The organism is Kitasatospora sp. NPDC058063 (assembly GCF_042885395.1).
Classification (GTDB): Bacteria; Actinomycetota; Actinomycetes; order Streptomycetales; family Streptomycetaceae; genus Kitasatospora; species Kitasatospora lactacystinica.
The window spans coordinates 112,641-170,311 of the sequence record NZ_JBHVSD010000019.1; the positions used below are offsets into that span (position 1 = coordinate 112,641).

The following is a 57,671-nucleotide window of genomic DNA, read 5'->3' on the forward strand; positions in this document are numbered from 1 at the left end:
CCTCTATGCGGAGGTGGCCGTACCCTCCGGCGACACCCGGTTCGCCCTGCACCCCGCCCTGCTCGACGCCGCGATCCAGATCGTGACAGTCGCCGACGACCGGGCGAAGATGCCGTTCTCCTTCGCCGGGATCTCCTGGTGGCGCGGCGCCGAGCACGCCAGGGTCCGGCTGACCATGACCGGCCAGGACACCTGCGCGATCGGCCTCGCCGACCAGTCGGGCGCGCCGGTCGCCGAGATCGCTTCGTTGACCCTGCGCCGGCCGGCCGGGGCCACCACGCAGGAGGTGCCGTACCAGGTGGCGTGGCCGGTCCTGGAAACGGCGACCACCGAACCGGACATCCCGGTCCACCACGCCACCTCGCCCGTCGAGACGCTGCGGGTGATCCAGGACTTCCTCACCACGGACACCCCGCGCATGGTGGTCGCCACACGCAACGCCGTGCCGGTTCGGCCGGGCGAGGACGTCGACCCGCAGGCCACCGCCGTCTGGGGCCTGGTCCGGTCGGCCGCCACCGAGCACCCCGGCCGGTTCGTGCTGGTCGACGGTCACGACGGCGACGAGGTCCGGCTGGCCGGGGACGAACCCCAGCTCGCGATCCGCGCCGGCGCCGTTCACGTCCCCCGCCTCGAACGGGCGCGGACCGAACCGCTGCCCTCGCCGCTCAGCCCCGAGGGCACGGTGCTCGTCACCGGCGGCACCGGCACCCTGGGCGGCACGATCGCCCGCCACCTCGCCGTACGGCACGGCGTGCGGCACCTGCTGCTGGTCGGCCGGCGCGGCCCGGACGCCCCCGGCGCGGCCGCGCTGACCGCCGACCTGGCCGCGCTGGGCGCGACCGCCGACATCGTGGCGTGCGACGTGTCCGACCGCGAGGCGGTGGCGCGGCTGCTCGCCGAACACCCGGTCACCTCGGTGATCCACGCCGCGGGCACGCTGGCCGACACCGTCGTGGAATCCCTCACCCCGCGGCAGTTCGCACGCGTGTGGGAGCCGAAGGCCCTCGCGGCGCGGCACCTCCACGAACTGACCTCGGACCTGGAGGCGTTCGTGCTGTTCTCGTCGGCGGCCGGTGTGCTGGGCGGCGCGGGCCAGGCGAACTACGCGGCGGCGAACGCGTACCTCGACGGCCTCGCCGCACACCGGCACGCCCAGCGACAGCCGGCCGTGTCGCTCGCCTGGGGCTACTGGGCGGAGGCCAGCGGCATGACCGGAGGTCTGACCGCCACTGACCGGCACCGCCTGGCCAGGGCCGGCGTACGGCCGCTGCCGACGCCGGACGCGCTGGCCCTGTTCGACGCCGCGCTGACCGCGGGCACCCCCGCCCTCGTCCCCGTCAGGTTCGACCTGCCGGCGCTGCGCCGCGCCGGCGACCCGCCCGCCCTGCTGCGGGAGCTGGTACGGCCCCGGCGCAGGCAGGCCGCCGACCGCGTGTGGACGCAGGCCGACGTGCTGCGACTCGTCGTGGGCCAGGTCGCCCTCGTCCTGGGGCACTCGTCACCGGAGGCGGTCAACCCCGACCAGGCGTTCACCGACATCGGGTTCGACTCGCTCACCGCCGTGGAACTGCGCAACCAGCTCGACGCGGACACCGGCCTGCGCCTGCCCGCCACGCTCGTCTTCGACCACCCGACACCGGCCCGCCTCGCCGCCTTCGTGCACACGCGGCTGCGCGGCACCGAACCCGACCCCCTGCTCGCCGAACTCGACCGGCTCAAGTCGACGCTGAACGCGGCAGCCGCCGACGCCGACTACGAGACCGTCGCGGCCCGCCTCGAAGCACTTCTCGCGGCCTGGACCGCCAGACGTACCGGCTCCGCGGCCGGTGTCGACGAGGCCAGCGACGACGAACTGTTCAGCCTCTTGGACGATGCGCACCGCAGGACCGAGGTCATCCGCTCGGGCGAGTCCCGCAACGGTGAGGAGTAGCGATGTCCGACGAAGAGAAGCTCCGCACGTACCTCAAGCGCGCCACGGCCGACCTGGGAGTGCTCAGTAGGCGCCTCGCCGACATGGAGGAGGCCGCGCGCGAGCCGATCGCGATCATCGGCATGGGCTGCCGCTACCCGGGCGGAGTGGAGTCCCCGGACGACCTGTGGCGGCTCGTCTCGGACGGTGCCGACGCGATCACCGAATTCCCGCCGGACCGTGGATGGGACGTCGTCTACGACCCCGACCCGGACCGGCCGGGCACGACCTACAGCCGATCGGGCGGCTTCCTCGCCGACGGCGCCGGCTTCGACGCCGGGTTCTTCGGGATCTCGCCGCGCGAGGCACTGGCGATGGACCCGCAGCAGCGGGTGCTGCTGGAGACCGCCTGGGAGACCTTCGAGTACGCCGGCATCGACCCGACCGCACTCGGCGGCAGCCGGACAGCGGTGTTCACCGGCCTGTGGTCCTCCGGCTACGGCAACCAGCCGCCGCCGGACCTCGAAGGTTTTCTCGCCACCGGAACAGCCACCAGCGCCACGTCCGGGCGGGTGTCGTACCTGCTGGGGCTGGAGGGTCCGGCGGTGTCGGTGGACACGGCGTGCTCGTCGTCGCTGGTGGCGATCCATCTGGCGGCGCAGGCGCTGCGGGCGGGGGAGTGCTCACTGGCGTTGGCCGGTGGTGTGACGGTGATGGCGACGCCGGCGGGGTTCGTCGAATTCTCGCGGCAGCGGGGGCTTGCGGTCGACGGTCGGGTGAAGGCGTTCGCCGAGGCGGCCGACGGTACGGCCTGGGGCGAGGGCGCCGGCCTGGTGCTGCTGGAACGCCTGTCGGACGCCCGCCGCAACGGTCACCGGGTGCTGGCGGTCGTCCGGGGCTCGGCGGTGAACCAGGACGGCGCGTCGAACGGGCTCGCGGCGCCGAACGGTCCGTCCCAGGAACGCGTCATCCGGCAGGCGCTGGCGAATGCCGGACTGTCGACGGCGGACGTGGACGCGGCCGAGGCCCACGGCACCGGGACCACCCTGGGCGATCCCATCGAGGCGCAGGCACTCCTGGCGACCTACGGTCAGGGGCGGGACGAGCCGTTGTGGCTGGGGTCGGTGAAGTCGAACATCGGGCACACGCAAGCCGCCGCCGGCGTGGCGGGTGTGATCAAGATGGTGATGGCGATGCGGCACGGGCAACTGCCGCGGACCCTCCACGTGGACGCGCCGACCTCCCACGTCGACTGGTCGGCGGGCCAGGTCTCACTGCTCACCGAGGCCCGGCCGTGGCCGGAGACGGGGCGTCCGCGCCGTGCCGGCGTGTCGGCGTTCGGTATCAGCGGCACCAACGCGCATGTGGTGATCGAGGCGGCTGCCGAAGAGCCGGTCGGGGTTCCGACGGGGTCTGCGGGCGGGGTGGTGCCGTGGGTGCTGTCGGGGAAGTCGGATGTGGCGTTGCGGGAGCAGGCGCGCCGGCTGGAGGCGTTCCTGGCCGGGCATCCCGGAGTCGGCGCCGTTGCCGTGGGTCGGGCGTTGGCGGGGCGGTCGCGTTTCGATCACCGTGCGGTGCTGAGCGGTGCGGAGGCGTTGGAGGCCCTGGCGGAGGGCCGGTCGGTGCCGGGTCTGGTCACCGGGACCGCTCGCCCGGTGGGTCGGTCGGTGTTCGTGTTTCCGGGGCAGGGTGCCCAGTGGGTGGGTATGGGCGGGGAGTTGTACGCCGCGTACCCCGTCTTCCGGGCGGCCATGGACGAGTGCGCCCAGGCCCTGGCCCCGTACACCGACTGGTCCCTGGCCGATGTCCTGGACGGCGCGCCGCTCGACCGGGTGGACGTCGTGCAGCCCGCCCTGTTCGCGGTGATGGTGTCCCTGGCGGCACTGTGGCGTTCCCATGGTGTGGAACCGGATGCCGTTGTCGGGCATTCGCAGGGGGAGATCGCGGCGGCGTACGTGGCCGGGGCGTTGTCGTTGGAGGACGCCGCCAAGGTGGTGGCGTTACGCAGCAAGGCGCTGGCGGTGTTGGCCGGCCAGGGCGGCATGGTGTCGGTCGGCCTCGGGCATGAGCGGGCCGCCGGGTTCGTGGCCCGCTGGGACGGCCGGCTGACCGTGGCGGTGGTCAACTCGGCGGACAGCGTGGTGGTATCGGGTGATCTGGACGCGCTGACCGAACTGCTGGCGGCCTGCGAGGCCGACGGCATCCGCGCCCGCCGCCTGCCCGTCGACTACGCCGCCCACTCCGCGCAGGTCGAGGCGATCCGCGAGCAGCTGCTCACCGACCTCGCCGGCATCAGACCGCGCCCGGCGGTGATCCCGTTCTACTCGACGGTGACCGGCGAGGAGATCGACACCTCCGCCCTCGACGCCGACTACTGGTACCGCAACCTCCGCGAACCCGTGCTGTTCGACCGGACCACCCGTGCGCTGCTCGACCACGGCCACACCGTCTTCGTCGAGGCCAGCCCGCACCCGGTCCTGGTCTCCGCCGTCGAGGAGACCGGTCACCACCACGGCTCCGACCTCCTCGTCACCGGCACGCTCCGGCGCGACCAGGACGACTTCCTCACCTCGCTCGGCCGCCTGCACGTCCATGGTGTCCCGGTCGACTGGCGGTTCCCGGACGACACCGAGCCCGTCAGCCTGCCGACGTACGCCTTCCAGCGCCGGCCGTACTGGCTGCGGCCCGTCCCGACGGCGTCGGGCGACCACCCCCTGCTCAGCACGTTCGTGGAACTGCCCGACGGCGCGGTGCTCAGCGGACGGATCTCGCTCGCCACCCACCCGTGGCTGGCCGACCACGCCGTGCGGGGCTCGGTCCTCCTGCCCGGTACCGCGTTCGCGGAAATGGCGGCCTACGCGGCCGGCCGGCTCGGCCACGCGGTCGAGGAACTGGTGCTCGAAACGCCGCTCGTCCTCGACGACACCCCGGTGCACCTCCAGGTCGTCGTGGGCCCCGAGGACGACGGCCGCAACCCGCTCACGGTGTACTCGCGTGACGGCGACGAGTGGGTGCGGCACGCCACCGGGACGCTGGGCGAGGAGCCGGTGCTGAGCGCCTGGGACTGGCCGCCGGCCGGTGAGTCCCTCGACGTCGACGGGCTCTACGACTCGCTGTCCGTGCTCGGCTACGAGTACGGGCCGGCGTTCCAGGGCGTCACGGCGGCCTGGCGGGCCGGCGACACCGTCCACGCCGAGGTGGAGCTTCCCGCCGAGGAACCGTTCGCCCTGCACCCCGCGCTGCTCGACGCCGCACTGCATCCCATGGCGTTCCTCACCGACCGCACCGGCCTGCCGTTCGCGTTCACCGGAGTGGCGATACGGCCCGCGGGCAGCCGGACGCTGCGCGTACGCCTGTCCGCCACCGGGCCGGACACGTACACCGTGGCCGTGGCCGATCCGGACGGCACCCCGGTCGCGGTCATCAGGTCGCTGACCGTCCGGGACGCCACCGCCGTCCCGGACAGCCTGTACGCACTCGACTGGGTCCCCTTCGAACCGGCATCGACGGGCGGCGACCTCGCGGACCTGGTCGTCCACGAGGTGCCCGGGCCGGAGCCCGAGGCGGACACCGTCGAGGCGGCGTACGAGAGCGCGCGGAGCGTACTCGCCGTGATCCGGGACCACTTGGCGGGCGAGCGGACGCGGCTGGCCGTCGTCACCCGCAACGCCGTCGCCGCCGCGCCCGGTGACGTGGTCGGCCTCCACCACTCGATGGTCTGGGGCCTGGTCCGCGGCGCGCGGGCCGAGCACCCCGGCCGGTTCGTCCTGGTCGACGCCGACCCGACCTGGGACCCGGCGCTGATCGCCGGCACGGACGAGCCGGAACTGGCGGTACGCCAAGGGGCGCTGCGCGTCCCCCGCCTGGTCCGCGTCGGCGCGAGCCTCACCCCGCCGGACGGGACCTGGCGGCTGGAGGACACGGGCACCGGCAGCATCGACGACCTGGCGCTGGTGCCCCGCCCGGAGCTCATGGAGCCGCTGGGGCCCGGGCAGGTCCGGATCGCCGTGCGGGCGGCCGGACTCAACTTCCGGGACGTGCTGATCGCCCTCGGCGTCTACCCCGGCGAGGCCCTGATGGGCGGCGAAGGCGCGGGCGTCGTCCTCGAAACCGGCCCGGACAGCCGGTTCCGGCCCGGCGACCGCGTCATGGGCCTGGTCCCCGGCGCCTTCGGCCCGGTCGCCGTCGCCGACCAGCGGCTGCTGGTCCGGATGCCCGACGACTGGTCGTTCGCCAGGGCCGCGTCGGTGCCCGTGGTGTTCCTGACCGCGTGGTACGGCCTGCGCGACCTGGGCGGGCTGAAGACCGGCGACCGGGTCCTGATCCACGCCGGCACCGGCGGCGTCGGCATGGCGGCGATCCAACTGGCCCGGCGGCTCGGGGCGGAGGTGTTCGCCACCGCCGGCCCGGCCAAATGGCACACCCTGCGCGCCCTGGGACTGGACGAGGACCACATCGCCTCGTCGCGCACCCTGGAGTTCGAGCGGAAGTTCCCGCCCATGGACGTGGTCCTGGACTCGCTGTCCGGCGAGTTCGTCGATGCCTCCCTGCGGCTGCTCGGGCCCGGCGGGCGGTTCGTGGAGATGGGCAAGACCGACATCCGCGACGCGGCCGACCACCCCGGCATCGTCTACCGGGCGTTCGACATCGCCGACGCGGGGCCGGAACGGCTCGGCGAGATCCTGGAGGCCGTCGTACGGGCCTTCGCGGACGGCGGGTTCGCACCCCTGCCGGTGGACGTGCGCGGGGTCCGGGACGCGGTCGACGTGTTCCGGTTCATGAGTCGGGCCGCTCATGTGGGGAAGATCGTTCTCTCGGTTCCCCAGCCGGTCGATCCCGAGGGCACGGTGTTGATCACGGGTGGTACGGGGACGCTGGGCGGTCATGTGGCCCGGCATCTGGTGGCCGAGCGGGGTGTGCGGCATCTGGTGCTGGTCAGCCGCAGCGGTGGCGGAGCGGCACTGCGTGAGGAGTTGGAGGGGCTGGGCGCGGAGGTGACCGTGGCCGCCTGTGACGTGGCGGACCGGGACGCGCTGGCGGCCCTGCTGGACTCGATCCCGGCCGAGCGTCCGCTGACGGCCGTCGTCCACGCGGCCGGTGTGCTCGACGACGGCGTCGTCGAATCCCTCACGCCCGAGCGTCTCGCCGCCGTCTGGGAGCCCAAGGCCCGGGCGGCGTGGAACCTGCACGAACTCACCCGGGGACTGGACCTCACCGCCTTCGTCCTCTTCTCCTCGGCCGCCGGCACGCTCGGCAGCCCCGGCCAGGCCAACTACGCCGCGGCCAACACCTTCCTCGACGCCCTCGCCGTGCACCGGCGCGCCCTCGGACTTCCGGCGACCTCGCTGGCCTGGGGCTTCTGGGCCGAAGCCAGCGGCATGACCGGGAACCTGACCGAGGCCGACCAGGACCGGCTGACGCGAGCCGGGGTCGTACCGCTGGCCACCGACCACGCCCTGACGCTGTTCGACGCGGCCCTGGCCACGGACCGGGCCGCGCTGGTGCCGGCCCGCCTCGACCTGTCCGTGCTGGCGGGCGCCCCGGCGGCCCCGGCGGCCCTCAAGGGCCTCGTCTCCCGCAAGGCGGCCCGGCGCCCGGCGCGGCACGGCGCGATCGCCGACCGCCTGCGGGCGCTGCCGGAGGCCGAACGGCTGCGAGCCGCACTCGACCTGGTCACCGCCGACACCGCCGCCGTGCTCGGGCACAGCGAACCGGGGGCCGCATGGGACCGGCAGCCGTTCAAGGACCTCGGCTTCGACTCCCTGACCGCCGTCGAACTGCGCAACCGGCTCAACACCGCCACCGGCCTGCGCCTGACCGCCACCGTCATCTTCGACCATCCCACCCCGCGGCAGCTCGCGGAGCACCTGCTGAGCCAGATCCTCGACGGGGGTGTGGCGTCGGCGGCACCGGTGGTGCCCGCGGTGTCGGTGTCGGACGATCCGGTGGTGATCGTGGGCATGGGGGCCCGGTATCCGGGTGGGGTGGAGTCGCCGGAGGAGCTCTGGAGTCTGGTGTCGGGCGGGGTGGATGCGATCGGGGCGTTCCCGTCGGATCGTGGGTGGGACGTCGAGGGGTTGTTCCATCCGGACGCGGATCATCCCGGGACGTCGTACACGCGGTCGGGTGGTTTCCTCGCGGACGCGGCGGGGTTCGACGCGGATTTCTTCGGGATCTCGCCGCGCGAGGCGTTGGCGATGGATCCGCAGCAGCGGGTGCTACTGGAGACCGCGTGGGAGACGTTCGAGCATGCGGGGATCGATCCGACGTCGTTGCGGGGCAGCCGGACGGGCGTGTTCACCGGCATCTGGTCCTCCGGCTACGGCGACCAGGCGCCCGCCGACGCCGAGGGTTACCTCGGCACGGGCGCCGCGACCAGCGTGACCTCCGGCCGGATCGCCTACCTGCTGGGGCTGGAGGGCGCGGCGGTCTCGCTGGACACGGCTTGCTCGTCCTCGTTGGTGGCCCTGCACCTGGCCGCGCAGGCACTGCGCTCGGGGGAGTGCTCGCTGGCCCTGGCCGGCGGGGTGACCGTGATGGCGACCCCGCTGGGGTTCACGGAGTTCTCGCGCCAGCGCGGCCTGGCTCCCGACGGCCGGGTGAAGGCGTTCGCCGAGGCGGCCGACGGGACGGCCTGGGCCGAGGGCGCGGGCCTGCTGCTGTTGGAACGCCTGTCCGACGCCCGCCGCAACGGGCACCGGGTGCTGGCGGTGGTGCGGGGTTCGGCGGTCAACCAGGACGGCACCTCCAACGGCCTCGGGGCGCCGAACGGTCCGTCGCAGGAGCGGGTGATCCGTCAGGCCCTGGCGAACGCGGGGCTCTCGACGGCGGACGTGGACGCGGTGGAGGCGCACGGCACCGGCACCACGCTCGGTGACCCCATCGAGGCGCAGGCGCTGCTGGCGACCTACGGTCAGGACCGGGACGAGCCGCTGTGGCTGGGCTCGGTGAAGTCCAACATCGGCCACACCCAGGCCGCCGCCGGTGTGGCGGGCGTGATCAAGATGGTGATGGCGATGCGGCACGGGCAACTGCCGCCGACGCTGCACGTCGACGAGCCGACCTCGCACGTCGACTGGGAGTCCGGCAACATCCGGCTGCTCACCGAGGCCCGGCCCTGGCCCGACCGTGGCCACCTGCCTCGCGCGGGCATCTCGGCGTTCGGCATCAGCGGCACCAACGCGCACGTCGTCATCGAGGCGGCTGCCGAGGAGCCGGCCGGGGTTCCGGCGGAGTCCACGGGCGGGGTCGTGCCCTGGGTGCTGTCGGGGAAGTCGGAAGCGGCGCTGCGGGAGCAGGCGCGCCGGCTGGGCGCGTTCATCGCTGCGCATCCCGAGGTGAGTGCGGCGGCGGTCGGGGGCGCTCTGGCCGCCCGCGCCGGGTTCGAGCACCGCGCGGTGCTGAGCGGTGCGGAAGCACTGGAGGCCCTGGCCGAGGGAGGTACGGCGCCGGGTCTGGTGACCGGGATCGCCCGTCCGCTGGGTCGTTCGGTGTTCGTGTTCCCGGGTCAGGGGGCGCAGTGGGCCGGTATGGGTGGGGAGTTGTACCGCTCGGAGCCGGTTTTCCGGGAGGCGATCGACGCGTGTGACGCGGCGTTGACGCCGTACACGGACTGGTCGTTGGTGGAGGTGCTGACCGGCGGTGGTTCGCTGGAGCGGGTCGACGTCGTGCAGCCCGCGCTGTTCGCGGTGATGGTGTCCCTGGCCGCGCTGTGGCGTGCACACGGGGTCGAGCCCGATGCCGTCGTCGGGCATTCGCAGGGCGAGATCGCCGCCGCGTACGTGGCCGGGGCGTTGTCCCTGGAGGACGCCGCGAAGGTGGTCGCCCTGCGCAGCAAGGCCCTGGTCGCCCTGGCCGGACACGGCGGCATGGTGTCGGTCGGCCTGGGGCATGAGCGGGCCGTCGAGTTCGTGGCCCGCTGGGACGACCGGATCACCGTCGCGGTGGTCAACGCCCCCGGTTCGGTCGTCGTCTCGGGCGATCTGGACGCGCTGGAGGAACTGCTGGCGGCCTGCGAGGCCGACAACATCCGCGCCCGGCGCCTGCCCGTCAACTACGCCGCGCACTCGGCCCAGGTCGAGGCGATCCGCGAGCAACTGCTCACCGAACTGGCCGGCATCACGCCCCACTCGGCGACGATCCCGTTCTACTCCACGGTCACCGGCGAGGAGATCGACACCTCGGCCCTCGACGCCGATTACTGGTACCGCAACCTCCGTGAACCCGTGCTGTTCGACCGGACCACCCGGCTGCTGCTCGCCTCGGGCAGCGACCCCGTCTTCGTCGAGATCAGCCCGCACCCGGTGCTCACGCCCGCGCTGGAGGAGCACGAGGCGGGTGTGGTGACCGGGACACTGCGCCGCGACCACGGCACCCCGGCCGAGTTCCTGGCCGCCGCGGCGCGGCTGTTCGTCGCGGGTGTGCCGGTGCGGTGGCCGTTCCCCGGAGGGGAGCCGGTGGCGCTGCCCACCTACCCCTTCCAGCGGACGAGGTTCTGGCTCGCCGGAGGCGCGGGAGACGTGTCCGCGGCCGGGCTCGACCCGGTGGACCACCCGCTGCTCGGCGCCGCTGTCGAGGTGGGCGAGCAGCGGGTCCTGACGGGTCGGCTCTCCCTGGCCACCCACCCCTGGCTCGCGGACCACTCCGTACTGGGGACGGTGCTGCTGCCCGCGACGGCGTTCGTGGAACTGGTGGTGCACGCGGCCGGGACGGCAGTGGAGGAACTGGTCCTGGAGGCGCCGCTGACGTTGCCCGCGGACGGCGCGGTGGACGTGCAGGTCGTCGTGGGCGAGCCGGACGGGACCGGCCGCCGCACGGTCGACGTCCGGTCCCGTACGGACGGTTGGGTGCGGCACGCCACCGGCACGGTGAGCGGGCAGCTTGTGGTCGGGCAGCCCGTGGCCGGGCAGGAGCTGACGCAGTGGCCGCCGGCCGGCGCGGAACCGGTCACCGGGCTCTACGACACGCTCGCCGCGGCGGGCTACGAGTACGGGCCGGCCTTCCAGGCCGTGCAGGCGGTGTGGCGCCGCGGCGAGGAGGTGTTCGCCGAGGTCACCGTGCCGGACGCGGCCCGGTTCTCCGTCCATCCGGCCCTGCTGGACGCCGCCCTGCAACCGCTGGCGCTGCTGTCCGGCACGGAAGGCGAGGTGCGGCTGCCGTTCTCGCTGGGCGGGATCGCGGTCCACCGCACCGGCGTGACCTCCGCGCGCGTACGGCTGACGGTGGTGCGCCCCGGTACGTACGCCGTCCACCTGGCGGACCGGTCCGGGGAGCCCGTGGCGACCATCGAGGCGCTGACCACCCGTCCGATGGCCGAACGCGGCCCGCTGTACGCCCTCGACTGGATTCCGCTGACCCCCGGCGAGGGCGCGCTCGGCGACGCCGTCGTCTCGCCCGGCTCGGTCGCCGAGGCGCTGACGGCCGTCCAGGACTTCCTGGCCGGGCCCGGCGAACGGCTCGTGGTGCGCACGCGGGGCGCGGTCGCCGTCGTTCCCGGTGACGGGGTGAGCGACCCGGAAGCCTCGGCCGTCTGGGGTCTGGTCCGGTCCGCGCAGTCCGAGCACCCCGGCCGGTTCCTGCTCGTGGACGCCGACGAGCTGCCCGAGGGCCTGTCGGTCGGCGACGAGGACCAGGTGGCGGTGCGCCGGGGGGCCGTCTACGTGCCCCGGCTCGTGCGCTCCGCGCCGGAGGCGTTCGACGGACGGCTGACGCAGACGGGCACGGGCAGCCTGGACGACCTCGTCTTCCTGCCGTACGAGCAGGCCCCGCCCGGGCCCCGGGAGGTGCGCGTCGCCGTGCGGGCGGCCGGCCTGAACCTCCGGGACGTGCTGATCGCCCTCGGCGTCTACCCGGGCGAGGCGCTGCTCGGCAGCGAGGGCGCGGGTGTCGTCACCGAGGTCGGCGCCGAGGTCACCGGGCTGCGGCCGGGTGACCGGGTCGCCGGGCTGCTGCCCGGCGCGTTCGGCCGGGTCGCCGTCGCCGACCACAGGGTGCTGGTGCGCATCCCCGACGAGTGGACGTTCACCCAGGCCGCCACTGTGCCGATCGCGTTCATGACCGCGTGGTACGGCCTGCGCGACCTGGGCGGGCTGAAGGCCGGTGACCGGGTGCTGATCCACGCCGGGGCCGGCGGCGTCGGGATGGCGGCGGTCCAGCTCGCGCGGCTCTGGGGCGCGGACGTCCACGCGACCGCCGGCCCGGGCAAGTGGGACGCGCTGCGCGCCCTGGGGCTGGACGACGACCACATCGCGTCGTCCCGGACCCTGGAGTTCGCCGACCGGTTCGGACCCTTCGACGTGGTGCTGAACTCGCTGTCCGGTGAGTTCCTGGACGCCTCCCTGGGGCTGCTCGCGCCCGGCGGGCGGTTCGTGGAGATGGGCAAGGCCGACATCCGGCCCGGCGTGCTGGCCTTCGACCTGGCCGACGCGGGACCGGAACGGCTGGGGGAGATCCTGGCCGAGGCCGTCCGGCTGCTCGGCGCGGGCGAGCTGCGTCTGCCACCACTCACCACCTGGGACGTCCGCCGCGCGCGGGACGCCTTCCGGTTCATGAGCCGGGCCGCTCACATCGGGAAGATCGTCCTCACTGTTCCCGCGGATCTCGATGCGGCGGGTACGGTGCTGATCACCGGTGGTACGGGGACGCTGGGGGGCCGTGTGGCCCGGCATCTGGTGGCCGAGCGTGGTGTGCGGCACGTGGTGCTGGTCAGCCGTAGTGGTGGCGGGGCGGCGTTGCGCGAGGAGCTGGCCGGGCTGGGCGCGGAGGTGACCGTGGTGGCCTGCGACGTGGCCGACCGGGACGCGCTGGCGGCCGTGCTGGACGCGATCCCGGCCGCGCACCCGCTGACCGCGGTCGTGCACGCCGCCGGTGTGCTGGACGACGCCGTGGTCGAGTCCCTGACCCCCGAGCGCCTCGCCGCGGTCTGGGAGCCCAAGGCACGGGCGGCCTGGAACCTGCACGAACTCACCCGGGGACGGGACCTGACGGCGTTCGTCCTCTTCTCCTCGGCGGCCGGGACGCTCGGCAGCCCCGGGCAGGCCAACTACGCCGCTGCGAACGCCTACCTCGACGGCCTGGCCGCGTACCGGCGCGCCCAGGGCCTGCCGGGGGTGTCGCTGGCCTGGGGCCACTGGGCCGAGGCCAGCGGGCTGACCGGGCGGATGTCCGAGGCCGACGGTGAACGCCTCGCCCGCGCGGGCCTGCTGCCGATGGCGACCGACTACGGACTCGGGCTGTTCGACGGGGGCCTGGACACCGCGGAACCGGTGGTGGTCGCGGCCCGGCTCAAGGTGTCCGCACTGGGCGACCGGCCGGTGCTGCGCGCGCTGGCACACGCCCGCAGACCGGTGCGGACCACCGGACTGGCGGGCGAGCTGGGATCGCTCGCCGAGTCCCGGCAACGCGAGATCCTGCTCGACCTGGTCAGGACCCACGCCTCGGCCGTGCTGGGCCGCAGCGACGAGATCGGTGTCGAGCGGGCCTTCAAGGACCTGGGCTTCGATTCGCTCACCGCGGTGGAACTGCGCAACCGGCTGTCCGCGGCGGTCGGGACCCGGCTGTCGGCGACGATGGTCTTCGACCACCCGACCCTGGCCCGGCTGGCCGAATACCTGCGGGAGGTGGTCCTCGGCAAGGAGCGCGGGACGGTCGCGCCCGTGCCGCTAGGCATCCCCGTATCGGGTGATCCGGTGGTCGTGGTCGGGCTGGGGGCCCGGTACCCGGGTGGGGTCGGGTCGGCCCAGGACTTGTGGGGCCTGGTGTCGGGTGGCGTGGACGCAGTGGGTGAGTTCCCGTCGGACCGTGGCTGGGACGTGGGTCGTCTCTACGATCCGGCCGGTGCTCCGGGGACGTCGTACACCAGGTCGGGTGGCTTCCTCGGGGACGCGGGTGGCTTCGATGCCGCGTTCTTCGGGATCTCGCCGCGTGAGGCGTTGGCGATGGATCCGCAGCAGCGGGTGCTGCTGGAGACGGTGTGGGAGACGTTCGAGGATGCGGGGATCGATCCGACGTCGTTGCGGGGCAGTCAGACGGGTGTGTTCACCGGCATCTGGGCCTCCGGCTACGCGGGCGGAGTGGACCAGATCTCGCGGGACGCGGACGGCTACGTGGCCACCGGCACGGCGACGAGTGTGACCTCGGGACGGGTGTCGTACCTGCTGGGGCTGGAGGGTCCCGCGGTGTCGGTGGACACGGCCTGCTCGTCCTCGCTGGTGGCGATCCATCTGGCGGCGCAGGCGCTGCGCTCGGGCGAGTGCTCGCTGGCCCTGGCCGGCGGTGTCACGATCATGGCGACCCCCGCCGCCTTCATCGACTTCTCGCGTCAGCGGGGGCTCGCGGCCGACGGCCGGGTGAAGGCGTTCGCCGAGGCGGCCGATGGTACGGCCTGGGGTGAGGGCGCGGGTGTCGTGCTGCTGGAGCGGCTGTCGGACGCCCGGCGCAACGGTCACCAGGTGTTGGCGGTCGTCGCGGGGAGCGCAGTGAACCAGGACGGTGCGTCGAACGGGTTGACCGCGCCGAACGGTCCGTCGCAGGAGCGGGTGATTCGTCAGGCCCTGGCCAATGCCGGGCTGGAGCCGTCCGAGGTGGACGCGGTGGAGGCGCACGGCACCGGCACCACCCTCGGTGATCCCATTGAGGCCCAGGCGCTGCTGGCGACCTACGGCCGGGACCGGGACGAGCCGTTGTGGCTGGGGTCGGTGAAGTCCAACATCGGGCACACCCAGGCCGCCGCCGGTGTGGCGGGTGTGATCAAGATGATCATGGCGATGCGGCACGGTGAGCTGCCGCCGACGCTGCACGTCGACGAGCCGAGTTCCCATGTCGACTGGTCGGCGGGTCAGGTCTCCCTGCTGACCGAGGCCCGGCCGTGGCCGGAGGCGGACCGTCCTCGTCGTGCGGGTGTGTCGGCGTTCGGGATCAGCGGTACGAACGCGCACGTGATCCTGGAGGCCCCGGCCCCGGAGTCGGCTGACCACGATCCCGCTTCCGCGCCTGCCCCTGCGGCCGTCGTGCCGGTGCCGTGGCTGCTGTCGGCCAAGTCCGAGCAGTCGCTCCGGGCCCAGGCCCGCAGGCTGCAGGCGTACGCGGCCAAGGCCCCCGACGCGGAGGGGATCGCCGCCGCGCTCGCCGCGCGGACCCGGTTCGCCCACCGGGCCGTGGTGACCGGACCGGGGGCACTGGCGGCCCTGGTGGGCGGGGAGGCGCATCCCGGTCTGGTGACCGGTGAGGCCCGCGACTCCGGCAGGTCGGCGTTCGTGTTCTCCGGTCAGGGTGGTCAGTGGGCGGGGATGGGGCGGGAGTTGTACCGGGAGTTCCCGGTGTTCGCGGGGGCCTTGGACGAGGTCTGCGACCTGCTGGGGCTGTCGGTGGAGGTGCTGTTCGAGGACGCGGAAGGGGTGCTGGGGGAGACGCGGTTCACGCAGGCCGGGGTGTTCGCGTTGGAGGTGGCGCTGTTCCGGTTGGTGGAGTGGCTGGGTGTGCGGCCGGACTTCGTGGTGGGGCACTCGGTCGGTGAGGTGGCGGCGGCCCATGTGGCGGGTGTGCTGGGTCTGGAGGGCGCGTGTGTGCTGGTGGGTGCGCGGGGCCGGTTGATGCAGGGGTTGCCCGATGGTGGGGCGATGGTGTCGCTCCAGGCGTCGGCGGAGGAGGTGCTGGGGTCGCTGGTGCCGGGGGCCGAGGTGGCGGCGGTCAACGCGCCGGACGCGGTCGTGGTGTCCGGGGACGAGGCGGCGGTCGAGGCGGTCGCTGAGGTGTGGCAGGGCCGTGGGCGTCGGGTGCGGCGGCTGGAGGTGAGTCACGCGTTCCATTCGGCGCGGATGGATCCGGTGCTGGAGGAACTCGGTGAGGTGGTCGCGGGCCTGTCGTTCGGTGAGCCGGTGATTCCGGTGGTCTCCACGGTGACCGGGCGTCCGGCCGAGATGGGGGATCCCGGGTACTGGGTGCGTCAGGTGCGGGAACCGGTCCGGTTCGCCGAGGCCGTGGAATGGCTGGCGGGCCAGGGCGTGACCGGGTTCGTGGAGGTGGGTCCGCATCCGTTGCTGGTGGGGACCGGGTTGATGCGGCGTGGTGGTGATTCTCCGGAGAGGTTGTTCGCGGGGCTGGGGCGGTTGTGGACGGACGGCGCCGTGCGCTGGACGCCACCCGCGACCACGACCACGACAGCGACCACGACGGCGGGGGCCTCGGACGTGCGCGTGCCTTCGTACGCTTTCCAGCACCAGCACTACTGGCTCCACCCCACCACCCCGTCGGAGGGCCTCGACACGCCCGACCACCCGCTGCTGCGGTCCCTGGTGAAGCTCCCCGACGGGCAGGGTGTGGTGCTGACCGGGAAGCTCTCCGCGTCCGCCCACCCGTGGCTGGCCGAGCACACCGTGCTCGGTTCGACGCTGCTGCCCGCGATGGCGTTCGTGGACATGGCCGTCCACGCCGGCGAGCACACGGCCAGCCCCGTACTGTCCGAGCTGGTCCTGGAGGCGCCGCTCGTGCTCTCCGAGCGCGACGGGGTGCACGTGCAGGTCACCGTCGGCGCGCCCGACGACGCCGGACGCCGGCCTGTCACCGTCCACTCCCGCACCTCCGCCGAGCCCGACGAGTGGACCCGCCACGCGACCGGCGTGCTCGGTCCGCCGGCGGACCGGGCGGCACGGGCCGACCGGACGGCCGTGCCCGGGGCGGACGAGGGCGAGGCCGTGCCGATCGACATCGGCTCGCTCTACGACCGGCTCGCCGACGCCGGCTACGACTACGGGCCGACCTTCCAGGGGCTCACCGGCATCCGACGGCACGGCGAGGACCTGCACGCCGAGGTGAGCTTCCCGGCGGACCCCGCGCAGCTCACCGGTTACCGCGTCCACCCGGCGCTCCTGGACGCCGCCATCCAGCCGCTGACCCTGCTCGCAGGCCTCGCGGCCGAGGACGGCGGCGCCGGCGGCAGCCCGGCGCGGCTGCCCTTCTCGTTCTCCGGTGTGTCGGTCACCGGGTCGGCCGCGACGGTCCGCGTGGTGCTGCACCCGACCGGGCCGGACACCTGCGCGGTGCGGATCACCGACACCGCCGGGACGCCGGTCGTGAGCATCGACGAGATCGTCCTGCGGCCCGTCGAAGCGGCGGGTCACGGGGCCGGGCGCCGGCCGAACACGCTGTTCGCCGTCGACTGGACCCCGATGGCGGCACCGGACGGCCCGGACACCGGGACGGTCCTCCACGAGGTCGTCGGCGAGGGCGAACCGGTCGCGGCCGCCCACGCGGTGACCCGGGAACTGCTCGGCAGGGTCCGGGAGTTCCTGGCCACCGAAACGCCGGCCCGGCTCGTGGTCCTCACCGGCGACGACCTGGCCTCGGCCGCCGCCCGCGGCTTCCTGCGCAGCGCGCACAGCGAGAACCCCGGGCGGATCCTGACCGTCCGGCACGACGGCACGGCCGCCTCACGACGGGCGCTCCCCGCCGCGGTGCGCGCCGCCGTGAGCGACGGCGAGCCCGAGATCCGGTTGCGCGACGGAACCGCCCTCGTGCCGAGGCTGGTGAGGGCCGCCCCGGCCGCCCCGGCCGCCCCGACCGCCCCGACCGGGCCGGCCGGGCCCCTGGACGGCGCGCCCCTGGACGGCACCGTGCTGATCACCGGCGGCACCGGCACCCTCGGCGTCCTCGTTGCCCGGCACCTGGTCGCGCGGCACGGCGCCGCGCACGTGGTGCTCGCCGGCCGCCGCGGCGTCGAGCCGCCCGGGCTCCGGCAGGAGCTGGGCGCCGCCCTCACCGTGGTCGCCTGCGATGCCGGTGACCGCGGGGCACTGAGGGATCTCGTCGCCTCGATCCCCGATCTGCGGGCCGTCGTGCACGCGGCCGGGGTCGTCGACGACGCCGTGGTGGGATCGATGACACCGGAGCAGATCGACACGGTGCTGCGCTCGAAGGCCGATGCCGGGTGGCACCTGCACGAGGCCACCGAGCACCTGGACCTGCGGGCGTTCGTGCTGTTCTCCTCGGCGTCCGGGGTGTTCGGCGCCCCTGGGCAGGCCAACTACGCCGCCGCGAACGCGTTCCTCGACGCGCTCGCCGAGCACCGGCATGCGCGCGGTCTGCCGGTCACCTCCCTGGCCTGGGGCCAGTGGGCCGAGTCCAGCGGCATCACCGGGACCCTGACCGGGGCCGGCCACCGCCGGCTGGCGAGGACCGGGATGCTGCCGCTGGCCACCGAGCAGGCCCTCGACCTGTTCGACACCGCCCTGGCCGGCGGACGCCCGGTGCTGGTGCCGGTCCGCCTCGACCTCGCGGCGATCGACACCCCGCCCGCGCTGCTGCGCGGACTCGCCCGGCCGCGGCGCGCGCCGGCCCCGGCGGCCGGCCCCGGCGACCTGCGGGCCGGGCTCGAAGCCCTGCCCGAGCCGGAGCAGCGCGCCCTGCTGCTCGACCTGGTCGTCACGCACAGCGCGAGCATCCTCGGGATGTCCCCCGGCGGGATCGACGACCCGCGTCAGCTGTTCCGCGACCACGGCGTCGACTCGCTGACCGCCATCGAACTGCGCAACCGGCTCAACGCGGCCACCGGGCTCCGGCTCCCGGCGACCCTCGTCTTCGACTTCCCGACGCCCGAACAGCTCGTCAACCACCTCTACGGGCAGCTGTGCTCGCCGGAGAACCGGGTCGCCGGGCCGATGGAGCGCCTGCTGCGCAAGGCCGTCGACGTCGGCCGCGCGCAGGACGGCCTCGACCTGCTGGCCACGGCGTCCCGGCTGAGCCCGGCCACCGACGCGCCCAAGGCCGAGGCGCTCGGCCTCGCGACCGGCTTCCTCCAGCCGTCGCTGGTCTGCCTGCCGTCCGCGCTGGCGTCCGGCGGCATCGAGGAGTACGGGCGGTTCGCCGCGGCGCTGGAGGCCGCCCGCGACGTCACGGCGGTCACCCTGCCGGGCTTCGCCGGCGACCCGCTGCCCGCGGACGCCGACGTCCTGGTCCAGGCACTCGCCGAGGCCGCGTCGACCGTCGCCGCGCCGGTGCTGGTCGGCCGTTCGGTGGGCGCGTGGCTGGCGCTGGCGACCGCCGGGGAACTGGAACGGCGGGGGGCCCGGCCCAGCGCCGTGGTGCTCATCGACGGCTACCCCGACGACCTGCCGGGTGTGCTCACCGGCATGCTCGACGCCGGCCACCAGGTCCAGCCGGTCGACGACGACCGGCTGGTGGCCATGGGCCGCTACCTCGATCTGGCCGGCGCCCCGGAGCCCGTCACCGCGCCGGTGCTGCTGGTGGGCACCGGGAAGCGCTCGTGGCCCCGGCTGTCCACCACCGTTCAGGAAGTACTCACCGTCCCGGGCGACCACTTCACCGTACTGGAGGAGCACTCCGCGGCCACGGCGCTGGCCATCAGCACCTGGCTCCTCGACTTCAGCGGATACGGAGCCGGGTTGTCCGCACTCAGGGGAAAGGACCACGCATGATCTGGGACAACGTCTACATCGGCGGAACGGGGCGATATCTGCCGCCCCGCACGCCCGCGACGCAGGCCGTGCCGGACACCGAGACCATGCGGCGGCTGCTCGCGCTGTCGGACTTCGTGTCGTTCACCCGCTCCGACGACGTCACCGAGCACGCGATGGCCGTGCACGCGGCGATCGGCGCCCTGCGCGAGTCCGGCCTCAGCGGCGCCGACATCTCCATGGCCGCCTACGCCCAGATGGACCACCAGGACCACATGGCGTCCTCCTGCCACCTGCAGCGTGTCCTCGGCCTCGGCCACGCCCTCGTCTACGAGGTCGAGGCGACCAGCAACGGCGGCTCGGCCGCGCTGCAGTCCGCCGCCGCGCACCTGGTGGCCGACCCGGCCGCGACCGCGACCCTGGTCACGGCCACCGCCCGGTTCCTGCCGCCGCGGTGGGAACGCTGGCAGCCCACCATCGGGATCTTCCTGGCCGACGGTGCGGTCGCGGCCGTGCTCAACCGCGAGGGCGGCCGGGCGCGGCTGGTCGCGACCGCCAACAGTTCCGCGACCCAGATGGAGGTCCTCGCCACGCCGACGATCCCGGACCCCGAGGGCCACCGCAACCGTACGCCGATCGAGGTCACCGGCCTGGCCCCGTATCTGACGCTGATGAGCGGGGCACTGGTCACCGCGGTCGAGCAGGCCGCCAAGGAGGCCGGCGTCCGCGTCGCCGACATCACCAGGTTCGTCGTCACCGGTCTGGGCCTGGCCCAACTGGAGGTCGTCGTGCTGGAGCCGCTCGGCATCGACCTGGGCCGCACCACCTGGCCGATGCTGCGCGAGCTCGGCCACGTCGGGCCGTGCGACCAACTGCTCGGCATCGACCACCTGCTGCACGACGAGACCCTCGAGCCCGGCGACACCATCATGTCGATCGGCCTCGGCATGGGCTCGCGGTTCACCGCGACCCTGCTGGAGGTCACCGAGCCGCCCACGCCCCGTACGACCACCACCTTCACCGAGCCGGTGCGCGCGCAGGCCCCGCCCGCCGACGCGTACGTCATCGACCCCTCCGGCGGCGACATCTTCGGCGAGGCCGCCGCCTTGCGCGAGCGCGGCCCGGCCACGCCCGTCGAACTGCCCGGTGGCGTGTCGGCCTGGGCCGTCACCGGGCACGACCTGGCGAAGAAGCTGCTGCTCGACCCGAGGGTCTCCAAGGACGCGAACAGGCACTGGCCGATGTGGCGCGACGGCGACATCCCGCCGGACTGGCCGCTGATCATGTGGGTCGCGATGCAGAACATGTTCACCGCCTACGGGGCCGACCACACCAGGCTGCGCAGCCTGGTGGCCAAGGCGTTCACCCCGCGCCGCATCGAAGCGATGCGCCCGCGCGTCGAGGAGATCACGGCCGGCCTGATCGCCGACCTGGCCGCGGTGCCGCCGGGGCAGACGGTCGACCTGCGCGCACGGTTCGCGTTCCCGCTGCCGATCCAGGTCATCACCGAACTGTTCGGGGTGAGCACGCAGACGGGCGCGGACCTGCGGCGGCTGGTGGACGCGGTGTTCAGCCTCGACGCGGACCCGGCGGGCGTGCAGGCCGCCTCCGGCGAGCTGTACATGCTGCTCAAGGAACTCGTGGCCGCCAAACGGCGCGACCCCGGCGACGACATGACCACCGACCTGATCGCCGCGCAGGAGGCGGACGGCACACGGCTGTCCGAGCGGGAACTGCTGGACACCCTGCTGCTGACCATCTCCGCCGGCTTCGAGACGACGGTCAACCTGCTCGACCACGCCGTTCACGCGCTGGCCACGCGCCCGTCCCAGCTCGCCCTGGTCCGATCCGGGACCAGCACGTGGGAGGACGTGGTGGACGAAACCCTGCGCTGGCAGGCGCCGGTGCCGAACCTGCCGCTGCGGTACGCCGTGGAGGACATCTCCGTGGACGGTGTGCGGATCCGCAAGGGCGAGGCGATCCTGCTGTCCTACGGCGCGGCCGGCCGCGACCCGGCGCAGCACGGGGCCGACGCGGAGGACTTCTCCGTCACCCGGCCGTCGCGGGCCGACCACCTCACCTTCGGGCACGGCGTGCACTACTGCCTCGGCAGCCCCCTGGCGAAGCTGGAGGCGACGACGGCGCTGTCCGCGCTGTTCTCCCGCTTCCCCCGGCTGCGGCTGGCCGTCCCGTCGTCCGAACTCGAGCCGCTGGGTTCCTTCTTCACCAACGGGCACAAGACTCTGCCGGTCATCCTGGAGGAGAGCTGATGGCCCACTTCGCCTTCGTGAGCGCGCCCGCGTCCGGGCATGTGAACCCGACCCTGCCGCTGGTCGAAGAGCTGGTCCGGCGCGGTCACCGGGTCAGCTACGCCACGGGACCGGCCACCATGGACGCCGCCGTCGCCGCCGGGGCGTCGCCGGTGACCCTGCCCTCGCAGCTGCCGCCCGACATGGCGGCGCGGGGCGAGTTCACGGCGGAACAGCTCGCCGTGACGCTGGAGTACTACCTCGACGACGCGCGTGCCTCCTTCCCCGTCCTGGCCGGGCACTTCTCGGCGGACCCGCCGGACGCGGTGTGCTACGACTCGGTGACCTTCACCGGGAGGATGCTGGCGAACCTGCTCGGGGTGCGGGAGATCTCCCTGGTGCCGACCTTCGCGGAGAACGAGTCCTTCTCGGCGGCGCAGGTGTACCTGCCGGCCGACTTCGACCACACCGACCCCCGGCTGGTGGCCGCGATTCAGGACATGGGGAAGTTCGCGCAGGGCCACACCTTCCTCGAGGACCCGAACCTGATGTTCGGCCATGTGCCCCCGACGAGCCTGGTGTTCATCCCCCGCGAGTTCCAGATGTCGGGGGACACCTTCGACGAGCGCTTCCACTTCGTCGGGCCGTCGCTGAGCAGCCGGCAGACCGCTCAGGAGTGGAGCCCCCGGTCGCAGGCCCCGGTGCTGCTGATATCGCTGGGAACCGTCTTCAACGACCGGCCCGAGTTCTACCGGACCTGCGTCGAGGCGTTCGGGGACACCGACTGGCAGGTCGTCATGGCGGTGGGCGGGCTGGACCAGGAGTCGCTGGGCCCGATCCCGGCGAACGTCGAAGTGCACGCGCACGTGCCGCAGGTGGCGGTGCTGCGACACACCGAGGTGTTCCTGAGCCACGCCGGGATGAACTCGGCGATGGAGTCCCTCCACCACGGGGTGCCCTTCGTGGCGGTGCCGCAGATCCCGGAACAGCGGGCGATCGCCCGGCGGGCGGAGGAGCTGCGGGTCGGCAGGACGCTCGCCGAGCCGACCGTGCAGGGCCTGCGCGACGCCGTCCAGGAGGTCCGGTCCTGCCGCCCCCGGGCGGCGGCCCTGAGCCGGATCGTGCGCGGGGCGGGCGGCGCGTCCAAGGGGGCGGACGTCCTGGAGCAGCTGCTGACGCGGTAGCGGCCCGGACTCCACCGGGCCGTGCGCACCCGCACCCCGCCCGGTGGAGTCCGTTCCCGGGTACCTTTTCGTACGGTCTCGTACGGTCTCGTACGGCGAACTTCGGCTGTCATCGGACTACCCGCAATCGACGTGGCGGCCATACGACGAGAACGGCCCGTCCTTCTACCTGCCGAGAACTGATGCACCCGTATTCTCGTGAGTCGCGTGAAACCCTTCGGTTGTCTCCCAGTACGAAAATTCCGTCCATGGGTACGTCGACCCGCGTCCCGTTGTCGATCGAGCCGTCTGCCCGGGCGCTGCCGCCGACAAGAACGCTGTCCCCACCTGTGGCGGCGACTCGCTTGACCATCCTGCGCCCGTCGGCACCGGAGGTGAAGACGACAACTTGGCCGCGAGCGGGACAGTGCCGCGTCAGTACCGGCCTCCGGACGACCAGGAGACGGTCGTCGACAAGTAGTGTCGGCGCCATGGACTCCGTTGCTATCCGAACGAAATAGGTCAGCGAAGTCACGGCAATGACTGCCAGCGCCAATCCGGTCAGATATATGATCTCGGCAGGGTGCACTGGTCGTTCCCCCAGCCGGCCGTCGGAAGGCCTGCCCCGCGATTCCTCGGCGGGGCAGGCGTGGAATTTCAACGGCCAAGTTTCAGCTTGAAGTCGGGGATGGCGTGATGTTGATCTCCGATGCTGAGGACGGCGGAGGCCCGCCTCGCCTGGTACTTGATGTCCCCCAGAAGTACATAGCCGTTTTCTCGCGCCGAGAACGGGGCCGGGAGAAGGCCCTCGTCGAATCCCTCGGAGGTGACGATATCCAGCTCTACGTACGAGGCCGGCTCGGAGATGAAACGGGTCAGCTCCAGGGGGAACCAGGCGGTATCGGTTTTGAATGAGTAGTGAACACTGCCGCCAGGTGCGAAGTTGACAAACTCCGACGAATCTTCCCGCGCGCTGTGGAAATATGAGCGGAGGAACAGGTCCTGACGCCCGCCGTTGTAGACGATCACGGCGCGCTGGAGCACCAGGCTGCAGGCCACGAACGATCCCGGATCGCTGACGCTCGGATGGTCCACCAGCGCCATGAAGATGGTATTGCCGTTCTTGAGGTAGCTGTCGTAGACGCTCAGGGCTTCGGGCTCCATCTCGATTCCATGGCGTCCCTGCCAGCGCACCAGCTCGTCGGGAGTCCACGCGGTGCAGGCGTTGAACACCTCGGACGTGCGAAGGTTCTTCAAGTACTTCTCGGGGTATTCCGACGGAATCCCCGGCCCGGTGGCCTGCTCGACCCGCTCGAAGATGTCGCCGTTCGCCACCCTCACCCGTGCCTCTTTGGGGGCGGGCCCCGACCACGTGACGACGAGTCCGCCGTCGAAGTACATGGGTGCGTCACCGCACTTCAGATCGGCATAGGCAGGTCGCGAAAGGCGGACCATGAGGCCTATCAGGGCAACTGCCATGCACGTCATGACAACGATAAGCATGAGGCTCTCCCGTCTGTCACAATCTCTTGCTTGGGGAGCTTTACTTGCTTGGGGAGCTTTAAGAATCAGTGAAGACGTGTCGCGCGCACGCAAAATGCAGTGGAGACGATGGGGGCAGATGATCCCGGGAACCCACTGGGCTTGATGTCAAGCCTAGTCGCCGCCGGCATGATTCGCACCCGTACGGTAATCGTTCCGTCACGGCCGCGCGTCCCGACGGGACCGGTCGGGCGCCGCTTCCTCAACGCCGTGTCGTCGGACCGGTCGGTCAGCGGTTCACCGCCCGCATGCCGTCCTCGTCGTAGCGTTCGCCCGCCACCTCGGGCAGCTCGGCGTCGATGCGGGCCAGGTCGTCCGCGGTGAGCTCGACGTCGACGGCGCCCGCGTTCTGGTCCAGGTAGGCGCGGCGCTTGGTGCCGGGGATCGGCACGAGGTCCTCGCCGCGGGCCAGGACCCAGGCGATCGCCAGCTGGGCCGGGGTGACGTCCTTCTCCGCGGCGATCTCCTTCACCTTCTCCGCGAGTTTGAGGTTGGCTGCCAGATTGGCCCTGGTGAAGCGCGGGTTGGTGCGGCGGAAGTCGTCCTGGTCCAGCTCGTCCGGGGAGCTGAAACGGCCCGCGAGGAAGCCGCGGCCGAGCGGGGAGTACGGCACGAAGCCGATGCCGAGTTCCCGGCAGGCGGGGAGCACCTCGGCCTCCACGTCCCGCGTCCAGAGCGAGTACTCGCTCTGCACGGCGGTGACCGGGTGGACGGCGTGGGCGCGGCGGATGGTCTCCGCGCTCGCCTCGCTCAGCCCGATGTGGCGGACCTTGCCCTCGGCGACCAGTTCGCCGAGGGCGCCGACGGTCTCCTCGATGGGCACGTTCGGGTCGACCCGGTGCTGGTAGTACAGGTCGATGCGGTCGGTGCCGAGCCGCGCGAGTGAACCGTGGACGGATGCGCGGACGTGCTCGGCGGAGCCGTCCTGGCGTCCCACGGTCGACATGTCGCCCGGTACGGCGCCGTCCATCCGGTAGTTGAACTTCGTGGCGATCACGTACTCGTCGCGGTGTCCCCGGACGGCCTCGCCGACCAGGGACTCGTTGGTGAGCGGTCCGTAGACCTGTGCCGTGTCGAGGAAGGTGATGCCGAGGTCGAGGGCGTGCCGGATGGTCGCGGTGGCCTCGTCCTGGTCGGCCGTGCCGTAGAAGGCGGACATCCCCATGCAGCCGAGGCCGATGGCCGACACCTGGAGGTCCCGCAGACTGCGCTGTCGCACGTGAGTTTCCCTTCGTCCCGTCTCTGCCGTGGCCCGGCGCCGTCGTGGCGCCCCGGTCCGCGCGACCGGTCGGCCCCGTCTCCTCGGAGCGGACCCTACGGTGCCGGTGCCCTCCGGAGGCGGACCGGCACGGCCGGACGCGGGCACCCGTGCGGGGTGGGCGCGTCGACGGCGGCCCTGGCCGGCCCGGTCGGCGGGCCCGGTCGGCGGGGCGAATGCGCCGACCGGGCGAGCGGGGCGTTCCCGGAACCCGTCAGGCCGTCGACGAGACGCCGTCGGCCGGTTCGCCGGCGACACCGGTCGGCCGGCCGTCGGCGTGCCCCTGGCCGACGTGCGGGGTCTTCTCCCAGCTGAACGGGGAGAACGCCAGCTGGTGGACCGCCCGCCAGGCCGCGATCGACCACAGCACCGAGTAGAGCGGGGCGAAGACCGCGGGCCACCCGCTCAGGCCGGCCCGCCGGGCGGCCGCGAAGGTGATGCCGACCCGCGCGACGATCGACACCCCCTGGGCGGCCAGCACCGGTGCCAGCAGCCCGGCACCGAACGACGACCGGAACAGGCCCGACACGGCGAGCACGGTGAGGGCGGCCGTCACCGGCAGGACCAGGGCGGTCACCGGGGCGCTCGCGACCACGCCGAGCAGCACGAGCAGCCCCGAGGCGCGGAACCGGCGCAGGGTCCGGAGTGGGCGGCGGGTGTGCACGATCGCCGTCATCAGGAAGCCCTTGAACCACCGGGTGCGCTGGCGGACGAACGGCCCCGGCACGTCGAGGGCCTCTTCCCAGGTCACCGTCTCGATCATCTCGGTGCGGTAGCCGAGCGCCGCGCAGCGCATGCCGAGGTCGGCGTCCTCGGTGACGTTCCAGGCGTCCCAGCCGCCGAGCGTGCGGAGGGTGTCGGTGCGGAAGTGGTTGCTGGTGCCGCCGAGGGGGATCGGCATGCCGAGCCGCACCAGCCCGGGCATCGAGAACCGGAAGCGCAGGGCGTACTCCATGGCGAACTGCCGGGTCAGCCAGTTCACCTCGGCGTTGTGGAAGAGCAGTTGTGCCTGGACGCAGGCCAGCCGGTCGTCGGCCGAGGCGAACCGGGCGGCGACGCGGCGCAGTTGGAGGGGGTTCGGCCGGTCCTCGGCATCGAAGATCACCAGAAGCTCGCCGCGGGCCAGCATCAGCCCCAGGTTCACGGCCCGGGGCTTCGTCTGCGGAGGACCGGGCGGCAGGCGCACGATCCGGACGAAGGCGGGCGGATCGGTGGCGAGCACCGCCCGGATCGTGTCGGGGTCGTGCCGTTCCACCAGGACGAGCACCTCCAGCCGGTCCGGCGGGTAGTCCAGCGCGGCCAGGTGCCGGACCAGGGCGCCGATCACCCCGGCCTCCCGGTAGGCGGGCACCACCACGGTGTAGAACGGGAGGTCCGCGTCCGCGAGCGGCGGTTCCTCCGGGGTCCCGCGGCGTCCGCCGCTCAGCAGCCCGGCCACCGCGACCACCGCGTGCAGCAGGCTGTAGGCCGTCGCCAGTGTCGTCAGCAGCAGGAGCGCGACCATGGGCGCGACCACCACCACCGCCAGGACGCAGACCGTCCCGGCCGCGAGCGCCACCAGCTGCCAGCGGGCGAATCCGGACCTCGCCGCGAACTCCGGATGCCGGCGGGCGAACCCGTTGGCCATCTCGTCGGCCACCTCCGCCGACCGCTCCTCCAGGACCCGGTCCTGCGCCTCGGCCCCACCACGCGCCAGTGCCTCGACCACATCCACTTCGACGAACCCCGCCATGCCTCCCCCTCCTCGCCCCACCGGTGACCACCAGTTCGATGATCATCGGAAGTATCCCGTGTCCGCGGGCCGGCGTCAGGGGCGGATGCCGCCGGCTACGACGTCTCCTGATTCCCCGTCAGGATCTGCCTGGGCCGCTCGCCTCTGTCGACCCGGATCACCGGCGCCTTTCGGTCGCGCAATCATTTTCGGCCGTAATCGAATCCTCGACGGTTCGCGCCGCATTCGACCCCCCTATCCTCGTGCCCGATCGCAGCTCCGTCGGAGCCAGGCGATACACGCACGGAATTCCCGCCCAAACCGCCCACGATGGGGGAATCCTCATGCCGATGCCCAAAGCCGCCCGCTTTCTTGCCGCCGCCGGTGTCGCGGCGCTGCTCCCGCTCTCCTTCGCGTCCAACGCGCACGCGGCCACGTACCTGCAGACCGTTGCGCTCGAGAACGTCACCACGGGGAAGTGCGCCGACCTGCCGGGCTACGGCTGGAACCCGCTCGACACCCGGGTCAGCCAGTACAACTGCAGCTACGGCGTGTACGACAACCAGATGTGGAACCTGGAGCAGACCCGCACCGTCGATGGGCGGCCCCTGTACCGGTTCGCCAACGCCAAGAGCGGCTACTGCCTCGACCTGCCCGACTACGGCGCCGCCCCGGCCGGGGCCCAGGTGTCCGTCTACACCTGCAACTCCGACCCCGCGAACGACAACCAGGAGTGGTACCTCGTCGACGTGGTCGGCAACGGGGGCTACGAGATCGTCAACTACCGGAACGGCCTCTGCTTGGACGTCGCCGGCTGGGCCGGCGACGGAAGCGACCGCGCCAACGACCTGCCCCTGACCGTCTACCCCTGCTACGACAGCTCGTGGCACGGCGGCGTCTACGACGGTTACGACGACCACATCTGGCGTTTCGCCGGCTGATTCAGCGCCAACTCGTCGATCCCGCACGCTCATTGCGAAGCGTGCGGGGTCGACACCACGCGTTCGCGCAGCGGCCTCCCGGTCGAGGGGGTGCCGACGCTGACAAGTCGATCACAGCTATGGACCCCACCGGAGACGGCAAAGTACGGTGGGCGCGTCGCCGGAGGCCCGCCCCGAAACGCCTTCGAGCTGACCTTTCCCGGGCTGCCCGACCGCACACGGCATCAGCCCGCACGCAGCATCGGCAATGACAACCGACCAGCGCTCAAAAGGCGTTTGCACCGCCAACCCGACAGGCGTGGCTCCGGTGCAGTGGCACGTTCATGAGGGGGATCGACAATGACGTCGGCGAGCATGTCCGAAACCGGCCCGGTTCATCGGGCTTTCGAGGAACAGGCGAGACGGACCCCGGACGACATCGCCGTGGTGGCGCAGTCGGTCCGGACCACGTATTCGGAGCTCGACCGCAGGGCCGCCGCTGTGGCCCGCGAGCTGCGCCGCCTGGGCGTCGGGCGGGGTTCGCTGGTGGGCGTCTGCCTGGACCGCGACGAGTGGCTGATCCCGGCGCTGCTGGGGGTCTGGAAGGCCGGCGCGGCCTACGTGCCGCTGGATCCGGTCCACCCGGCGAGCCGCCTGGAGTTCATCGCCTCGGACGCCGGGATCTCCCACCTGGTCTCCTCGTCGGCCGTCCTCGAGCGCCGCGGGGAGGTCCGCCGGGCCGCCGGCGTCGACCTGCTGCTCGTCGACACGGTGGTCCCGGGCGCCGACGACCGCGCCGCCCTCGACATGTCCGGCGAGCCGACGGACGCCGCGTACGTGATGTACACCTCGGGCTCGACCGGCCGGCCCAAGGGCGTGGTGGTCGAGCACCGCAACGTGACGGCCCTGCTGCGGTGGGAGTCGTCCGTGTACTCGGCCGGCGAACTCCGCGGGATGCTGGCCGCGACGTCCGTCTGTTTCGACCCGTCGGTGACCCAGTTGTTCCTCCCGCTGCTCGGCGGCGGGACGGTGATCCTGGCCGAGAACCTGCTCGCGCTGCCCGCCCTGCCCGCGCGGGACCAGGTCACGATGGTCTACGGGACGCCGTCCGTCCTGGCCGCGCTCGTGCGCGAGCCGCTGCCGTCGGGCGTGCGCACCGTCCGCGCGGGCGGGGAACCGCTCACCCGGTCCCTGGCGGACCGGATCTACGCCAACGCCGGCGTGCGACGGGTCGTCCAGAGCTACGGCCCCACCGAATGCACCGTCAGCTGCGTGACGTACGAGGTGCCCAGAGCCGGGCGGGGGGAGCCGCCGATCGGGTCGCCCTACGCGTGGAGCGGCCTCTCGATCCGTGACAGCGCCGGGAACCCGCTCGGCGACGGCGAGGTCGGGGAACTCTGGGTGTCCGGTCCGCTGGTCAGCAGGGGGTATTCGGCCAGGCCGGAGCTGACGGCCGAACGGTTCGTCACGGATGCGGCCGGAGTCCGGCACTACCGGACCGGCGACCTGGTCCGGCGGGCGGACGGGCTCCACCACTTCGTCGGGCGGGTCGACGATCAGGTGAAGGTCCGCGGCTTCCGGATCGAGCCGGGCGAGGTCCGGGCGACGCTCGCGGGGCACCCGGCCGTCCAGCAGGCCGTGGTGCTGGCGCCGGCCGACGAGGACGGCACCCGGCAGCTGGTGGCCTACGCGGAGTCGGCCGACCGGACGCTCACCGGGGCGCGGCTGCGTGCCTGGCTCCGGGACAGGCTGCCGGACCACCTGGTGCCGTCCCGGATCGCCGTCCTCGACCGGTTGCCCGTCGGTCCGACCGGCAAAGCAGATCGCGCCGCACTGGCCGCGGTGGAGTTCGGCCGCGGGGTCGACACCGAGTACGCCGCCCCGCGCACCGGTACCGAGCGGCGGATCGCGGAGGTCGTCGCCGGTGTCCTCGGTCTGGCGGACGTCGGCATCCACGACGACTTCGGCGCGCTCGGCGGCCACTCCCTGGCGGCCGCTCGCGTCTGTGCCGTCCTGGGCCGCGACTTCGGGACGGCCGTCTCCCTGGCGGCGTTCCTGGAGGCGCCCACCGTCGCCGGACTCGCCTCGCTGCTGCGAGCCCGGTCGGCCGACGGCTCGGGTAGCGAGCCGGAGCCCGCGTTGGTCCGCCACGCGGGGCGGGACACCTACCCGCTGACATCCGCGCAGCAGGGGATGTGGCTGCTGCGGCAGGTCAGTTCGGCCGAGCGCGCCACGACCATCGCCTTCCGGCTGGGCCTGCGCGGACTGCCGAGCGCGGCGCGGCTGCGGGCCGCGTTGGACGCGGTGGTCGAGCGGCACGAGGTGCTGCGCAGCGTCGTGCCGGCCGGCGTCGTGGTGGACGCCCCGGGCCGGGGCGTGGACGCCTCGGGTCGGGGCGTGGACGCCTCGGGTCGGGGCGTGGACGACGGACCGGTCGCGCTGGTCCGTCCGCCGGCCCCGGTGCCGTTCGAGGAGCACGATCTCAGGGGAGCGCCCGAGGCGGAGCGGGCGAGCCGGGCGGCCGAGCTGACCCGCGCGGCCGCAAGCCACGCATTCGACCTCGCCACCGAGACACCGCTCCTCAGGGCCACCCTGCTCCGGCTCGACGACGACACCGCCGAACTGGTCGTCGTGACCGACCACGTGGCATTCGACGGCTGGTCGATCGGCGTCCTGATGTCGGAGCTGGCCGGCAGCCTCGGTGGTGGGACGGACCACGCGTCGGGCGGCGGCCCGGACATCACGCCGCCGCCCGTCCAGGTCGGCGACATCGCGCTGCACGAGCGCGCGCTGGCCGCCGGGCCCGGCCGGGTCGAGGCGCTGCGGGCCTTCTGGGCACGGGAGTTGGCCGACGCCGTCCCGCCGCACGACCTCCTCTGCGCCGAGTCAGCCGAGCCCGCCGGCCCCGGTCGACTGGTCGGCGAACGGCTGGCCCGTCCGCTCGACGCCGACACGGCGGCGATGCTGCGCGAACTCGCGGCCGACTGCGGAGCCACTCCGTTCTCGACGTTCCTGACCGCGCTCGGTGTGCTGGTCGCCGGCCTCACCGGCCGGTCCGACGTCGTCCTGGGCGCAGCCGTGGCGAACCGGGCGCACCCCGAGCTGGAGGCGGTCGTCGGGCCACTGGTCGGCATCATGCCGATCAGGCTGCGGCTGGAGGAGGGACTGTCCTTCCGGAGCGCCGTCGGCCGTGCCTCCGCCACGACCGCCCGCGTCATGGACCATCCGGGGTTCACCGTGCAGGACGCCTTCGAGGCGGCCGGCGTCGAACACCCTCGGGGAACGATCGGCACCCCGGTCGTGCTCTCGCTCCAGCCGGCCGGCCTCCCGGTGGCGGTGGAGCACGACGGCGTCCGTCTGGAGCTGCTCGGCGAGGTGAGCAGCGGCGGGACGCAGGCGGCGCTGACCGTGTTCGTCAACGAGACGGCGCGGGGGCCGGAGCTCCAGATCGAGTACGACGTGGACCGGTTCGGCCCGGCCGACGCCGAGGTGTTCGCCGACCGGCTGCTCCGGGTCCTGCGCGCGGCGGCGGCCGATCCGGACCTTCCGCTGTCCGCCCTGGAGCTGGTGAGCGGAGCGGAGAAGGCCGCCCTGCTCGCCGCCGGCACCGGAGTCCCGCTGCCGGCCGGCGGCCCGCGGACCGTGGTGGCGGCCGTTCTCGAACAGGCCGCCCGGCGGCCGACCTCGGTGGCCGCCTCCGACCCGGCCGGTGAACTCGACTACGCGGAACTGGCCGAACGGTCCCGGCGAGTGGCCGCGGCCCTGCTCGCGAGGAGAGCGGCCGAGCCCGCGGCAGGACCGGCGGAGGCGTTCACCGTGGGGGTCTGCCTTCCCCGCGACCGGTTCCTGCCCGCCGCCCTGCTCGGCGTCCTGCGAGCCGGTGCGGCCTACGTTCCGCTGGAACCGGACCAGCCCACCGAACGGCTGCGCGGCCAGCTCGCCGACTCCGGGGCGACCGTCGTCGTCGCCGCCGAGGAGACCCTCGCGCTGGCCGGCGAGCTCGGCGAATCGGTCGGCGTCGGCGTCCTCGACCTGGGCGGCCTGACCGACCCCGGACCCACGAGGCTGCCCGAGGCGGCGCCCGAGGGTCTGGCGTACGTGCTGTACACCTCCGGTTCGACCGGCCGGCCCAAGGGCGTGGAGGTCACTCACGCGAGCCTGGCGGCCTTCGTGGCCGCGATGCGGATCAGGCCGGGCGTCCGGCCCGACGACGTGATGCTGGGTCTCACGTCACCGGCCTTCGACGTGTTCGGGTTCGAACTCTGGGTCAGCCTGGCCTGCGGACTCCGGCTGGCGGTGCTGGACCGCAAGGCCGCGGTCGACGGGTATGCCGTCGCGCGGTTCATCGACCGGGCCGGGGTGACGTTGATGACCGCCACGCCGACCACGCTCCGGATGCTGGTCGCCGCCGAGTGGTCGGCCCCAGGGGTGCGCGTCGTCAGCATCGGCGAGCCGATGGACCCCGGGCTGGCGCGCGAACTCCTGGCGCGGACAGGCGAATTGTGGAATGCCTACGGGCCCACCGAGAGCACGGTCTACTCGACCATGGCGCGGGTGGAGGCTCCCGTCGGCGAGGCGGTGCCGATCGGCCGCCCGCTGGCGGGGGAGACGGCCTACGTGCTGGACGCCATGGGCCGGCTGGTGCCGCCGGGAGTCACCGGAGAGCTGTGGATCGGCGGTGCGGGCGTCGCCCGGGGCTACCGGAACCGGCCCGAGGCGACCGCGGCGGCGTTCACCGCCGATCCGTTCGTGCCGGGCGCAAGGTGCTACCGGACCGGTGATCTGGCCCGCTGGCGACCATGGGGATCCCCCCGGCCGGTGGGGGCGCCTCCCAGCCTCCCCCAGCCTTCGGCCGGGGGGACCCCCATGGCCGGGGGCGCCGGGGGAGGCACCCTCGACTTCCTGGGCCGCCGCGACCAGCAGGTGAAGCTGCGCGGCCACCGGATCGAACTCGGCGAGATCGAGACCGCCCTGCGCACGGAGCCGGCGGTCGTGGACGCGGCCGTCGTGGTCCTCGGCGACGGAGCCGACGCCCACCTGGTCGGCTACCTCGCGGTGGACCCCTCGGCGGCGACCGCGGACGCCTTCGGCACGCCCGCGGTGGAGGAGCGCCTGCGCACCCGTCTCCCGGACCACATGGTGCCCCGGCGGTGGGTCGTGCTCGACGCCCTGCCCCTGACGGCCTCGGGCAAGGTGAACCGGGGCGCCCTCCCGGCGCCCGGTCGCGAAACCGGCGGCGAGCAGGTCGCCCCGCGCACCGATGCCGAGCTGCTGGTGGCCGAGGTGTGGGAGACCGTGCTCGGGGCCACCGAAGTCGGTGCGCACGACGACTTCTTCGCGATCGGCGGGCATTCGCTGGCGGCCACCCGGGTCGCGGGCCGGTTGATGGCGGCGCTGGACTTCGCGCTGCCGGTGCGCCTGCTGTTCGAGCACCCGGTCCTGGCCGACTTCGCCGCCGCGCTGGAGGCCCTGCTGCTGGCCGACCTCGCCGAATCGGCGGACCCGGCCGGCCTCGACGACCCGGCCGACCCGGCCGAACCCGCCCGCCCGGCCTCCGGCACCGGCGGCGGTGCCGCATGACCGAGGTGTCCGCCGAGCGGCGGGACCCCAGACTCACCAACGCGCTGCGCGCCCGGCTCGCCTCGGCCCGCCGCACCGCGGTCCGCAGCACCCCGGCGATACCCGCCCGCCCGGACGCGGACGCTCCGGCCCCACTGTCGGCCGCACAGACCCGGCTGTGGTTCCTCACCCAGCTGGATCCGGAGAGCACCGCCTACCACATCCCGGTCGCCCTGCACCTGCACGGACCCCTGGACCGTGCGGCGCTGCTGGGGGCGGTGCGCGATCTCGCCGAGCGGCACCAGGTCCTTCGAAGCCTGATCGTCGAGACCGACGGCGAGCCGGCGGCAGTGGCGGGCCCGGCGGACGCGGTACCGCTGGCCGAGGCCGATCTGACCGGGCCGGGCGAGCGGGAGTCGCTGGACCGCCGCCTGACCGAGGACCTGCGCAGGCCGTTCGACCTGGCCGTGGAACCGCCCCTGCGGGCGGTGCTGTTCCGGCTCGGCACCGACGAGCACGTCCTGGCACTGACGGTCCACCACATCGCCTTCGACGCCTGGTCGAGGACGGTGGCGGTGGCGGAACTGGCGGCACTCTACTCGGCGCGGCTCGGGCTGGCCGAGTCTCCCGCACCGCCACCGGTCCAGTACGCGGACTACGCGCACTGGCTCTCCGGGCGGCCGGAGGACGGGGACCGGGCGGAGACCGACCTGGCCTGGTGGGTCCGTGCGCTGTCCGGCCTGGAGCCGGTCCTGGACCTGCCCACCGACCTTCCCCGCCCACCGATCGCGGAACGGGCGGGCGCGGAAGTGCCGGTGGTCCTTCCGGCCGCCCTGACCGCCAAGGTGCGCGGGCGGGCCGCCGAGACCGGCTGCACGCCGTTCATGGTGCTCCTCGCGGTCTGGCAGGAGCTGCTGGCCCGGCTGTCGGGCGTCGACGACGTGCCGGTCGGCGTGCCCGAGGCGGGACGACGGCACCCCGACACCGAGCACACCATCGGCTTCTTCATCAACACCCTGACCATGCGGACCGACCTGTCCGGCGGGCCGAGCGGCCGGGAGCTGCTGACCCGGGTGCGCGACACGGCACTGGAGGCCTTCGCCCGCACCGAGGTCCCGTTCGAGCGGATCGTGGACCGGCTGCGCCCGGCCCGCGACCTCTCCACCACGCCGATCTTCCAGGTCCTCCTCAACGTGATCGACACCCCGACGGCGGCGCCGCGCTTCCCGGGCCTGACGGCGAGGGTCTTCGCACCGCCGGCGACAACGGCCAAGTACGAACTGAACCTGGCGTTCGCGGCCACCTCGTCGAGCGGCACCGGCGACACCTACGAGGGGTCGCTGATCTACCGCACCGACCTCTTCGAGCGGCACACCGCGCAGCGGATCACCGAGTGGTACACGGCCCTGCTGGACGGCGTGCTGTCCGACCTCGACCGCCCCGTGCGCGAGGTGGCCGTGGAACCGGTGGACGGACCGCTGCTCTCCGGGCCGCGCCGGCAGTTCGACCTGGACCGGCCGCTGCACGGACTGGTCGAGCGCTGGGCGGCCGAACGGCCCGACGCGACGGCGGTCGTGGGCCCCGACGGCGAACTCACCTACGGACAGCTGGACCGGCGGGCGAACCGGCTCGCGCACCGGCTGCTCGCGGCCGGAGTCGGACCGCAGGAACCGGTCGCCGTCCTGGCCGACCGCCGGACACCGCTCGTGGTCGCCCTGCTCGCCACGCTGAAAGCCGGCGCGATCTACCTGCCGCTCGACCCCGCGTACCCGGACGACCGGCTGGCCGACATCCTGTCGACGGCGGGTGCGCGAGTCGTCCTCGCGGAACGGGAGTTCGCCCAGCGCCTCCCGGGGCGCGGTGCGGACACCGCGGGCACCCCCGCGGAGCTGCTGCTCCTGGACGGTCCGCCCGCCCCCGGGACGCCACCGGAACAGCCCGGCGGAGCACCCGGTGTGGCCGTCGATCCGACCGCGCCGGCCTACCTGGTCTTCACCTCGGGCTCGACCGGCCGCCCCAAGGGCGTCACCGTCGAGCACCGGCAGATCGTGCACTACCTGCACGCGGTGACGGAGCGACTGGCCGGCTGCGGTGTCGAGGGGGGCGCGTTCGCCCTGGTGTCGACCCACGCGGCGGACCTCGGCATGACCAACCTCTTCGGCGCGCTGGCCACCGGCGGCACGGTGCACCTGGTGGACCGCGAGGTGGCCACCGACCCGCAGGCGTACGGGGAGTACCTGGAGGCGCACCCGGTCGACGCGGTCAAGATGGTGCCGAGCCACCTCGAACTGCTCGCCGCCCACGGGGACCTCGGCCGCGTACTGCCCCGCAAGCTGCTCATCCTCGCCGGAGAGGCCTGCTCCTGGGACCTGGTGGCCAGGATCCGGACCGCGCGGCCCGAGCTGTCCGTGCAGGTGCACTACGGCCCCACCGAGACCACGGTGTCCGTGCTCGGCTGCACCGTGGAGGAGACCCCGCCGGCCCGGCGTTCGGGGACGGTTCCGATCGGCCGGCCACTGGCCGGCGTGGACTGCTACGTGGTCGACCCCGGCGGCCGGCCGCTGCCCGCCGGGGTGCCCGGCGAGCTGTGGATCGGCGGGCCGAGCGTGGCGCGCGGGTACTTCGGCCGCCCCGACCTCACCGACGAGCGCTTCGTCCCCGACCCGGTGACCGGCACCTCGCGGTGCTACCGCTCCGGGGACCGCGTCCGGCTGACCACGACCGGACTGTTCGAGTTCCTCGGCCGGATCGACGACCAGGTCAAGATCCGCGGCTTCCGGGTGGAGCTGGGCGAGGTGGCCACCGCGCTGCGCGACCTGCCCGAGATCGCCGAAGCGGTGGTGCTGCCGGTCGGCGAGGCCCATGCCAGGCGGCTCGCCGCCTGGGTGACCCCCGCGGCGTCGGCGTCCGGCGTGGACGTCGCGCGCGTGCGAACGGCGTTGCGCGAGCGACTGCCCGACTACATGGTACCCTCGGCGATCGTCGTACTCCCGGCGCTGCCGCTCAACCCCAACGGAAAGGTGGACAGGTCGGCGCTGCCCGCCCCCGAGCCGGCGGCGAGTACCGAGCACATCGCCCCGAGCACGCCGACCGAGCTGCGCGTCGCACAGGCCTGGGCACAGGTCCTCGACCTGGACGCCCCCGACGGCATCGGCGTCGACGACGACTTCTTCGCCCTGGGCGGGGACTCCTTCCGGGCCGTGCGCGCCGTCCGGGCGATCGACCCGACGCTTCGGGTGATCGACCTGTTCACCCGGCCGACCGTTCGCGAGCTGGCCGCGTTCCTCGACGCGGCACAGGCGCACGAGCCCGACGGCGAGCGTCGCCTGCTGCACCGGCTGGCGGGTCCCCCGCCCGGCCGGCTCCCGACCGTCACCGTGGTGTGCCTCCCCTACGGCGGCGGTTCGGCAGCCGCCTACGGCCCGCTCGCCACGGAACTGGCCAAGGCCATCCCCGGCGCGGCCGTGCTGGCGGTGGAACTGCCGGGGCACGACCCGGCGAGGCCGGACGAGCCGCTGCTCCCGCTCACCGCGCTGATCGACCGGGTCGTCGCCGAGCTGGCCGAGGCGGCCCGCCCGGCCCCGGGGCAGGGCGGCCGGGTCGGCCCGGTTGCGGTGTACGGCCACTGCGTCGGCTCGGCCGCGGCCACCGAACTGGCACTGCGTCTGGAAGCCGAAGGTGTCCCGGTGACGGGCCTGCTGGTCGGCGGGAGCTTTCCCGGCGCGCGGCTGCCGGGGCGTCTGTCGACCTGGCTGCGCAGCAGGTTCCCGGCCACCCGCTGGACGTCGGACCGGGCCTACCGGGACTTCCTGCGCACCCTCGGCGGCATGGACGAGGACGGCGACGGGGACGGCGAGGCGGCCGAAGCGGCACAGCGGACCATGCTGCGCGCTCTGCGGCACGACGTGGACCAGGCGCAGGGCTGGTTCACCGGTGAACTGACCAGGGCGGACGCCCGCAGGCTACGGGCCCCGGTGCTCTGCGTGATCGGCGAGAGCGACCGGTCCACCGAGCTCTACGAGGAACGGTTCACGGAGTGGGGAGCCTTCGCCGACCGGGTCGAGCTGGCCACCCTCCCCAGAGCGGGCCACTACTTCCTCAAGCACCAGGCCGCCCAGCTCGCCGCGCTGATCGGCGAGCGGCTCGGCGCCTGGGCCGGCGGCCGGCTGCCGGAGCCGCTCGCCGACGTCACGGTCGTCGGCCGGAAGGCGCGGCACGACCTCAGGAAGTTCTACGTCGTCGCCGCGGGCCAGACCGTCTCGCTGATCGGCAGCGCGCTGACCTCCTTCGCCCTCGGCGTCTGGGCCTACCAGCAAAGCGGGCGGGTCCTCGACTACGCGCTGATCAGCATGCTCGCCATGCTCCCGGCGATCGTCGCGGCGCCGCTGGGCGGCGCGGTGGCGGACCGGATCGACCGCCGCCGGGTCATGCTCACCTGCGACGCCGTCTCCGCGACCGCCACGGTGTCCCTGGTGGCCGCGCTGTGGAGCGGCAGCCTGGCGCTCTGGCAGGTCGGCCTGATCGTGGGCGTCATGTCACTGGTGACCGCGTTCCGGCGACCGGCCTACCTGGCCGCCGTCGCCCAGCTCGTCCCCAAGCCGTACCTGGTGCAGGCCAACGGGCTGGCCAACCTCGGCGCCGGCCTGGGGACGCTGATCGCCCCGCTGGCCGGCGGCGCGCTGATCGGGCTGGTCGGCCTGCCCTGGGTGGTGGCCGTGGACGTCGCGTCGTTCCTCGTCGGCCTGGCCGCGCTGCTGTGGGTGCGCTTCCCCGACCGGCTCTTCCGGCGGCAGAGGGAGTCCTTCGCCCGGACCGTCGTCGGCGGCTGGCGGTTCCTGATCCGGCGGCGTCCGCTGATGATCATGATCGTGTTCTTCATGGTGGAGAACTACCTGGGCACCCTCGCGGTGACGCTGACGGTCCCGAGCGTGCTCTCCTTCAGCGGCACCACGGCGGTGGGCGTGGTCACCGCGGTCGGCGGCGCGGGCGCCGTGGCGGGCAGCCTGATCGTCGCGCTGTGGGGCGGCACCGCCCGGCGGGCGACCGGCATGGTGGGGTTCGTGGCCGGTGTCGGCCTTGGCGTCGTCCTGGTCGGCCTGCGTCCGTCGGTGACGCTGGCGGCCATGGGAGCACTCGTCTGGTGGGCATCCATGAGCATCCTCAACGCGCACTGGCTGGCCATCATCCAGATCAAGGTCGGCCCGGAGCTCCAGGGCCGGGTGCTCGCCACCAACCAGATGCTCGCCGTCGCCATGACCCCGCTGGCCTTCCTCACCGCCCCGCCCCTCGCCGAGTACTTCTCCGGCCTGCTGAACCCGGCAGGGACGCTGGCGGACACCGTGGGACGCGCCCTCGGCACCGGGCCCGGCCGCGGCACCGGCCTGCTCCTCGTCACCTGCGGACTGCTGCTGATCGCCTGGGCCGTCCTGGGCCTGCGCTACCGCCCCCTGCGGTACATGGAGGACGAGCTGCCGGACGCCGTCGCCGGTGCGGAGATCGCCGAGGACCTCGACACCCTGCAGGCCGCGGCCGACCGCGCCATGCCCGGCGGGGGGCGGTGACCGGGTCGGCCGTGACACGTGGTGGAACTCCCTCGGGCGGTCGCACGAACACGCCACCTGAGCCCGCGGGCCCGGCCGGCCGGGGGAGGATGTCACAACAACCACTAACTCGCTGTTCTCAGCCATTGCCGACGCCGTCCACTTCTCGGACGGCGTCGGTGGCGAGGCCAGGTGATGGCTCGTACGGCGATGGCCGGTTGGGCGGCGTTCGAAAACGCGCGCGCTCGAGGTGCTGCCACAGCCATGGCCGGGGACTTGAAGGTACTGGTGATCGGGGCGGCCGGAACCGGTCGGCTGTCGGCAACGGCTGAATCTGGGTTCTGGATCACTTTCCGGGCTCTGTCGCTGATTGAGGGGTCTGTGACGACCAGGAACGGGTGGTGGGCATGACCTAGGGGTGATGGATGCGGCGGGTGTGGCTGGCCTTCTCTTCCCTGCGATCGGCGTGGAGGTCGAGGAGATGGTTCTCGGGGATGACGAGGTTCGTCTCGCCTTGCGGTCGGCGGTTGTGCCGGCCGCCTGTCCCGGGTGTGGGCGGAGATCGTCGCGGTTGCACTGCTACTACAGGCGGCGTCTTGCAGACCGTCCGATAGCCGGCCGACGGGGCGCTTGGAGCTGAGGGCGCGTCGTCTCGTGTGTGGGAACGAACAGTGCAGGCGACGAACGTTCGCCGAGTAGATCCAGGATCTGACGTCCCGGCACGCGCGCCGTACGACCGCCCTCACCACCCGGCTCACCGACATCGCGCTGTTCCTGGGCGGACGGGTCGGAGCCCGGCTTGCAGGCCGTCTTGCCGTGACCACTGGGCGGGACACCCTGCTCCGCCTCATCCGTGCGCTGCCCGTCCCGTCGTCGGGACTCGTCCCGCGTCTGGGCGTGGACGAGTTCGCCGTTCGCCGTGGTCGCACCTACGCGACCGTCCTCGTGGACATGGACACCCACCGGCCGGTCGACGTGCTCGCAGACCGGACTGCGAACACCTTCGCCGCCTGGCTGCGCGATCATCCCGAGGTACGGACGATCTGCCGCGACCGCGCCGGCTCATTCCGCGACGACGCCGGCGCAGGTGCAGCACACGCCCAGCAGGTGGCTGACGCCTGGCACCTGCTGCACAACCTCGCCGAGGCAGTCGAGCGCGTCGTCGGCCGCCACCGCGCCGACCTGCGCGAACCCCTCACCGTGAGAGAAGACCGGGATGACGCGCTCCGTTCCACAGCCGCTTCCCGAGTCGGCCGACGGCCACTGTCGGTGAGCAGCCCGCGCAGCTGTGGCACGGCGGACCGTCAGCCCACCCGGGCGCAGGCCCAAGCAACGGTGAACGGGGTCGGTGGGCGAAGCATGCCCCAGCTGTACTGCCCGCAGTGAGGATGTTGCATACCTGACGGGGAAGGCTGACGGCCTTCCCTACCCGTTGTTGGGCAGCGTTTGTTCGGGAAGATCGCTGAACTCGCCGGCAGCGGCACCGGCTTTCCATGCATCCCACTCTGTTTGGGTGTAGACGAGCACGGGCGCGTCGTCGTCGGCGCGGGTGCGCATCACCACGTAGCCCTCGTTCATGAACGCGGCCCGGGGCCCATCGGTGTCACCAGGGGCCCCGTACCAGGTGGCAGCGTCCAGTTCGGCTCGGCTGAACGACCTCTTGGGTTGTTGGGACAACTCGGTCCTCCGGTAGCGGTGCTGCTGGCGATCGGACTCACTGTAGCGGGCGGTAGATGGCCGGGAGCGGTGGATGTCCGGTACGTCAGGCATGGGGTGGACCGAGCGGCGATGGGCGACGCTCGCTAACCTGAGACTCGCGAGGAGCCGGGCTGTGGAAGTGCGACTCCTTAGCATGAGGCCTCGTGGGCGTAGCCGTGTGGTTCAGAAGGCTACGCCGCTGCTCCACCCGGTCTTGGTTCGCCGTACGACAGCGGCGTGGGCGAGCTGGCAGTGTCGTACCTGCAACCCCGGTCGGGCGGAGGCGATCTCGCCCTGCGGCCACCGGTAGGTGAGGGACAGTTGGGTGTCTTCGAGGTGTTCAGCTTCCAGTACGACGACGGTGACCCACCCGTGCCAGGAGAAGGCGAAGCCGATCATGATGCCGATGCGGCGGTGGAGCGCGAGCGTTTCCTGCCGGTGTACCAGCACGGGTGTGACCACGTCGCCTCCCAGCTCGGCCACGTCGTGCTCTGGCAGCACCCTGTCCAGATGGCTGTCGAGCGACATCTGGTACTCGGGGTGGTTGGGGGCGTAGACGATGGTGAGTGACCGGGTGCCCTCCCACTCGGTGAGCAGACTGGTGAACCGCTGCGTGCCCCGGTCGTCGTGGTAGCTGTCCGCGCTGGAGAAGGCGCTGGTCATGATCGGGGCCTGGCGCGGCAGGGCAGCCGGGATGCCGGTGAGCACAGCCCAGCCCGCGGGTTCGGTGATGCCGATCGACTCCAGTGGGGTCTGCCGGATCTCGATAAAGGAGGAGGGGTCGAATTCGTCGAATTCTGCGGTCACGGTGAGAGCTCCTGGGGCACTGCCTGTGTGGAAGGTCGGTACGACGACATCGGCTGCGCTGAATGACACTTGCCGACAGAACCGGGCGATCGGGATCGCCGGCGTTCAGCAGGGAAGTGAGCGTGGCGTGGTCGGGCTCTCGTCGGTAGCAGGGAACCTCCCACTCGTCGGGTGAGGACGTGAGCCTTCGACCTTGTGACGAGCTTTGAGCGCCGAAGTGGTCAGCCCGACACCCGGGTGCCCGAAGACGTCCGTGACATCGAGGACTGTCAACCTCATCGACTTGGCTCTGGCCACGTGGGAGTTGCCGACGGGGAGCTCGAACCAAACCGTCTGCCGGCCGTCTTCGTGGATCGTGACGCCATAGGAGGAGGCCAGTGCGGCGACGATGGTCAGGCCACGGCCGGACTCGTCGGGTTCAGCGCGGGTCGGGTCGGGTCGACCACGGCCGGGGTCGGTGATGGCCACCCGTAGGAGCGTGCCGTTCCTGATCTCCGCCCCAACCGCCACCGTCTGCTTCGGGATGTCGGGGGCGCAGCCGTACCGCTGGGCGTTGGACAGCAACTCGGCGAGCATCAGGTGCAGTTCCTCCTGTGCTTCTGCGGGCAGGGAGACTCCGGCTCGCACGACGCTGTCGACCACGCGTCGACGGAGAAGGCGGAACTCCTTGGAGTGGGCTTCACATGCAACTTCAACCATGGGCATGGCGGTTCCTCCGGATATCGACTGAGGCGTCGATGGTGGGGGTGGTAGCCGGGGCGGCCGTGGAGGTCGCGGGACCTTCCTGGGGCGGGACTTGAGCGTGGCCTGCCGTTGCGGGGCACCTCGGGGGGTGCTTGATGGTCAGTCAGGCCAGCGTGCCTGGGTGACGGTTATGCCTGGCCGCAGAAGCTAGTAACCATATGCTTACGACTCACTACGGTCAGTATTGCGGATCTGCGCCACGCAGCGCAAGTCAATGTGTGAAACTCGCAGATCTGCGAGTTTGAGTGCAGAGGGGTGACTCTAGACTCGGACTGCCGGTAGCGCGCACGCATCGCGGCCGGGCAGACTGGCCCCGAAATGGCGAGGAGAGGTGCGGGTGGCGATCGATCCGACGGTTCGACGTAGGCAACTGGGGTACCAGCTGCGACAGTTGCGCGACCTGAAGGGGCTGACCGCCGAGCAGGTGGCAGAGGCTGTGCCCCACTGGAGCGCGACCAAGATCAGCCGTGCGGAGAACGCGCAGGTGGCCGTCAAGGTGGACCACCTTGTCGAGCTGCTGGCGTTCTACGATGCTGAAGAGGCACTGACCAGCGCGCTGGTCGGGATGGCGAAGAACGGCAGCAGACGTGGTTGGTGGCAGTCCTTCACTGATGAAGTCACCCCGCTGGCCGCCGACCTGTTCTCGCTGGAAGCGGACGCGTCGACGATCCAGACCTATGAGAACAACCTCATCCCTGGGCTCCTCCAGACCCACGACTACGCCAGGGAGATCATCAGCGGTCTCCAAGCGCAACCGGAGGTGAACGTGGATGCGAGAGTCGACAGCCGGATGAACCGGCAAGCCATCCTGACGCGCAAGAACAATCCAGTGAAGTTCTGGGCGGTGATCCACGAGGCAGCCATCTGCAGCGGCGTTGGCGGCCCGGCGGTGATGGTTCCCCAGCTCGACCGTCTACTGGAACGATCGCGTCTGCTCAACGTCCACATTCAGGTGATGCCGACGGACGCCGCCACACACCCGGGCATGTGCGGGCCGTTCACCTACCTCGGGTTTCCGCAGGACCGGGCCCTCGACCTCGTCCACGTCGAGACTCTCGTTGATGCGCTCTGGGTTGAGAAGCCGGCCGACGTGGAGCTGTATCACGCGATGTTCACGCGGATCACGGTCGAAGCCATGACCGTGGAGAAGTCGCTTGAACTCATCACCAAGCAGAGAGACAGGCTTACTTCGTGAACCATTTCCCCAACGCCGCTGCCACCGGCCTGACCTTCCGAAAGTCCAGCTTCAGCGGCAACAACACCAACTGCGTGGAGTGTGCCGGTGCCCCCGGCGAGGTCGTCGTTCGCGACAGCAAGAACCCCGAAGGGCCGGCGCTGCGGTTTCCGGCCGATGCCTTCACGAGATTCGTGGCGGCTGTCGGCGCCGACCGACTGGTCTCGCTCGACTGACCGAACGATCCCGAAGCGTGCCCCGGTCCTACGTTGGTGTGCCGGGGCACGTGGTCAGACTTGGCGGTGGTCGCCACTCAAGGGGAGTTTCGCGAGCCGGCACCGCCCTGGCACGGTGTCGAGTCAGCCCAAGCGGCGGCGCGCCGGTTAACGGGCGGCGAACCACCGGCCGTCCGTACAGAGCCGGTAGCCCTTGACACATGTTCACTTCCGAACATTGGCGTCGCAGTGCCACCGCCCTCGTCGCGTTCCGCCAGCTGAATCGCAACACGCGCTCCTCCGCACACGGCCTTCGCGGGCACAAGGCACACTTTTGCCTGCCGACTGATCAACAGGGACGTCCCACAAGGAAGTCGCACGAATCCTCCTCGACTACGAGTCGTCCCAGATGACAGCCCACTATGCGCGGATCACTGATCAGACAGTGCGGCGCCGATGGGAGGAGGCGATGAAGGTCAACATCAAGGGCGAGCGCGTCGCACTGGAGAGCGATGGACCCCTCGGCCAAGTCCAGTGGCCAAGACCCGCTATGGCATCGCCATTCAGACTCTGCCCGATGGCTACTGCGGACTGCCCGTCCAGAAGACCTGCCCGCACGCGAACGCCTGTCTGACCTGCCCGGTCTTCCTCACCGGACCCGAGTTTCTTCCCGAGCTCCGTGAACAGCGCGCCCGGACCTTGACGCTGATCGACAAGGCCGCCCGATGCGGCCACACTCGCGTCGCCGAGATGAACCAGCAGGTCGCCGACAACCTCGACCACGTGATCAGCGAGTTGCAGGACGGCCAGGACAACCCGGAGGACGCCGCCCATGTTGGCTGACAACTCTCGCCTGATCGTCGCCGCAGCCCGACGGCGATCCGCGGCGACCCGCCGACGCGCGACCTCGGCCCTGCGGCGGATGGACGCCACCGGCTCGGCGATCACTTTCGAGGCCGTCGCCCGCGAAGCGGGCGTCTCCCGGTCCTGGCTCTACAACCAGCCGGATCTGCGAGCCCGGCACCGTCCCGTCCCTGCTGCCCGCCCGGTCGCCGATCGGCAGCGGGCCTCCGAAGCATCCCTGCTACGGCGTCCGGAGGCCGCCACCGAGCGCAACCGGCAGCTGGAGGCCGAGAACCGCGACCTCAGGCAGGCTCTGGCCCTGACGTTGGGCGAACGCCGCACGGCCGACGCGGCAGCTGCCGCAGTCCAGGGAGCCACCTCCGGTGAGCCTTCGGCAGGCGGCGGGGCGCCGGAAAGGTGGAAGTGGATGGTGCCGTCCTGGACCTCCGGCCTGTTTAAGTTCCCGCCGTCCACAGGGTTTCGGGTCCCTGTGTCCCCCACAGCGGTAGTCAAAACACGGCCATCCAGCGGCATGTGCAGCAAGGCGACGGCGCCCCTCTGGGAGCGAGTACGGACGCGGCTTTAGCTGTGTGATGCTTGCGGGGTGTGCTGTCCGAGTGGGTCGTCTCCAAGCGAGCCGGGGTCGAATGGGGAGCCGTCGAGTACCTCACGGGCGGCAGCGAGGGCATCCTCTAGTTGGCCGCGGACGTGCTCGGGCAGGAAAGCGGAGCCCAGTGCGCAGGCGGCGAGAGCGTGTTCGAGCTCGGCGGTTCCGCCGGGTTCGAGACGGTTGAAAACGTCCCGGTGTCCGAGGAGGTCGCGTAGCTCGTAGCCGTCGCCCGTTTCACCCGTTCGGTTGGCCAGCTGCTTGATCAAGTTTTGGGCGGCGGGCGTGTCGGGGCCGGCGGCGTCGATCGTGGTCAGGGCGAGGCGGGTGGTGAACACTGCCAGGCCCTCGGCCGGTTGGAGGGCGAGGCAGTGGTCGATCGCAGTCTCGGCGGCGTGCTGGTTGCCGGGGCGGCACAGTGCGGTGAGGACGGCGGTGACGGCGTCCTCCCAGGGCGCACCGGGCTCGGTGGCGGCCAGCAGGGCGAGTGCGCCGGGGAGGTCGCCGATGGTGGCGCGGGCGAGGACGGCGACTTGGCGGCCGTCGAGGATGCGTTGGCCGATGCCGCGGTGTACTTCGATGTGGCGCAGGGCGTCCGTCCAGCGGCCGGCGGTGGTGAGGGCGCGGGTGCCGTCGGCGATGACGACGCGCCACAGCCACTGGCAGACTTCGTGGCGCTGCTCGTCGGTGTCGGTGAGGTGGGCGGGGATAGTGATGTCGTCGAGGGTGGTCTCGGTGGCGGTGGTGACGGAGTGGTAGAGGTCGAGGAGGAGTCGGTGGCCGCGCTGGTGGTGGCCGGCGCGGATGTGGAGACGGGCGAGGTTGACGACGGGTTCGAGGCCGCGGATGGTGCTCATCGCGGGGAGCGGGCCGCAGGTGAGGTAGAGAGCGGCGTGGCGGTGGCAGAGCTCGCGGGCGTAGTCGGGCAGGGCGAGGTCGGAGGCGAGGAGGGCTGCTTGGTTGAAGACGGTGGAGGCGAGGCCCGGATCTGCTTGCTGGGAGGCCGTGTCGGCCAGCTCGGTGAGCCGGCCGATACGGGCGTCGAGGGGCAGGCACGCGGGCCGGTGGCGGGCGACCAGCGGGAAGCGCCGGGCGACGGGACCGGTCGGGTGCATGCGGCTACTCCCAGATGACGGTGATCGGGTGGTGGGGGCGGTCCAGGACGAAGCGGCCGGCGTTCGGGTCCGCGGTGGCGGGGGTGTCGGGGAGTTCGAAGCGCGGCTTCCGGCTGCGGAAGCCCGTGTTCCAGGTGCGGATCTCCTCGGCGACGAGGTCGGCGAGGGTGGCGCCGGCCGGGCCGTGGCCGATCACGCCGGTCTCGTAGGTCTTGCGGCCGTCGGCGTCGGGCTCGCCGGGGCGCAGGGTGAGATAGGCGAGGGAGTCGCCGTGGACGGTGGCCATGGCGCCCCAGCCGAACATGGGGGTGATGCCGCGTTCGCGGGCGTTGCCGGTGACGCTCATCCGCATCAGGGAGTTCTGGAGGCGCAGGGCGAGGTAGAGGTCCTGGTACTCGTAGGTGGTGCCAGCCGGGATGGTGACGCCGGTCCAGACGTCGTGGCGCTCGGTGTCGAGGACGCCGAGCAGCAGGTCGGCGTCGACCACGTCGGCCTGGTCCTTGTGGACCTGGAGGGTGACGTCGCCCTGGTGGGTGAGGGCGACGGTGCGGCGGGCGTCGTCCAAGCTGCCACGCAGCGGCATGAAGACGGCGAGCTGGTCGTCGACCGACACCCAGCCGCTCTCGCCGCGCTCGAAGGCGATGACCCGGCTGGCGGTGCCGCGCAGGCGCAGCGGCAGGACGACCCGTCCGCTGGGCTTGACCTGCTGGAGCCAGGCGGTGGGCATCTCGCTGGTGCTCACGGTGGCGATGATGCGGTCGAACGGGGCGGCGTCGGGGTGGCCGAGGGCGCCGTCGCCGAGGACCACGTCGACGTTGGTGATCCCGGCGTCGGCGAGGTGCTTGCGGGCGCCGTCGACGAGGTCGTCGTCCACGTCCACGGCGACCACGTGCCCGTCGGGGCCGACGATGCTGGCCAGATAGGCCGCGTTGACGCCGGTCCCCGCCCCGGCCTCGAAGACGCGCTCGCCGGGTCGGGCGGCGAGCTGCTCCAGCATCAGGGCGACGATGGCGGGCTGGGAGGCGGCGCTGATCTGGGTGCCGGACCCGTCGGTCTTGGTGTAGGTGGGGTTGTCCGCGTAGGCGGTCTCCAACGGGAAGCCGGGCAGGAAGTGCTCGCGGGTGACAGTGCGGAAGGCGGTCTCGACCGCGGCGGTGCGGATGGCGCCCTGAGCGAGCAGGCGGTCGGTGAGGGCGTCGCGCAGCTCCTCGGCAGTCGGGGTGGCGGAAGCGGTGTCGCTGCTGAGCGTAGTCATGTGGGTGACCCTAGTAGTGGTGCGGATGGTGGGTTGCGAGGGCGTGAGGCCCTCGCCGGAGTGGAAGACTGCGCCCACCGCCCTTGCGGCGGTGGCGGATTGGTGCTCGACTGGGACGCCGGCGCGGTTGGCGTGGAAGATCGCCAGATGGGCGAGGACGGCGCGCAGGCCGCGGGTCAGGCGGCCGTCGCGGGCCGCTCGGACGAGGTCCTGCCCGGTCTTCTCGAAGGCGGCGGCCCAGTCGTGCTGCCCGGCGAGTGGTTCACCGGGGCGGGTGAGCTCACGGGTGTTCACCGTCATCAGCCGGCGCATCGCGGCGGTCAGGGTGGCCACCCGTTCGGGCGCGAGGGCGGGCGGTTCGGGCCGCAGGTCGACGACCCTGCTCCAGACATCGCCTTGCTCGTACCAGTCGAGGCCGGCGGCGCGGAGCATGGCGGAGACGAGGACGACGAAGGTTTCGGTGCGCCCGAGGGCGGGCGGGCTGGGGCGGGCGGCGCGGGCCGTCAGGTGACGGCTGTCGGCGTGGAAGAGCCGGTGGGCGATCTCCATGCCCTCGGGACCGCCGAACGCCGGGGTCTCCGGTTCGTAGATCACGGGCACCCAGCCGGTGAGGAGTCCTTCCTCGGTGAGGGTGTCCAGCAGTGCGGTGACGATGGGGTCGGGGGTGTCGGCGCGGTAGCGCAGCCGCAGCCCCTGCTTGCGCATGTACCACCAGTCTTTCAGCGCACCGGAGTTCTGGGCATGGGCGAGGACGGGAGCGAGGTGGTGGACAGTGATCTGTTCGACGACGTCGGGGTCGGCGAAGGTGAGGTTGTGCTGGATCCAGCCGGTGGTCATCGAGGGGGTCCTTGGTCAGACGGTCAGGAGGCAGGCGTCCCAGGGGGTCGCCGATGCGGTGCCGGTGGCGGGTGCGAGCAGGGCGAGTGCCGTGCCGGCGGCGCCTTCCAGGAGCCCGGGCCCCATCGACGCCAGGAGGCGGTGCGCCTGTTCGGCGGGGTCGGTGAGGGGCGGGTGGGCGGTGTCGAGGAGTAGGGCGGCGGCGGAGCGCAGGCGGGCGGCGTTGCACGGGAGTGCGTCGGCGGTGGCGCGGTGGGCGATGTGGGCGAGCCCGGCGTAGCCGTGGCAGGCGGACAGGTCGGTGGTCGCGGCGAGTGCCAGCGGGTCCAGCAGGGCGATGGCGAGGGCGGTTTCGGCCTGGTGGCGCAGGTGCTGGTCGCCGAGGGCGAGGGCGGCGAGCTGCTGGGCGCGGGCGAGGCCGGCGGTGCCGTAGCACCAACTCGGCCGCTGAGGCGCCAGCGGCGTACTGGCGGTGCCGTCCAGGTGCGCGCGGGTGATCCAGTAGGGCCAGGCGTGGCCGTCGCGCCAGCATTCCAGCCAGGCGACGATCGTGCCGATCGCCTGGCGCTGGCCGTCGACCTCCACACCGTGGCGCAGGGCCAGGGCGAGCAGGGCGAGGGGGCCCGCGATGCCGTGCGCGAGGCCGTTGTTGGCGTGCCCGCCGGCGAAGCGGCCGTCCGGCGTTCCGGACGGTCCGGAGACACACCACCAGCCGGGCAGCGTCCGGCCGTCATGCTTGACGTCGTTGGTGAGGCGCACCAGGTAGGTGAGCACCGCGCGGATCGCCTCGCTGCGCGGGGCGCGGCGCAGTAGGACGGAGCCGGTGCCAGCCAGGCCGCGGATGGTGTCGAACTCCGCGAGGGCCGGGAGGTCGCCGCGGTCGATGCGGGTGAGCGCTGCTTCGCATCGGCGGATCGCGTGGGTGGCGACGGCCTGCTCGAGGTGGTCGAGGGCGTGCTGGCGGGAGCCGGTCCGTGTCCGGGCTGCGCAGCCGAGGACGTGCGTGAGAGCGGGCGCGCCGTAGTAGAGGTGGCTGCCGGGCCCGCTGGTGATCGGGGCGCCGGCCGCGACGGCCAGCCAGGCGCGGACGGGCTCCCACGGGCCCCGTCCGGCGGCGGCGCGCTCGGCGTGGAGCAGGGCGACGCCGGGGGCGCCGGTGGCCAGGGACTGGCGCCACTGCGGTCGCGAAGTCCAATGGTCCGGAGCCCTGTTGGGGTCGGCGAGCAGCTCGGCGATCCGGTCGGACAGGCAGACGGCGGGGTGCGGGGTCACAGATCACCGTCCCGGGAGAGGCGGGCGAAGGCGGCGGCGCGCGCCAGGTAGAGGACCTGGGCCTCGTCGTCGAAGTCGACCCGGTACGCGCGGCCGTGCGAGCAGTGAAGGAGCGAGCCGAGGACGTCGTCCGGTGAAACACCTTGGGTCTGTGGGCCGGAGAAGAAGGCGCGGTAGGCGTCGAGGGCTTGGTGCCGGTCGGCCCAGGCGTCCACGATCGCACCGCCGCCCGGCTCGGTACGCAGGGCTGCGAAGTTGCCGGCCGGGTCGGCCAGCCGTACGGCTTCGCGGAACACCGGCCGGGGGATGGTGGCGATGGGCATGGCAGGGACGTTGCGGATGAGCCAGCGGAGCCCGGCAGAGGGGGAGCCGGTGAAGCCGGTGGCGATGGCGACCGTGTGGGCGGCCAGCAGGGCGAGCCGTCCGGGCCGGGCGGGTTGGGAGAGGTGGGCGAGGACGGCGGCGGAGTCGGTGCGGAAGACGTGTTCGGCCGCATCCCAGGCGGGGCCTTCGCCCCAGCGGCCGGTCTCCGTGTACGAGGTGGGGTACGCGACCTCGGACAGCAGCCCGGCCTGATGGAGTTCGGCGGTCCAGGTGCTGATCACGGCAGCGGCGGGGCCGAACGCGCCCGGTTCCGGCAGCGCTATGCGCAGCCGCAGGTGCTGGCGCGGGTCGCGGAAGCGCACGAACCACCAGCGCGGGCACCCGAGGCGGGCGAGGAGATCAGGCAGGTGCCGGGTGAGGACGGTGTCCTGTCGTTCGAGGTCTCCGTACAGCGAGGCGAGCAGCACCCGCGCGATGCCCGGGGTGTCCCCATGACCGCGCCGAAGGAGCCGCGCGGTGGTCGGCTTGGGCAGCGGTGGCCAGGCCGGGGCCCGGGTGGCGGTGACCGGGACGACGATCTCGTGGGCTCGGCCGCCGGCCCAGCCCAAGTCGGCCGGAGCTGGAGTCTCGACGAGGACGGCGTACGGGGAGGAGCCCAGGTGAGAACGCAGCAGGACACGGTGGCAGCTCTCGTTCAGATCGAGCGGCAGGCCCTGGCCGGCAGCGGCCAGCAGCACCCACCGCGGCGCCCGGCGCCGCTCCAGCAGGGCGAGCAGGGCCTCGTCCCACTGAGCCCACGGTGCGCGCGGCGGCGGCAGCTCGGCGGCGGACAGCCGCCAGGTGGCCGGGGACAGGACGATGCGGCCGTGCCGCAGCCGGGGCCGGAACGGTAGGGCAGCGAGCGCGCCCCAGGAGAAGGGCGTGACCTGAGCGGACTGGGCGCGGGAGAGCTCGGTGATCAGCCGGGCCATCGGCGCCGTGTGGACGCGCAGGTTCAGGGCGTGGGTGGCGCTCGCCTCGACTCGAAGTCCGAGCGCGGGCGCGGCCAGGTACATTCGCCGTCCGTCGCAGCCGACTGCCAGGTCCTCCAGCCGAAGCACCCGGTCGTCGGTGCCGGGGCGATGCTCGGCGAGGCTGACGACCAGCTGCCCGGTCGCCGTGCTGCGGGCCACGTGCCCGGTCGCCGCATCCAGTGGCGGGCAGGACAGCTGGGCGGTGACCGCCTGCTCGTCCATGGTCGGCAGGCCGGTCAGCACGTCAGTGAAGGCCGCGCGGTGCCGCGGGTCGAGAAGGTGGAGGAAACGGCCGGTCGACACCCCGGCCGCCCGGGATACGGAGACCACCTCCAGCCAGAACTCGCCTCGGTCCAGGGCCTGCCGGCTGCGGGCGTGCAGGTGGAAGCCGATCTCCAGGTGCGGGGGCAGCCTCGGCCCGTCGGCCGGGCCGAGGTCGAGCGCTCGCAGCAGCTGCTCGTCGAGGACGACCTCGCGCTGCCCGTCGAGTGCTGCTCGCTGGGCGAGGGCGGCCAGGACCTCGTCGCGCTCGCCGAAGCGTGCGGGCTCGGCCGCCCGGGTGCCGGGGTAGCCGTCGGGCCAGCCGATCCCGCTGTCAGCCACCGTGTCGAGCAGTGGCACCAATGCGCCCCGGCCGTACCGCTCGTAGAACCGCTGGTGGTAGGAGCGCCAGGCCGCCGACCCGAACGGCAGCGCACTCAGCCGGGCGAGCAGCCCGGCCGCCTGGGCGGCTTCGTCGGCCACGGCCCCGGGCAGCACGAGGTCGACGTCCAGGCGCACGTCCACGGCCGGCACCGGCCGATCTGCCGCTTCGGCTCCGCCGGGGCCGGCCATCGCCCGCGCGATCTGTGCGCGGCCTGCCCGACTGGGCGCCTGGTTGTGCGCAGTAATCGCGTTCTCGACGGCCCGCAGGTCGGCGAGCAGCCCGGAGGCCTCCGGGACGCGATCGGCGCCTGCCTTCTCCAGCGCGGCCAGAAGATGGCCGAGCGGGTCCGGTTCGGTGGCCGGGGCGTGGAGGCTGGTGATCAGGGCTCGGTGGGCGACCAGCGCGGCCAGCGTGCCCTCGATCCGCGGGCCGGCCGCGGTGGGGAACTTGGTGGCGAGCTTGTCGGCCAACGTCCGAACCTGGATCGGGTGGCGGGCGCAGGCCACGGCGAACGCGACGGGGCGAGTGTGCCGAAGGCTCACCTCCGCCGGGCTCGTGCCGCCCCTGGGCCGGTCGAGCGGCTGGTGGGGGATGACGAGCCGGTCGCCGCGTACGTGGGCGGCGTCGTTCGCGGCCACATCCAGCCGCGCCAGCAGCGCGGGGACCTGTTCCAACTGGCCGGTCAGGCGGGCGAGCCATGCGGTCGAGGCCGCCGCTGTGGCGTGGTGGTCGCGCCCCCAGCGCAGTTCAGCGCGGGGCCCGAAGGCCGTTGCCTGGACGCCGACGAAGTGCCCGAACGGGGTCGGACGCCCACCCGCCCGAAGCAGGTAGCGGGCGGTGGACAGGGCAGCGCGCCGGACCTCCCGCGGCGCCGGGGCCTCGGCGCGGATCAACTGCGCGACCCGGTCGGCGAGAGCGGGGCTGGCGAGCGTGAGTGCCTCGGCGAGGTCCTGGTCGGTCCACAGCGCGCGCAGCCACTCGAGCTGCCCGGGCAGCAGGCTGTTGTCGCTGATGGTGAGGTCCGGCCAGGCGGGAGAAGGGAGTTCGGGGCGGGTGACCGCGCGGACGAGCGCTACCTCTGCGGCGCGGTAGGAAGCCGGCGGAGCGGAGCGACGCATGGCTGACCTCGGTGATGGGAAGCGGATGACGGTCGATGGCGGGCGGCGGTGCCGCCGGAAGGAGTGACCCTTCCGACGGCATCGCCGGGCGGATCAGTGGAAGCCGGTGGTGCAGGCGCCGCAGGTGCTGCCGCAGCCGTCGTCGGTGAGCACCTCCAGGCTGGCCGCGTCGGTGGTCTCGACGGTGCGGACGTCGAGGTCGAACTCGCCGCCGACGGGGTCGGGCGCGGTGGCCTTGGACTCGGCCGTGATCTTCTGAGCCATGGTGGCTCCTCCTTGAGGGTTTCCCTTGCGGGACCTGGAGCCGGGGCGCGGGATGCGCCCCGCGTCACCAGGAGACGGTGGGGCGGCCGTGCCGCGTGTCGGTGTTCGACTGCGCTGTGGTGGGGAGTTGGTCACCCAGGCCGGCGGGGCACGACGTGGACCACGGCACGGGGAAGCCGGCGCCGAGGCCCAGCGCGAGGTGCGGTTCGCCCAGCGCGCGCAGTATCAGCCGCTCGCCCGAGAAGGCGGTGCGGCCGTGCAGCAGGCGGTGGTTGTCCAGCACGACGCCCTGCCCGGGGGCGAGGTGCAGCCGGTGAGTGTTCCGGTCGACGGCCTGGCGCAGGGCTGGCAGGTACGCCTCGGCGTCGGGCGAGAACCGGGCGAGGGCGTCCTGCCGCATCCGCAACCGCCAGCGGCCGTGGGGCAGCTGCTGGAGGACCGGGGCGAAGAGGCCGCCCGATCCGCCGAAGTAGGCGGCCCGCTCCGCGGAGAACGCCTCGACGGCGGCCGGATGGTGCGCAGCCAGGTCGGCCAGCACGGCCTGGCCGTCCACCAGCAGGCTCTCGCCGCCCGCGTCGCCGGCCCGTGCGCACGCCAGCAGGAGCAGCCGGGGCGGGGCCGGGTGCTGCGCGCACTCGGTGTGCAGGGCCAGGGCTCCGCGTCCCAGCCCGGCGAAGCCCGGCCGTCCGTCGTGGCGGCCGGTGTCGCGGATGACGGTCAGCCCGTCCGGGTCGGCGTCCCGGTGCTGCCACAGCGAGGACATCAACCGGCCGGCCGCGAGGAGCACGTCGTCGCGCCCGCCGAGCCGGGTGAGCCGCAGAATCCCGTGCTCGCGAAGCACTGCTCCCGCGTGCTCGCGTGCTGCTCCGTCCAGCATGCGCGCGGTGAACTCCTCGCCGTTGGTGCCGTGGGTGTCAGAAGACGGCATGGTGGATCCCCCTCATGGGACCGAGTGGGTGGGAGGCGACACACTCTCCACGCCCCACCGCCCGATGGAAAGTGACAGATTGTCAAAGCTGGATCAGCGGACAGTGAGGCACTGTGTGGCCGTGCGACTGCTACCTTCGACGGGCCCGTGACAACCTGCGCGCCCCGGAAGAAGCCATGACCGGACAGACTGAACAGCCTTACGTGCCAACGACCTTCCCGATCTCCATCAAGGGCGTCGTACTCGACCCGCGGCAACGGGTGCTGCTGCTGAAGAACGAGCGCCAGGAATGGGAGCTGCCCGGCGGGAAGCTCGAGGGAACGGAGACGCCCGAACAGCGGGTGGTCACCGAGATCCACGAGGAGAGCGGCTGGACGGCGACCGCCGGCCCACTGCTCGACGTCTGGATGTACGAGCCGATCCCCGGCCGCAAGGTCTTCATCGTCACCTACGGCTGCACCGCCACCGACGCACACCAGCCCCCCGTCGTCAGCCACGAACACAAGGAAGTCGGCCTCTTCCACCGCGACGAGGTCTCCGCCCTGGTCATGCCGCAGGGCTACAAGGACTCCATCGCCCGCTGGTACGAACTGCACGACCAGGCCTGACCCATGCCCGGGATCGACCCCCACAGCGGAATCCGCTGGCACTGGACCACACCCAGAGCCCAGGACATCCTGCGCCGCCGCGCCCTGCCCGAGATCCTCCAGCTCTACCGCGAACTCCACGGCCTCCCGCAACAGGAACTCGCCGACCTCCTCGGCTACTCCACCAGCTATGTCTCCCGCATCGAAACCGGCTCGCGCACCATCACCGACATCGGCGCTCTGCGCCATATCGCCGAACGCCTCGCCCTCCCGCCACACTGCCTCGGCATCACCGACGACACCGACGCAGACCACCAACTCGTCATCCAGCTCGCCGACTCCGTGCTGCGCCTGGCCGAGATCGCCCGCCAGGCGGGCCAGGCCACCACCGCGGTCGCCGAGCTGTGGCCGTTGGTCGCCCGGCTGGAGGCCCGTACCGCGGACGGCCATGCGGACCTCGATACCCTGCACCTGCTCGCCCGGGCACGGGTCGGCCTCGGCGTCGCGCTCGGCCACGTGCTCCCGGAGGAGCGCCTTGCCACCGCGGCCCGCTGGACCGGTAAGGGACTCAGCGTGGCCCGGCGGGTGGGGGATCCGGCGCTGCACGCCCATGCTCTGCGCCACCACGGCAATGAACTGCGCAAGGCCGGCATGCACCTGCGAGCGCTGGACCGGTTGGGGCAGGCCCGCGACACCGCTCGCACCGCCACCGAATGCGCCGAGGCCGTCGTCCTGCTCGCCCGCGCCGCCGGCGCGGCTGGGAACGCCGCCGTCTTCGACGCCGCGATCGATGACGGCCGCCGGCTCCTGAACGAAGTGGCACCCACTGCGCTGTTCTCCGAGTTCACCCTCCACGAGGTCCGCCTTCGCGGTCTCATGGGCATCGGCCGGGTCGCCGACGCGGTCTTGCAACTCGACCGAGCATCGTCTGCCGGACTCGCAGCGACCCCACAGTGGAGGATCATCGCGGCGATCACCGCTGGCGAGGTGCTGCTGAGGAAGGGCGACCCGACCGGCGCGGCGCAGCAGCTCAGCGCCGCGGTCAACGGGGCGACCCTCCACCGCCTGCCACACCAGCTCCAGCGCGTTTCCCGGGCCGGCCACCGACTGCCCGAGGTTCGGGACCAGGCGGACAGTGCCCTGGAACGGCTGCGAGCCGAGATAGCAGCATGATTCCCGATCCGACAGCGGGACAGCGAGGAACACGGCGGACCCACATCCTGTGGGTTGGTGGTCAGAAGCCTGGATTGAACTGCCGAGGTAGTGGGCTGCTGCTCAGCGTGCAGAGCAGCACCCCAGATCGCTCACCAACCGGATGAGGACCAGATCGGGAGGCTTCCAGTGGCGGCCACGGCCCAGATGGGGAGGCGCTCGGCGGCGGGGGCGGTCCAGATCGGCATGCCCGGCTCAGCGGTTTGAGCGGGCGCGGAGGAGACGATCGTCACGCAGAACGTGAGGATCGCGGCGGCGGCCATGGTGCGGAAGATCATTTCTGTTCCCTGGAAGTGTGTGGAGTCCAGGTGCGTTGCCTGGCGAGGGGGTGGTCGGGTCGCGTCCGAGAGGCGGACCGCGAAGGTGGTGAGCGGCGGTCATCAGGCGGGCAGCGCGAGGAGCCGGTTGTGCAGGCGTTGCACGTCGCGGCTGCTGCCCAGATTCCGGTACTGGTCCTGGCTGGCGGAGTACCAGCTGGCGGCGACCTCGGGCAGTCCGCTGCGTTCGGCAGCCTGCCCGAGGTACTCGGTGGCGTGGGCCGACCAGTGGCGGTGGCCGAGGTGCGCGAACTCCTGCACGGCGATGTTGATGGTGCGGGCCGCGAGGTCGTGCCGGCCGGCGAGGGACTGTGCCTCTCCCAGGAAGACCTTCGCCCGGGCCACGTTCAGTGGGTCGGGCGGGGTGAGCGATTCGAGGTCGGCAAGAGCCTGCTGGAGCAGCGGGAGGGCGAGCTCGGTGTTGTCCTGGCGGGCGGCGGCGGAGCCGAGGAGGATCTCGGCAAGGCCGGCGCCGCGTCGGTCGCCGAGGTCGGCGTAGAGCTCGATCGCGCGGGTGAGCTCGGGTTCGGCGGCGGCGTACTGCCCGGACTCGTACAGGGTGGCGCCGATGCCCGCCGTGCACTGGGCGATGCCGCTGGGATCCTGGTCCTCGGTCGCGAGGGCGCGGCCCTCCTCGTAGAGCCGAAGGGCGTCCTCGTGATCTCCGGTGCGCTTGTGGGAAATGGCCAGGGTGGTGGTCATCTCGCGGAGAGCCATACGGTGGCCCCAGATCCGCGCGGAGTCCAGGCCCAACGCGTGACAGGCGACGCTCAGGTCGGTTCGCCGCAGGCGGTGGAACAACGGCCACAGGTCGTGGACCAGGACCACGGCCGCCTGGTGCTCGCCGAGCTCGCGGGCAGAGGCGAGGGCCGGCAGGACCGCGGGGGCGATGGCCTCCAGCCAGTCCATCGCGGAGCGGTCGTCGGCGATGGGGAAAGGCGAGGCGGGGTGGTGGCGGTGCTGGCGCGGCAGGACACGGTGATGTGGGGTGAGGAGCTGGACGGTGCCGTGGGCGGTGGCGATCAGGTAGTCGAGGTAGCGCTGAACCACGAGTCGTTGGGTGTCGGCCGGGTTGCGGATCAGCTCCCGGACCTCGGGGCGAATGCGGTAGACGTCGCCGCGTACGGGCCGGCAGCCGAGGTGTTCCAGCAGGTGCCGGGCCGAGAGTTCGTGCATCAGCTGCCAGGCATGGGCGCAAGGCGTAGCGGTGACGGCGGCCACGGTGAGGTGGTCGAGGTCGGGCGCTGGAACAAGCGCGGCGAGCCGGAGCAGGTGTGCTTCGGGTTCCGGCAGTGACGTGTAGGCAACGGTCATCGGGATGCTCTCCAGTTCGGGGGCCGCGGTGACGGCAGGGTGGCAGGCGAGCGGGCGTGCGGGGGCGAGGACGGCCTCGCCGGCGGTCAGACTCAGGGCCAGCGGGTTGCCCTCGCATACAC

29 protein-coding genes (2 of these 29 cut by a window edge) are annotated in these 57,671 nt (G+C 72.7%); 14 read left to right on the forward strand and 15 right to left on the reverse strand.

Features of this window, described 5'->3' with window-relative positions; genetic code table 11:
- The 4 genes in view from ACFVUY_RS29170 to ACFVUY_RS29185 are tightly spaced (at most 2 nt apart) and all read left to right on the forward strand, a layout consistent with a single transcriptional unit that may run on beyond the window.
- On the forward strand, nucleotides 1-1,930 hold the end of the coding sequence (locus tag ACFVUY_RS29170) for an SDR family NAD(P)-dependent oxidoreductase (protein WP_387734850.1). It extends 21,047 nt beyond the left edge of the window; 1,930 of the gene's 22,977 nt are visible here — the last part of the coding sequence; its start codon lies beyond the left edge, outside the window; it ends in the stop codon at nucleotides 1,928-1,930.
- Between the two features lie 2 nt (nucleotides 1,931-1,932).
- Nucleotides 1,933-19,338: an SDR family NAD(P)-dependent oxidoreductase gene (locus ACFVUY_RS29175; protein ID WP_387734852.1), complete on the forward strand. Its 17,406-nt coding sequence runs from the start codon at nucleotides 1,933-1,935 to the stop codon at nucleotides 19,336-19,338.
- Nucleotides 19,335-21,587, forward strand: coding sequence for a cytochrome P450 (locus ACFVUY_RS29180; protein ID WP_387734855.1), 2,253 nt, complete (start codon nucleotides 19,335-19,337; stop codon nucleotides 21,585-21,587). The genes ACFVUY_RS29175 and ACFVUY_RS29180 overlap by 4 nt, the downstream gene beginning before the upstream one ends.
- Nucleotides 21,587-22,750, forward strand: a complete 1,164-nt coding sequence (locus ACFVUY_RS29185) for a macrolide family glycosyltransferase (protein WP_387734857.1) — start codon at nucleotides 21,587-21,589, stop codon at nucleotides 22,748-22,750. Before ACFVUY_RS29180 ends, ACFVUY_RS29185 begins: the two co-directional genes overlap by 1 nt.
- Nucleotides 22,751-22,859: 109 nt before the next feature.
- On the opposite strand, the gene lepB is transcribed toward ACFVUY_RS29185, so the two are convergent.
- The 4 genes from lepB to ACFVUY_RS29205 all read right to left on the reverse strand — a co-directional run bounded on the left by lepB (nucleotide 22,860) and on the right by ACFVUY_RS29205 (nucleotide 27,261).
- Complete coding sequence (gene lepB, locus ACFVUY_RS29190) at nucleotides 22,860-23,318, reverse strand: signal peptidase I (RefSeq protein WP_387734860.1); 459 nt, start codon at nucleotides 23,316-23,318, stop codon at nucleotides 22,860-22,862.
- Nucleotides 23,319-23,386: 68 nt separating this feature from the next.
- The gene (locus tag ACFVUY_RS29195; RefSeq protein ID WP_387684626.1) at nucleotides 23,387-24,208 is read right to left on the reverse strand and encodes a hypothetical protein; all 822 of its coding nucleotides are present in this window, start codon (nucleotides 24,206-24,208) and stop codon (nucleotides 23,387-23,389) included.
- 292 nt (nucleotides 24,209-24,500) lie between these two features.
- Complete coding sequence (locus ACFVUY_RS29200) at nucleotides 24,501-25,490, reverse strand: aldo/keto reductase (protein ID WP_387734862.1); 990 nt, start codon at nucleotides 25,488-25,490, stop codon at nucleotides 24,501-24,503.
- A gap of 253 nt (nucleotides 25,491-25,743) precedes the next feature.
- Nucleotides 25,744-27,261: a glycosyltransferase family 2 protein gene (locus ACFVUY_RS29205; protein ID WP_387734865.1), complete on the reverse strand. Its 1,518-nt coding sequence runs from the start codon at nucleotides 27,259-27,261 to the stop codon at nucleotides 25,744-25,746.
- Nucleotides 27,262-27,590: 329 nt separating this feature from the next.
- On the opposite strand from ACFVUY_RS29205, the gene ACFVUY_RS29210 reads away from it, so the two are divergent.
- From ACFVUY_RS29210 to ACFVUY_RS29225, 4 genes are all read left to right on the forward strand, one after another.
- Nucleotides 27,591-28,181 (forward strand): RICIN domain-containing protein, encoded by a 591-nt coding sequence (locus ACFVUY_RS29210; protein WP_387684620.1) that lies wholly within the window; start codon nucleotides 27,591-27,593, stop codon nucleotides 28,179-28,181.
- A gap of 354 nt (nucleotides 28,182-28,535) precedes the next feature.
- Nucleotides 28,536-33,740: an amino acid adenylation domain-containing protein gene (locus ACFVUY_RS29215; RefSeq protein WP_387734868.1), complete on the forward strand. Its 5,205-nt coding sequence runs from the start codon at nucleotides 28,536-28,538 to the stop codon at nucleotides 33,738-33,740.
- Nucleotides 33,737-39,280, forward strand: a complete 5,544-nt coding sequence (locus tag ACFVUY_RS29220) for an amino acid adenylation domain-containing protein (protein ID WP_387734870.1) — start codon at nucleotides 33,737-33,739, stop codon at nucleotides 39,278-39,280. Before ACFVUY_RS29215 ends, ACFVUY_RS29220 begins: the two co-directional genes overlap by 4 nt.
- A gap of 876 nt (nucleotides 39,281-40,156) precedes the next feature.
- Nucleotides 40,157-40,645 carry a transposase gene (locus tag ACFVUY_RS29225; protein WP_387734873.1) on the forward strand — a complete coding sequence of 163 codons (489 nt, stop codon included), beginning with the start codon at nucleotides 40,157-40,159 and terminating at the stop codon, nucleotides 40,643-40,645.
- A gap of 39 nt (nucleotides 40,646-40,684) precedes the next feature.
- Here the strand turns inward: ACFVUY_RS29225 and ACFVUY_RS29230 are convergent, their stop codons facing one another.
- The 3 genes from ACFVUY_RS29230 to ACFVUY_RS29240 all read right to left on the reverse strand — a co-directional run bounded on the left by ACFVUY_RS29230 (nucleotide 40,685) and on the right by ACFVUY_RS29240 (nucleotide 42,469).
- A complete protein-coding gene (locus ACFVUY_RS29230; protein WP_387734876.1) occupies nucleotides 40,685-40,837 on the reverse strand; it encodes a hypothetical protein in 153 nt (50 codons plus the stop codon).
- Nucleotides 40,838-41,140: 303 nt separating this feature from the next.
- Nucleotides 41,141-41,764 carry a hypothetical protein gene (locus ACFVUY_RS29235; RefSeq protein WP_387734878.1) on the reverse strand — a complete coding sequence of 208 codons (624 nt, stop codon included), beginning with the start codon at nucleotides 41,762-41,764 and terminating at the stop codon, nucleotides 41,141-41,143.
- 105 nt (nucleotides 41,765-41,869) lie between these two features.
- The gene (locus tag ACFVUY_RS29240) at nucleotides 41,870-42,469 is read right to left on the reverse strand and encodes an ATP-binding protein (RefSeq protein WP_387734879.1); all 600 of its coding nucleotides are present in this window, start codon (nucleotides 42,467-42,469) and stop codon (nucleotides 41,870-41,872) included.
- 376 nt (nucleotides 42,470-42,845) lie between these two features.
- On the opposite strand from ACFVUY_RS29240, the gene ACFVUY_RS29245 reads away from it, so the two are divergent.
- From ACFVUY_RS29245 to ACFVUY_RS29260, 4 genes are all read left to right on the forward strand, one after another.
- Complete coding sequence (locus ACFVUY_RS29245) at nucleotides 42,846-43,703, forward strand: helix-turn-helix domain-containing protein (protein WP_387734881.1); 858 nt, start codon at nucleotides 42,846-42,848, stop codon at nucleotides 43,701-43,703.
- Complete coding sequence (locus ACFVUY_RS29250; RefSeq protein WP_387734883.1) at nucleotides 43,700-43,918, forward strand: DUF397 domain-containing protein; 219 nt, start codon at nucleotides 43,700-43,702, stop codon at nucleotides 43,916-43,918. The genes ACFVUY_RS29245 and ACFVUY_RS29250 overlap by 4 nt, the downstream gene beginning before the upstream one ends.
- A 513-nt stretch (nucleotides 43,919-44,431) precedes the next feature.
- Nucleotides 44,432-44,740, forward strand: coding sequence for a hypothetical protein (locus ACFVUY_RS29255; protein ID WP_387734885.1), 309 nt, complete (start codon nucleotides 44,432-44,434; stop codon nucleotides 44,738-44,740).
- Entirely contained in the window at nucleotides 44,730-45,326 is a 597-nt protein-coding gene (locus tag ACFVUY_RS29260) for a DUF6262 family protein (protein WP_387734887.1), read from the forward strand. Before ACFVUY_RS29255 ends, ACFVUY_RS29260 begins: the two co-directional genes overlap by 11 nt.
- On the opposite strand, the gene ACFVUY_RS29265 is transcribed toward ACFVUY_RS29260, so the two are convergent.
- The 6 genes from ACFVUY_RS29265 to ACFVUY_RS29290 all read right to left on the reverse strand — a co-directional run bounded on the left by ACFVUY_RS29265 (nucleotide 45,323) and on the right by ACFVUY_RS29290 (nucleotide 54,119).
- Nucleotides 45,323-46,462 (reverse strand): hypothetical protein, encoded by a 1,140-nt coding sequence (locus tag ACFVUY_RS29265; protein ID WP_387734889.1) that lies wholly within the window; start codon nucleotides 46,460-46,462, stop codon nucleotides 45,323-45,325. The genes ACFVUY_RS29260 and ACFVUY_RS29265 overlap by 4 nt on opposite strands.
- A gap of 4 nt (nucleotides 46,463-46,466) precedes the next feature.
- The gene (gene fxlM, locus ACFVUY_RS29270; RefSeq protein ID WP_387734892.1) at nucleotides 46,467-48,554 is read right to left on the reverse strand and encodes a methyltransferase, FxLD system; all 2,088 of its coding nucleotides are present in this window, start codon (nucleotides 48,552-48,554) and stop codon (nucleotides 46,467-46,469) included.
- A 15-nt stretch (nucleotides 48,555-48,569) separates the two neighbouring features.
- Complete coding sequence (locus ACFVUY_RS29275; RefSeq protein WP_387734894.1) at nucleotides 48,570-49,826, reverse strand: lanthionine synthetase C family protein; 1,257 nt, start codon at nucleotides 49,824-49,826, stop codon at nucleotides 48,570-48,572.
- Nucleotides 49,823-52,927: a lantibiotic dehydratase gene (locus ACFVUY_RS29280; protein WP_387734896.1), complete on the reverse strand. Its 3,105-nt coding sequence runs from the start codon at nucleotides 52,925-52,927 to the stop codon at nucleotides 49,823-49,825. Before ACFVUY_RS29280 ends, ACFVUY_RS29275 begins: the two co-directional genes overlap by 4 nt.
- A 93-nt stretch (nucleotides 52,928-53,020) precedes the next feature.
- Complete coding sequence (locus ACFVUY_RS29285) at nucleotides 53,021-53,191, reverse strand: FxLD family lanthipeptide (RefSeq protein ID WP_387734899.1); 171 nt, start codon at nucleotides 53,189-53,191, stop codon at nucleotides 53,021-53,023.
- Nucleotides 53,192-53,255: 64 nt separating this feature from the next.
- Nucleotides 53,256-54,119: a TauD/TfdA family dioxygenase gene (locus ACFVUY_RS29290; protein ID WP_387734901.1), complete on the reverse strand. Its 864-nt coding sequence runs from the start codon at nucleotides 54,117-54,119 to the stop codon at nucleotides 53,256-53,258.
- A 176-nt stretch (nucleotides 54,120-54,295) separates the two neighbouring features.
- Between ACFVUY_RS29290 and ACFVUY_RS29295 the strand changes: the two genes are divergently transcribed.
- Both ACFVUY_RS29295 and ACFVUY_RS29300 read left to right on the forward strand, forming a co-directional pair.
- Nucleotides 54,296-54,727: an NUDIX domain-containing protein gene (locus ACFVUY_RS29295; RefSeq protein WP_387734904.1), complete on the forward strand. Its 432-nt coding sequence runs from the start codon at nucleotides 54,296-54,298 to the stop codon at nucleotides 54,725-54,727.
- A 3-nt stretch (nucleotides 54,728-54,730) separates the two neighbouring features.
- A complete protein-coding gene (locus tag ACFVUY_RS29300; protein WP_387734906.1) occupies nucleotides 54,731-55,879 on the forward strand; it encodes a helix-turn-helix domain-containing protein in 1,149 nt (382 codons plus the stop codon).
- A gap of 131 nt (nucleotides 55,880-56,010) precedes the next feature.
- On the opposite strand, the gene ACFVUY_RS29305 is transcribed toward ACFVUY_RS29300, so the two are convergent.
- Together ACFVUY_RS29305 and ACFVUY_RS29310 are read right to left on the reverse strand one after the other, a co-directional pair.
- Entirely contained in the window at nucleotides 56,011-56,196 is a 186-nt protein-coding gene (locus ACFVUY_RS29305) for a hypothetical protein (RefSeq protein ID WP_387734908.1), read from the reverse strand.
- Nucleotides 56,197-56,298: 102 nt separating this feature from the next.
- Nucleotides 56,299-57,671 carry the 3' portion of a tetratricopeptide repeat protein gene (locus tag ACFVUY_RS29310; RefSeq protein WP_387734910.1) on the reverse strand. 700 nt of this gene lie beyond the right edge of the window, so 1,373 of the gene's 2,073 nt are visible here — the last part of the coding sequence; its start codon lies beyond the right edge, outside the window; it ends in the stop codon at nucleotides 56,299-56,301.

Excerpts from the sequence above, each read along its gene's own strand:
- ACFVUY_RS29295 (WP_387734904.1), top strand. The coding sequence starts at position 54,296 with ATGACCGGACAGACTGAACAGCCTTACGTGCCAACGACCTTCCCGATC.
- ACFVUY_RS29230 (WP_387734876.1), bottom strand. The coding sequence starts at position 40,837 with ATGAACGAGGGCTACGTGGTGATGCGCACCCGCGCCGACGACGACGCG.
- ACFVUY_RS29215 (WP_387734868.1), top strand. The coding sequence starts at position 28,536 with ATGTCCGAAACCGGCCCGGTTCATCGGGCTTTCGAGGAACAGGCGAGA.
- ACFVUY_RS29300 (WP_387734906.1), top strand. The coding sequence starts at position 54,731 with ATGCCCGGGATCGACCCCCACAGCGGAATCCGCTGGCACTGGACCACA.
- ACFVUY_RS29240 (WP_387734879.1), bottom strand. The coding sequence starts at position 42,469 with ATGCCCATGGTTGAAGTTGCATGTGAAGCCCACTCCAAGGAGTTCCGC.
- ACFVUY_RS29195 (WP_387684626.1), bottom strand. The coding sequence starts at position 24,208 with ATGGCAGTTGCCCTGATAGGCCTCATGGTCCGCCTTTCGCGACCTGCC.
- ACFVUY_RS29220 (WP_387734870.1), top strand. The coding sequence starts at position 33,737 with ATGACCGAGGTGTCCGCCGAGCGGCGGGACCCCAGACTCACCAACGCG.
- ACFVUY_RS29280 (WP_387734896.1), bottom strand. The coding sequence starts at position 52,927 with ATGCGTCGCTCCGCTCCGCCGGCTTCCTACCGCGCCGCAGAGGTAGCG.
- ACFVUY_RS29205 (WP_387734865.1), bottom strand. The coding sequence starts at position 27,261 with ATGGCGGGGTTCGTCGAAGTGGATGTGGTCGAGGCACTGGCGCGTGGT.
- ACFVUY_RS29210 (WP_387684620.1), top strand. The coding sequence starts at position 27,591 with ATGCCCAAAGCCGCCCGCTTTCTTGCCGCCGCCGGTGTCGCGGCGCTG.
- ACFVUY_RS29175 (WP_387734852.1), top strand. The coding sequence starts at position 1,933 with ATGTCCGACGAAGAGAAGCTCCGCACGTACCTCAAGCGCGCCACGGCC.
- ACFVUY_RS29185 (WP_387734857.1), top strand. The coding sequence starts at position 21,587 with ATGGCCCACTTCGCCTTCGTGAGCGCGCCCGCGTCCGGGCATGTGAAC.
- ACFVUY_RS29305 (WP_387734908.1), bottom strand. The coding sequence starts at position 56,196 with ATGATCTTCCGCACCATGGCCGCCGCCGCGATCCTCACGTTCTGCGTG.
- ACFVUY_RS29285 (WP_387734899.1), bottom strand. The coding sequence starts at position 53,191 with ATGGCTCAGAAGATCACGGCCGAGTCCAAGGCCACCGCGCCCGACCCC.
- ACFVUY_RS29180 (WP_387734855.1), top strand. The coding sequence starts at position 19,335 with ATGATCTGGGACAACGTCTACATCGGCGGAACGGGGCGATATCTGCCG.
- ACFVUY_RS29290 (WP_387734901.1), bottom strand. The coding sequence starts at position 54,119 with ATGCCGTCTTCTGACACCCACGGCACCAACGGCGAGGAGTTCACCGCG.
- ACFVUY_RS29260 (WP_387734887.1), top strand. The coding sequence starts at position 44,730 with ATGTTGGCTGACAACTCTCGCCTGATCGTCGCCGCAGCCCGACGGCGA.
- ACFVUY_RS29265 (WP_387734889.1), bottom strand. The coding sequence starts at position 46,462 with ATGCACCCGACCGGTCCCGTCGCCCGGCGCTTCCCGCTGGTCGCCCGC.
- fxlM (WP_387734892.1), bottom strand. The coding sequence starts at position 48,554 with ATGACCACCGGCTGGATCCAGCACAACCTCACCTTCGCCGACCCCGAC.